We start from the raw sequence: 44,283 nt of genomic DNA on the forward strand, positions 1-44,283 counted from the left end.
AGCGGCGCGCCGGCCGCTGCCGGAGGCGGCCCGCGCCTCGGGTACCCGGCGGTGGCGGCGCTGTTGGTGCTGACGCTGGTGCTGTCGGGCGGGGCCGTGTTCTTTCAGATCCGGCACAGCGAGGCCACCGCGGCGACGGACAACACGGCGCTGGTCGACGTGGCCGCCACCGCCGAGGTGAAACAGGCGATGAGCGAGGCCGCCGAGCGGCTGTTCTCGATCGACCACAACGACCTCGGCAAGAACCAGCGGGCCGCCGACGAGCTCCTCGTCGGCGAGGAAGCCAAGAACAAGTACGCCACCATGATGGGGGACGTGCGGGAGAAGGCGCCCGAGCAGAAGCTCGTCGTCACCGTCACGGCCACCCGCAGCGCCGTGGTGCGGCTGGAGGGTGACCGCGCGCGGGTCATGGTCTACGTCGACCAGACGTTCACGCGGGCCGGCGCCGACCAGCCCTCGACCGGCGGCTCGGCGTTGTGGTTCGAGGCCGAGCGCCGTGACGACCAGTGGAAGGTCTCGGCCATGAACACCTACGCCTCGGGGCAGTCGGTGGCACCGTCGGAGTCGGAACAGTCACAGCAGGATGGCGCAACGGGGGACGCCAACGGGGACTCGTCAGGTGAGCAGTCCTCCGACCAGGGCAAACAGCGTCAGGGAGGTGCGGCGACGCCCGACGACGGCACCACGGACGGTAACTGAGACTGCGCCGCCCGGTTGTTTCCCGCCGATCGACGCTTGACTCAGCGTCCGTGGGGGTTCACGCTTACAGGCAGCGGCACGCCTCGCGGGAGGCGAGCCGGGGACAGTGACCGAGGCTGGACCCTGATCGGGTGTGTCCCCTCGACAACTGTCGTATTCCGGGCTAGACTGCTTCTTTGCGCTGCCCACTTTCAGGCTGCCCAACTGCGGTAGCTAGGATGGTCGGCAACACCGCACCCTTGACAGCATGCGCTACGAGTTGCTAGCGCGGCTGATCAACCAGCTATGTCCCCGGAAGGACGCATCTTGGCAGTCTCTCCCGCGAACCAGGCCACTGCTGCGACCAACTCGATTCGACCGTCAACGGGTGTTCCAGGAGCACCGAAGCGGGTCTCTTTCGGGAAGATCCGGGAGCCGCTCGGCACTCCGAACCTGCTCGACGTCCAGGTCCGGTCTTTCGAATGGTTCACCGGTGCCGAGTCGTGGTTCGAACGCGCCGTCAACGAGGGCGAGGAGAACCCGACGGGCGGCCTCGAGGAGGTTCTCAACGAGATCTCGCCGATCGAGGACTTCTCGGGCTCGATGTCGCTGTCCTTCTCCGACCCGCGCTTCGACGAGGTCAAGGCCTCCGTCGAGGAGTGCAAGGACAAGGACATGACTTACGCGGCGCCGCTGTTCGTCACCGCCGAGTTCGTCAACAACAACACCGGCGAGATCAAGAGCCAGACGGTCTTCATGGGCGACTTCCCCGTGATGACCGACAAGGGCACGTTCATCATCAACGGCACCGAGCGCGTCGTCGTCTCGCAGCTCGTGCGCTCGCCCGGTGTGTACTACGACCAGGCCATCGACAAGTCGACGGACAAGGACGTCTTCAGCGTCAAGATCATCCCGAGCCGGGGTGCGTGGCTCGAGTTCGACGTGGACAAGCGGGACACCGTCGGCGTGCGCATCGACCGCAAGCGCAGGCAGCCGGTGACCGTGCTGCTGAAGGCCCTCGGCTGGAGCACCGAGGCGATCCGTGAGCGGTTCTCCTTCTCCGAGACGCTGCTGGCCACGCTGGAGAAGGACCACACGGCGGGCACCGACGAGGCGCTGCTCGACATCTACCGCAAGCTGCGCCCGGGTGAGCCGCCGACGAAGGAGAGCGCCCAGACGCTGCTGGAGAACCTCTTCTTCAAGGACAAGCGCTACGACCTCGCCAAGGTCGGCCGCTACAAGGTCAACAAGAAGCTGGGCCTCGACCTGCCGTACGACAGCGGCACCCTCACCGAAGAGGACATCGTCACCACCATCGAGTACCTCGTCCGCCTGCACGCCGGTGAGGAGACGATGGGCGAGGGCGAGCACCAGGTGCCCGTCGAGGTCGACGACATCGACCACTTCGGCAACCGCCGCCTGCGCACCGTCGGCGAGCTGATCCAGAACCAGATCCGGGTCGGCCTGTCCCGCATGGAGCGCGTGGTCCGCGAGCGGATGACCACGCAGGACGTCGAGGCGATCACGCCGCAGACCCTGATCAACATCCGCCCGGTCGTCGCCGCGATCCGCGAGTTCTTCGGCACCTCGCAGCTCTCGCAGTTCATGGACCAGGGCAACCCGCTGTCCGGCCTGACGCACAAGCGGCGCCTCTCGGCGCTCGGCCCCGGCGGCCTGTCCCGTGAACGCGCCGGCATGGACGTCCGCGACGTGCACCCCAGCCACTACGGCCGGATGTGCCCGATCGAGACGCCGGAAGGCCCGAACATCGGCCTGATCGGCTCGCTGTGCTCCTACGGCCGGGTCAACCCGTTCGGCTTCATCGAGACCCCGTACCGCCGGGTCGTCGAGGGCAGGGTCACCGACGAGGTGGACTACCTCACCGCCGACGAGGAGGACCGCTACGTCAAGGCGCAGGCCAACGCGCCGCTGACGCCGGAAGGGCACTTCTCCGAGGAGAAGGTCCTCGGCAGGCGCAAGGGCGGCGAGGTCGAGCTGATCGACCCGCTCGAGATCGACTACATGGACGTCTCGCCGCGGCAGATGGTGTCGGTGGCGACGGGCATGATCCCGTTCCTCGAGCACGACGACGCCAACCGCGCGCTCATGGGCGCGAACATGCAGCGTCAGGCGGTGCCGCTGCTGCGCAACGAGTCGCCGCTGGTGGGCACGGGCGTCGAGCTGACCGCCGCCGTGGACGCGGGCGACGTGATCGTGGCCGAGGAGGCCGGTGTGGTCGAGGAGCTCTCGGCCGACCTCGTCACCGTCATGCAGGACGACGGCAACCGCAAGACCTACGGGCTCTACAAGTTCCGCAGGACGAACGCGGGCACCTGCTTCAACCACCGTCCCGTCGTCGGCGAGGGCGACCGGGTGGAGAAGGGCCAGGTCATCGCGGACGGCCCGTCCACCGAGGACGGCGAGATGGCGCTCGGCAAGAACCTGCTGGTCGCGGTCATGCCGTGGGAGGGCCACAACTACGAGGACGCCATCGTCATCTCGCAGCGGCTGGTCCAGGACGACGTGCTCACCTCGATTCACATCGAGGAGCACGAGATCGACGCCCGGGACACCAAGCTCGGTGCCGAGGAGATCACCCGGGACATCCCGAACGTCTCCGAGGACGTGCTCGCCGACCTGGACGAGCGCGGCATCATCCGGATCGGCGCCGAGGTCCGCGACGGCGACATCCTCGTCGGCAAGGTCACCCCGAAGGGTGAGACCGAGCTGACGCCGGAGGAACGGCTCCTGCGGGCGATCTTCGGCGAGAAGGCGCGCGAGGTTCGCGACACCTCCCTGAAGGTGCCGCACGGCGAGACCGGCAAGGTCATCGGCATCCGCGTGTTCTCCCGTGAGGACGACGACGAGCTGCCCCCGGGCGTCAACGAGCTGGTCCGCGTCTACGTGGCCAAGAAGAGCAAGATCCAGGACGGCGACAAGCTCGCGGGCAGGCACGGCAACAAGGGCGTCATCGGCAAGATCCTGCCGGTGGAGGACATGCCGTTCATGGAGGACGGCACCCCGGTGGACGTCGTGCTCAACACCCACGGTGTGCCGCGACGGATGAACATCGGGCAGATCCTCGAACTGCATCTCGGGTGGCTGGCCTCCCAGGGCTGGAAGGTCGAGGGTGACCCGGAGTGGGCCGCCAAGCTCCCTGAGGAGTTGCGCGACGTCGAGCCCGGCACGAACACCGCGACGCCGGTGTTCGACGGTGCCCGCGAGGAGGAGCTCACCGGACTCCTGTCGGCCACCAAGCCGAACCGCGACGGCGAGCGGATGGTGCACTCCGACGGCAAGGCCACACTGCTGGACGGCCGCACCGGCGAGCCGTTCCCGTACCCGGTGGCCGTCGGCTACATGTACATCCTCAAGCTGCACCACATGGTGGACGACAAGATCCACGCTCGCTCCACCGGGCCGTACTCGATGATCACCCAGCAGCCGCTGGGCGGTAAGGCCCAGTTCGGTGGTCAGCGCTTCGGGGAGATGGAGTGCTGGGCGATGCAGGCCTACGGCGCGGCCTACACGCTCCAGGAACTGCTCACCATCAAGTCCGACGACGTCCTCGGCCGCGTCAAGGTCTACGAGGCCGTGGTCAAGGGCGAGAACATGCCCTCGCCGGGCATCCCGGAGTCGTTCAAGGTGCTGCTCAAGGAGCTGCAGTCGCTGTGCCTGAACGTCGAGGTGCTCTCCAGCGACGGGGCCGCCATCGAGATGCGCGACTCCGACGACGAGGACCTCGAGCGCGCCGCCGCCAACCTCGGCATCAACCTGTCCCGTAACGAGTCGCCCTCCGTGGACGACGTCGTGCAATGACCCAGCCGCCCGGTGGGGAGGCCCCGCCCTCCCCACCGGGTAGCCGAACCCCTCTAGCCGCCGGGGTCCGGGAAAGGACGACCCGCGACCCTCGAGAACAATCCCAAGGGGATGCAACAACGTGCTGGACGTCAATTTCTTCGATGAGCTCCGGATCGGCCTCGCGACCGCCGATGACATCCGCCAGTGGTCGTTCGGCGAGGTGAAGAAGCCGGAGACCATCAACTACCGCACGCTCAAGCCGGAGAAGGACGGGCTCTTCTGCGAGAAGATCTTCGGGCCCACCCGCGACTGGGAGTGCTACTGCGGCAAGTACAAGCGGGTCCGCTTCAAGGGCATCATCTGCGAGCGCTGTGGTGTCGAGGTGACCCGCGCGAAGGTGCGCCGTGAGCGCATGGGCCACATCGAGCTGGCCGCGCCCGTGACGCACATCTGGTACTTCAAGGGTGTGCCCTCGCGCCTCGGGTACCTGCTCGACCTGGCGCCGAAGGACCTGGAAAAGATCATCTACTTCGCCGCGTACGTGATCACCAGCGTGAACACGGACCTGCGGCACAACGACCTGCCGACGCTGGAGAACGAGATCAGCGTCGAGCGCAAGAACATCGAGGCCCGGCGCGACTCCGAGGTCGAGCAGCGCGCGCAGAAGCTGGAAGCCGACCTCGCCGAGCTCGAGGGCGAGGGCGCGAAGTCCGACGTGCGCCGCAAGGTCAAGGAGGGCGGCGAGCGCGAGATGCGCCAGATCCGCGACCGGGCCCAGCGCGAGCTGGACCGGCTCGAGGAGGTCTGGTCGACGTTCACCAAGCTCGAACCGCGTCAGCTCATCGTCGACGAGCAGCTCTACCGCGAGCTCTACGACCGCTACGGCGAGTACTTCACCGGCGGCATGGGCGCCGAGGCGATCCAGAAGCTGGCCACCGAGTTCGACGTCGACGCCGAGGCCGAGTCGCTTCGTGAGGTCATCCGAAACGGCAAGGGCCAGAAGAAGCTGCGCGCCCTCAAGCGCCTCAAGGTCGTCGCCGCCTTCCAGGCCACCGGCAACGACCCGCGCGGCATGGTCCTCGACGCGGTGCCGGTGATCCCGCCGGAGCTGCGCCCGATGGTCCAGCTCGACGGTGGGCGCTTCGCCACCTCCGACCTCAACGACCTGTACCGCAGGGTCATCAACCGCAACAACCGCCTCAAGCGACTGATCGACCTCGGCGCGCCCGAGATCATCGTCAACAACGAGAAGCGGATGTTGCAGGAGGCCGTGGACGCGCTGTTCGACAACGGCCGCCGCGGGCGCCCGGTCACCGGGCCGGGCAACCGGCCGCTGAAGTCGCTGTCCGACCTGCTCAAGGGCAAGCAGGGCCGCTTCCGCCAGAACCTGCTCGGCAAGCGCGTCGACTACTCCGGCCGCTCGGTCATCATCGTCGGCCCGCAGCTCAAGCTGCACCAGTGCGGCCTGCCGAAGGACATGGCGCTGGAGCTGTTCAAGCCGTTCGTGATGAAGCGGCTGGTCGACCTCAACCACGCGCAGAACATCAAGTCCGCCAAGCGCATGGTGGAGCGGGCGCGCCCGCAGGTGTGGGACGTGCTGGAAGAGGTCATCAACGGCCACCCCGTGCTGCTCAACCGCGCTCCGACGCTGCACCGCCTCGGTATCCAGGCGTTCGAGCCGCAGCTCGTCGAGGGCAAGGCCATCCAGCTGCACCCGCTGGTGTGCGAGGCGTTCAACGCCGACTTCGACGGTGACCAGATGGCCGTGCACCTGCCGCTGTCGGCGGAGGCGCAGGCCGAGGCGCGCATCCTGATGCTGTCGGCGAACAACATCCTTTCGCCCGCCTCCGGGCGCCCGCTGGCCATGCCGCGACTGGACATGGTCACCGGCCTCTACCACCTGACGAGGCTGGATGAGAACGCCGCGGGCGCGGGCAACGCCTACTCCTCGCCCGCCGAGGCGATCATGGCCTACGACCTCCAGCAGCTCGGTCTGCACGCCCCGATCAAGATCCGGGTCCGGGACCGGCAGCCCGCGCGGGAGGCCGAGCCCGCGCTGCGGGAGACCGGCTGGGAGCCGGGTCAGTCGTGGGTCGCCGAGACCACGCTCGGCCGGATCATGTTCAACAACCTGCTGCCCGCGGACTACCCGTTCGTCAACCAGACGCTGTCCAAGAAGCAGCAGGGCGCGATCGTCAACGACCTCGCCGAGCGGTACTCGATGACCCAGGTCGCGCAGACGCTCGACGGGCTCAAGGACGCCGGGTTCCACTGGGCCACCCGGTCCGGGGTCACCGTGGCCATCTCGGACGTGCTGGTGCCGCCCGAGAAGCAGGAGCTGCTCGAGCAGTTCGAGAACCGGGCCGCGCAGGTGGAGAAGCGGTACCAGCGTGGTCAGCTCTCCCACGCCGAGCGCAACAACGAGCTCGTCAAGGTGTGGGGCCAGGCCACCGAGGACGTCGCCAAGGTCATGGAGGAACACTTCCCCGACGACAACCCGATCTCGATGATCGTGAAGTCCGGGGCGGCGGGCAACATGACTCAGGTCCGGTCGCTGGCCGGCATGCGCGGTCTGGTGTCCAACCCGAAGGGTGAGTACATCCCGCGCCCGATCAAGGCGAACTTCCGCGAGGGCCTGTCGGTGGCGGAGTACTTCATCGCCACCCACGGTGCCCGCAAGGGTCTGGCCGACACCGCGCTCCGGACCGCCGACTCGGGTTACCTGACCCGGCGGCTGGTGGACGTCTCGCAGGACGTCATCGTCCGCGAGACCGACTGCGGCACGGGCCGCGGCATCAGCATGACGATCGGCGACAGGCTGTCCGACGACCGCCTGGTCCGGGCCGAGCACGTGGAGACCAGCGTCTACGCCCGCAGCCTCGCCGCCGACGCGGTGGACGCACAGGGCAACGTTGTCCTCAACGCGGGCGACGACCTCGGCGACCCGGCGATCGAGCGGCTGATCGCCGCGGGCATCAGCAAGGTCAAGGTCCGCAGCGTGCTCACCTGCGAGTCGTCGATGGGTGTCTGCGCGACCTGCTACGGCCGCTCGATGGCGACCGGGAAGCTGGTCGACGTCGGTGAGGCGGTCGGCATCGTCGCCGCCCAGTCGATCGGTGAGCCCGGAACGCAGCTGACCATGCGTACCTTCCACCAGGGCGGTGTCGCCGGTGACGACATCACCACGGGTCTGCCGCGTGTCACCGAGCTGTTCGAGGCCCGCGTGCCGAAGGGCAAGGCGCCGATCGCCGACGTCGACGGCCGGGTGCGCATCGAGGAGAGCGAGCGGTTCTGGAAGATCACGCTCATCCCGGACGACGGCAGCGAGGAGATCGTCTTCGACAAGCTGTCGAAGCGTCAGCGTCTGGCGCTCGGCCCGAACGGCCCGCTGGCGGACGGGGACCACGTCGACGTCGGCCAGCCGCTGCTCGAGGGCACTCCGGACCCGCACGAGGTGCTCCGTGTGATGGGCCCGCGGGATGCGCAGATGCACCTCGTGGACGAGGTCCAGAAGGTGTACCGCGCGCAGGGCGTGTCGATCCACGACAAGCACATCGAGGTCATCGTGCGGCAGATGCTGCGCCGCGTGACGATCATCGACTCCGGCACGACCGAGTTCCTGCCCGGCGAGCTGCCCGAGCGCACCCGCTTCGAGCAGACCAACCGGCAGGCGGTGGCCGAGGGCGGCGAGCCCGCGTCCGGCCGTCCGGTGCTGATGGGCATCACGAAGGCGTCGCTGACCACGGACTCGTGGCTGTCGGCGGCCTCGTTCCAGGAGACCACGCGCGTGCTCACCGACGCGGCCATCAACGGCCGGAGTGACTCGCTGGTCGGCCTCAAGGAGAACGTGATCATCGGTAAGTTGATCCCGGCGGGCACGGGCATCAACCGGTACCGCAACATCCAGGTGCAGCCGACCGAGGAGGCCCGGGTCGCGGCGTACGCGATCCCGTCCTACGACGACGGGTACTACACCCCGGACGTGTTCGGCACCGGCACCGGCGCCGCGGTCCCGCTGGACGACTACGACTTCGGCCGCGACTTCCGCTGAGGTCGCGCGCACGGCGTCTCACACGGCTCGGCCCCCGAAGGCATGCACCGCCTCGGGGGCCGAGCCGTATCGCATGGCGTGACCCCGGAGTCTCTCGAGCCGAGCACGATCGCGGGGACGGCGGTCGCAGCCCGTCCGGCCACGGGTGTCCGCCCGCTGCGCTCGACGGGCGGCCTGACTCAGATCTGAATGCCCATGTAGAAGTAGAAGATCAGCGCGGCGACCGCGGTGACCGCGGTTGTCGCCGCCGAGAACTGGACGAGGCGCATCGGGCCGGGTTGATGTGGCTCGCCCTCGGCCGTGATCACGGCCGGACTCTGTGCCGACGGAGTCGGCCAGGCGTGTCGAGGGATCGCGTTGACGAATCCGACCAGTGCGTCCACGCACGCGAGCTTCGTCTCGGCCGCGGCCTCCTCCCAGGTGATGAAATACAGGACCCCTCGGTCGAGACGAAGCAAGCAAGGGAACAGCAGCTCGGCGTTGCGCGACAGAACCTCGAGTGCCTCCGGCACGAGCGCGTGGTGGGCGAACTGCCGGTCCGTCGTGAACGCCGTGACGGTTCCGGCGTACTCCGGTGGAAGTGGCACGGCGTCCGGCGTGTTCGACAAGTACTCGCTTGTGTAGCCGGTGGGGTTGAGGCGGATCGTCATCGGCGGAGACCACGGTATCGCGACGTCGATGCGGTACTCCCAGCGCAGTGTCCAGTGCCCCGGCACGGTTCCCGACTTGTGTGCGGCCATCATCGCCTCGGCCACGCGTACTGATCGACCGGCTCGGGCGAGATCGACCGAGCGGAGGAACTTCGGTCTCGTCAGCACACGCGCGCGATCGAAGAAGGAGCCCCCCACCTCGCTGGCGAACGCGGGTTGAATCCAGGCCGACAAGGGCACTGTCCGCGGGGGTTCGGTGTTGAGGCATGCACCCGCCCGTTCGGCGAGACGGGCCATTTCCTCCGCGTGCCGCTTGAGCTCCCGGTGCTGGGCCCAGAGCGTGCCTGCGATGGCCAGTAAGGGAACAAATACGAATACGATCAGAAACAGTATTCTCAGGTTTTCCATCTGAGGGTTCCTCGGTGTGCTTGTTGTCGAATTGTCGTCACCGCGTCGAGCATTGTGGTCCGAGTTCATGGGCACGAGGCAGCGACGGCCCGGTTCCCGAGGCGGCACAGCCTCGGAAACCGGGCCGCTCTCCCTCGAGCGGTGCGGCGCGGCCGACGCCGACGGGGGCGCGGTTCGCCCGCGAACCGCGCTCGCCGACGTGGCGTGCGATCCGCCGAGGTTCGGGCTCAGCGCCCCTCGGCCAGCAGGTCGAGACAGTCGAAGAGCTTGCTGCCGCTGAGTCGTCCTCGCCAGCTGTAGGACGCCACGCCTGGGCCCTCGTCCCTGAGCGGGTCGTCCGAGTTCGGTGTGCGGTCCCGGGCCCAGTCGACGAAGTCGGGATAGAATTTCTCCACCTCGCCGGTGAACGTACGGGCGCCCGTATCGCCGTGAAAATCACCGAACGGCTGGGCAGAGGTCGCCATGGTGACCACCGACCACCGGTAGAGAAACTTGCTGTGCGGATACTCGTCTTCGACGTGCACGAACGCGTACTCGATCGCGTGCACCGGGCGATGGTGGTAGACGCCGAGTAGTTCGCATTCACTGTTCGGCAGCGAGTAGCTCCAGTCCACCGAACCGCTTCCCGGCAGTTCCCCGGCCTCGCGGGACTGCCACGGCATTCGGCGCTTGATCCGCCACCCGTGCTTCCGCGCGAGCCGGGGAAGCCAGATGAAACGGAACCACGCCGACATGATCCGTGTGTTCAGCGTGACGAACAGCACGGCCAGCACGAGCAGGACACCGAGTGCGATTCGGAGTTCTGAAGTCACGACGCAACCTCATCCTCATTGTCGGTGTGTGAGTCAGTAGTCGAGCTGCTCGGAAGTCCGGTCCTTCTCCTGCTCCTCGCCGAGGGAACCGTGTTCCTGCCACGTCCGGAGATCGTCGTAGTGGCCGGCCATCGCCGATTTGCTGGCCTGCTCCTTTGTGGTGTCGTACAGTGCTTCGAATACGGAACGGCCGAACCCGTCCGTCACGCGCTCGCCGACCATCCCTTTCTGGGAGTCGTGCAGCCGCGTGGTCCAGCTCGTGGTGGTTCCTTCAGCCCTGGCCGTTCGGATCTCCTCGGTGGCATCGGCCGCGCGCGCCCGCTTGTTGGCCATCGCCTGGCGGAATCCGGTGCCCTGCCTGGAGAGGAAGCTCTTGAGCTTGGCGAGCAGGTCCTTCACCGCGTCGAGCAGCTTGCGCAGCCAGCTCACCTGTTTCGTCGCCCGCGCACCGGTCTGAGCGGCACGGACTCCGGTGGCCGTTCCCGCCGCGGCGGTCGATGCCCCCGCGGTCGGGACGGCGGCGGCCAGCGCGGGAATCCAAATCATGATCAGCCAGGTGATGAACTCGGTGAGCAGCGCCTTGAGGAACTCCTCGATCACCGTCATGATCATGCTCGAGATCTGGAGCAGCTCGGCGATGTTGCCCGCCTCGCCCGCCACGGCCTTGATGCCCTTGGCGAACTCGGCGAACTTCGTCGCCGCCGCTTGTGCGGCCTCCCCCTCCCATTCGGCCAGCGCGGTGACCGCGTCCTCGGCGAACTTGTCACCGAAATCGGCGATTCCCTGCCCGATGTTGCCGAAACTGCCCGCGGCGTTCGACAGGGCTGGGCCGTCCCCGCTGGCCATGTGAATGAGGTCCTGGAGCGGTTGGCAGATCGAGATCAGGAAGTCGAGACCTTCTCCGACCAGCCACCCGATGGGGTCGCTGGCGAAGTCCGACACCGCTCCCATGCACGACGACACGAAGCTGCCACCGTCGGCCGCGAGACTCCGCAGCTCCGAGGTCGTGACGTCGCCGTCCTCGCTGGCGTCCCGGTAGTTGTTGAACGTCGCGACGGCGTCGCCCGCGATGGGAATCGCCTCGGCGACCTTCTGTCCGTACGAATCGGGCTCTTCGAGCTCGATGCCGCCCAGTGGATCGTTCTCGCTCATCCTTCGCTTTCCTTCGAGCTGAAGCCGGATCAGGTTTCGATGGTCTTGACGGTCGCCTGCTCGACCTCACCGGAGATGGCGGACAGGGACCGCTGGTGCCCGTCCTCGGCGTCCTGATAACTCTGCGCGGCCGTGCTGATCTTGTCGGAGGCGGATTGAAGTCCGTTCTCCATCTCGGTCATGAGGTTCTTCAGGTCGCTGAGCATTTCGGTGTAGCTCTGTTTGACGAAGATGCCGACCACACCCCACGACTCGTCGCCGACGTCCGCCTCGTCGACCAGCCCGCTGACCTTGCCGACCGCCGTCTTGTTCTCGGCGAGCTTGCCCGAGTAACTGCGCAGGGCCTCGATGTTGACGTTGAATCCCGATGTCATGACTCTCCTCGTTCGGAGTGGGTGGTTGCCCGTGGGCTCCGACGCGTGTCCGCGGCCGTCCGGCGCTCGCGCACAGCGCCGATGAGCAGGGCCCCGCCCGGTACCACGGCGCATGCGGCAATGATCAGAAGCAGCACCGAGTCCGCTGTGCCGGTCGCGGTCGGGTGGGGCCACAAGGGGGCCACGGACAGGTCGATCACCGTGCCCGGCTCGGGCGCGACGCCGGGCCCGCGCCAGCTCGCCCGATCGAGCGTGCGCTGCTCACCATCGACGTGGTAGATGCCGCTGACCGTCGACGTTCGCCTCGACGAGTCCGTCCCGTCGTAACTGTCGGTCACATGCAGCCGCGTCTCGTGGGCATAGCCGAGCGGATGGGCCAGCCCGTTCACGGTCAGCGCCAGCGCGGCCACGACCAGGAAGAGACCGGCACCTCCCCCGAACATCCACACCCAGCTCGGGTTCGCCGGTGCACCGCCCCGGGCCCGGCGAAGCCTGCCGACCAGGGAACCCACGAAGACCAGCACGGACGGAACGACGATCACCAGCGTGAGCACCAAGAGGAAGCGACCCAAGCCGAGCGCGAGCTGGCCCCAGAACAGCGTGACCACCACACCGAGACACCACGCCAGCGTGCGCAATCGGGTGCCGCTGCGGTGCAGGCGCTGCGCGCGGGCGACCCTTTCGGTGGGTACGGGATGCCCGGCGACGTCTTCCCCGACCGTGGCCTGCAGGTCGTCGGTTGCCTCCGTGCCGCTCAGCACCCGTGCCCGGCTGCGCTGCTTCCCACCGAGCGTGCCGAGAGCGGCGACCACCAGGTAGCCGAGCACGATGATTCCCGGAGCGATTTCGCTGAAGGACATGCTTTCCTCATCTGCCGCGAGTCCTGCTGGAAGGGACGCACGCGCGCGTGTCGTGCGCCGTGGGTGTCCTCAGCGGTCGTTGTCGTCGAACAGGTTCTTCAGGAAATCGTCGCCTGCCGAGCCGCTTCCGGAGGACGGGGGCGGCGGTGGGGCCTGTCGGTCGTCCTCGTCGTCGCCGAAGAGGTCCTGCTGGGAGTAGTCCTCGTGGTACTCCTCCTCGGGCGGGGCCGGCCGCGGCGGCCGGGCCTCCTCCATGCGCGCGCGGAGGTCGTCGGGTGAGGTTCCGAAGAGCTGCGCCTGGGTTTCGATGACCTGGTCGGTGGTGTTGAGCTGGCCGCCCATGTGGTCGTCGACGATCGTGGCCTGCTTGCGCGCGGCCTCGGCGACGGCCTCCTGGAGCGTCGACATGATCGACGACGACAGTTCCTGCGGGGTGCGCGTGAGGGCCTTGTCGGTGAGCTGGATGTCCTTGACCGACCCGCCCGGACCCGCGACGACCGTCACCGACCGGTCGGCCGAGCTGACGTGTGCTTCCAGCTCGGCGAGCTCGCTCTGCATCTGCCCGACAGTGGCGAGCTGGTCGTCCACATTCCTGAGCTTGGACTGGAACTGTTCGAACTGAGCGACGAGTCGTTCGAACTCGACGGACACTCCTACCTCCCGGGTTGGATCTGGGCGCATGGCCGGACACGGTGTGCGACCAATCATGGACCACGCGTCCTCCGCCATGTGGCGGGTTCGGCCAGACTGAGTGCGACACGACATCCGCCCGTGCCCGCATCGGGGGTCGACCGACACCGCGCGGGTCCACGACAACTCAGACGGGACCTGGGGCGCTCGGTGTCACGATCCGTAACACGGGCAGACAGCTCGCGACCGCGTTGGCCGGGGAGCGCAGAAGATCAGGTAAGGGACGCATCCGTTCGCGGGCGACCTTCACACCACGCCCGCGAACAGCAGAATCACCATGAGCACCACGAATCCGATCGGTAGCGAAAGCCAGACCAGCCGTGCGGCCCTCGGGTTCGGGTAGGGGTACGTACGCGGTGACGCGGCCGGTGCCGGGAGTTCTCCGGCGTGCTGCTTCCAGGCTTTCGCGGGAATACGGTCGAGGAAACTGACGAGCACGTCGATGGTGGACAGGATGTCGTCCTTGATCGGTTCCTTCGCCACCGCGTACAGCAGGCCGTCGCGCATCGTCACCGTGTGCCGTATGTGTTCATGTCCTTGTACCAGCGCAGCGAGCACCGACGGGGACAGAACCCGTTCCGCGAATACCGGCTCCTCGGCATACGCGGTGAATCTCTCCGCGTACCGGTCATCCAGCGAGACCTTCTGCCACGACGTGGTCTCACGTCGGTCGGCGGGACGACTCCGGGCCTCCTTGTCGAGTAGGTTCTGCTGGACACTGACGGACGTCCGGTCCTGGCCGAGCACGCGAAAATGATCCGGTGGCAGTACGGGAGCCAGCGCCAATCCGGGTGCGGCCGGTATCGCGATCTCGATCAGGTGCTCCTGTGGCGAGCTGTCCCGGCGGTGGCCCGCGAGCTCGATCGTGGTTTCCGTGACACGGACGTGTCTGCCGCGCCGGATGAAGTCCACGCGGTGCGTGTGTGTCGGTGGCCCCAGGATGCTGATCCGGGAGAAGAACGAGGCGAGTACGTGTTCGGGGAAAGGGGGACGTAACCCGTGGGACCAGGGTGTGCAGCGTTCCGGATCGTCGACCACCTGTCCGCCCACCGGTTCCGCCAGGCTCCGCAGTTCAGACGTCCTGCGCGCCCGGTTCGCACGTTCTTTCCGGTGACCTCTCAGTTTGATCGTCCCGTACAGCAGAGCGAGCAACGCGACCGGGCCGAGCCCCGCGACGATCTCGGTCAAGATGAGCCGGCTCCTTGTCGGTCGAGTCAGAAATCGAGTTGCCGGCTTATTTCGTCCATACTCTGCTCGGTGCCGACATCACCGTAATCGTGCGCCTTCCTGGCGTTGTCCAGCGTCCCCGCGGGTTTTCCAGGTGTGGGCCGGGGCTTTCCTTGTTCATTGAGGCTGTAGCCGGCCTGCGCGCGGGCCTCATCGCCGAGCGCGCTGCCCATCGAGGCGAAGAAACCCGTCTGCTGTCTTTGCGCGGTAGCGTTCCTGAACCCCTCACCGACCTTGGTGGCCGCGACCTTGTTCCGGAGTCCACCGAACACCGTCTTCAATTTCGTGAGCAGGTCCTTGACCATCTCGAGTAGTCGCTGGAGTCTGCTGACCTGGCGGGTCGCTCGCGACGCGGTCGTGGCTGCGCGTACGCCGGTGGCCGCGCCTGCGGCCGCGGTCGATGCGCCGAAGGTCGGCGCCGCGGCGGCGAGCGCGGGGATCCAGATGCTGATCAACCACGTGACCAGCTCGGTGATCAAAGCCTTGAGGAAGTCCTCGATCACCGTCATGATCATGCTGGAGATTTGCAGCAGCTGTGCGATGCTGCCTGCCTCCGCGGCTGTTCCGGAGACACCGTTGGCGAACTCACCGAAGCGCGTTCCGGCGGCCTCGGCCGCTAGGCCGTGCCATTCGGACAGGGCGTCCTTGGCCTCCTGCTCGAAGTTCCGCCCGAACTCGTCGAGTGCCTTACCGATGTTCGAGAAGCTCTCCGCCGCGGCCGCCAGCGCTGGGCCGTCTCCACTGACGAAGTGGAGGGCGTCCTGCAGCGGCTGGCACACAGCGAGCAGAAAATCCAGCCCCTTGCCGACGAGCCAGCTGAGTGGGTCGTTGACCGCACCCGCAACGTCCATGCAGGACTGAACCAGTCCGGTGCTCTCCGAGGCGATGCTGGAGACGTCGCCGAAGGTCGCTTCTCCGTCATCGTTGGCACCCGTAACCGCTTCAATCGCCTTGGCCCCACTGCCCACGACCGGTACAGCCTTCAGCGCCTGTGTCCCGGTGCTGTCCTCATCTTTCAGCTGGATGTTCTCGAGTGGCGTGTCGGTAGTCATCGCGTCTTTCCCCGGTGTCTGAGTCAGGCCTGGATGTTCTTGACGACGGTGCTTTCCAAAGTCTCCGTGACCTCGGAGAGGACACGTTGGTGGCCGTCCTCGGCATCCCGGCAGTGCTTCGCCGCGGTGCCGATTTTGTCGGAGGCCGACTGGACTCCCTCCTGCATGTCCGTGAGGAGGCTCTTCAGGTCCGTGTGCATGTCGGTGTAGGCCTGCTTGTCGAAGAGTCCGACGATCCCCCACGACTCGTCGCCGACGTCGGTCCCGGCCACCAGATCATTGACCTTGCTGACCGAGGGCGTATTCTCGGCCAGTTTCCTTGAGTACGACGACAGATCCCGATGTTGACGTTGAAACCGGCCATCCGGTCTTCCTCCGCGACAGTCTGATCATTTCGACGACGCGACCGGTCGTGTACGGCGGGGCGACGGGTCGTGTACGGCGGGTGGGTGTGCGGACGGGTGTCGGTGATCGCGGGCTTGCGGCGTCCGCGGGCCCCACGGGAACCGGTCGAGGGTGATGCCTGTGGTGAACAGGCCCGTGTTGGCCGGAGTGGGCTCGGTGTCGACCGTTCGGCGGGGGCGAGCCGACAACCACACGATCAAGTAGCATCGCCTCTTAGGACCGCCGCGTCACCGTTCGTTCGAACCGCGTGACGAGTCGTTCGAACTCGACGGACCACTCCTGCCTCCCGGGTTGTATCTGGGCGCACGGCCGGACACGGTGTGCGACCAATCATGGACCACGCGCCCCCCGCCATGTCGCGGGTTCGAGTAGACTGGGTGGAACAAGACATCCGCCCGGGCTCGCATCGAGGGTCGACGCGACCCCCGATGTGGTAGCCGTGAGCATGGGCGGGTATCTTTGACGACCGTGCCCGGCAGGCTGTCGGGCCCTCCGTGTGCCCTGACGGTCACGGCGGGGTGCTCCGGCACCCTGGTGACAGGAGGGTCGCGGAGTTCCACGGCAACCCCGATGGGAAGTTGGCGGATCGATGTCACGATCCGTAAGACGGGCCGACACGCCCGACCGCGGGTACCGGGGAGCACAGTAGAGCTAGTAAAGGACGCAACAGAAAGCTGGTCCATTGCCCACGATCCAGCAGCTGGTCCGCAAGGGCCGCCAGGACAAGGCTGCCAAGCAGAAGACAGCGGCGCTCAAGGGGAGCCCGCAGCGTCGCGGTGTGTGCACCCGCGTGTACACGACCACGCCCAAGAAGCCGAACTCGGCGCTGCGCAAGGTCGCCCGTGTGAAGCTGAGCAACGGCATCGAGGTCACGGCCTACATTCCCGGTGAGGGGCACAACCTGCAGGAACACTCGATGGTGCTCGTGCGTGGCGGCCGTGTGAAGGACCTGCCGGGTGTTCGCTACAAGATCATCCGCGGTTCCCTCGACACCCAGGGCGTGAAGAACCGCAAGCAGGCGCGCAGCCGGTACGGCGCGAAGAAGGAGAAGAGCTAATGCCCCGCAAGGGTCCGGCCCCGAAGCGGCCACTGACCGCTGATCCGGTGTACGCATCTCCACTTGTCACCCAGCTGGTGAACAAGGTGTTGAGGGACGGTAAGCGTTCGTTGGCCGAGCGCATCGTCTACGGCGCCCTCGAAGGCGCCCGCGAGAAGACCGGCACCGACCCGGTCGTCACGCTGAAGCGTGCGCTCGACAACGTGCGGCCGACCCTCGAGGTGAAGAGCCGCCGCGTCGGCGGCGCGACCTACCAGGTCCCGATCGAGGTCAAGCCCGGCCGGTCGACCACCCTTGCCCTGCGCTGGCTCGTCACCTACTCCCGGCAGCGCCGCGAGAAGACGATGGTCGAGCGCCTGCAGAACGAGCTGCTCGACGCGAGCAACGGCCTCGGGGCCAGCGTGAAGCGCCGCGAGGACACCCACAAGATGGCCGAGTCCAACAAGGCCTTCGCTCACTACCGTTGGTGAGCCTGACACCGCAGTGAACCGTAGAACACGGTCGCCCGGTCCGCTTGATCGCGCCAATGCCGGGTTCCACGTTTGAGACAGGGGAACATTCAAGTGGCACGTGACGTGCTGACCGACCTCAACAAGGTCCGCAACATCGGCATCATGGCCCACATCGACGCCGGTAAGACCACCACCACCGAACGCATCCTGTTCTACACCGGGATCAACTACAAGCTCGGTGAGGTCCACGACGGCGCGGCGACGATGGACTGGATGGCGGAGGAGCAGAAGCGGGGTATCACGATCACCTCGGCTGCGACCACCACCTTCTGGAACGACTACCAGATCAACATCATCGACACCCCGGGCCACGTCGACTTCACCGTCGAGGTGGAGCGCTCGCTGCGCGTGCTCGACGGTGCCGTCGCCGTCTTCGACGGCAAGGAGGGCGTCGAGCCGCAGTCCGAGCAGGTCTGGCGGCAGGCGGACAAGTACGAGGTCCCGCGCATCTGCTTCGTCAACAAGATGGACAAGCTCGGTGCGGACTTCTACTTCACCGTGGGCACGATCGAGGAGCGTCTCGGCGCACGCCCGCTCGTGCTCCAGCTGCCCATCGGCGCGGAGAGCGACTTCCAGGGTGTCGTCGACATCATCTCGATGAAGGCCCTGACCTGGCGCGGTGACGTGAAGAAGGGCGAGCAGTACGAGATCGAGGAGATCCCGGCCGATCTCGCCGACCGTGCGGCCGAGTACCGGGAGAAGCTCGTCGAGGCGGTCGCCGAGACCGACGACGAGCTGATGGAGAAGTACTTCGGCGGTGAGGAGCTCAGCGAGGCCGAGATCAAGGCCGGCATCCGCAAGCTCACCATCGACCGCGCGGCGTTCCCGGTGCTGGCGGGCTCGGCGTTCAAGAACAAGGGCGTGCAGCCCATGCTCGACGCCGTGATCGACTACCTGCCGTCGCCGCTGGACGTCCCGCCGGTCGAGGGCATGCTGCGGGACGGCGAGACGCACGCCTCGCGCAAGCCTTCCACCGAGGAGCCGTTCTCCGCCCTCGTGTCGAAGGTCGCGGTGCACCCGTTCTACGGGAAGCTGACCTACATCCGGGTGTACTCCGGCAAGGTCGCCTCGGGTACGCAGGTCATCAACGCGACCAAGGAGCGCAAGGAGCGCATCGGCAAGCTGTTCCAGATGCACTCCAACAAGGAGAACCCGGTCGACGAGGCGCAGGCGGGCCACATCTACGCCGTCCAGGGCCTCAAGGACACGACCACCGGCGACACGCTGGCCGACTCGCAGAACCCCATCGTCCTCGAGTCGATGACCTTCCCCGAGCCGGTCATCAAGGTCGCCATCGAACCGAAGACGCGGGCCGACCAGGACAAGCTGGCCACGGCCATCCAGAAGCTCGCCGAGGAGGACCCGACCTTCCGGGTCAGCCAGGACGAGGAGACCGGGCAGACCATCATCGAGGGCATGGGCGAGCTCCACCTCGAGGTGCTGGTCAACCGGATGAAGACCGATTTCAAGGTCGAGGCGAACATCGGCAAGCCTCAGGTGTCCTACCGCGAGACCGTCCGCAAGACCGTGGACAAGCTCGAATACACGCACAAGAAGCAGACCGGTGGCTCCGGGCAGTTCGCGAGGGTGATCGTGAAGCTCGAGCCGCTGACGTCGGGCGACGGCGCGCTGTACGAGTTCGACAACCAGGTCACCGGTGGACGCGTTCCCCGGGAGTACATCCCGTCTGTGGACGAGGGCGCGCAGGACGCCATGCAGTACGGCGTGTTGGCCGGCTACCCGCTCGTCGGGCTGAAGTTCACGCTGTTGGACGGCGCCTACCACGAGGTCGACTCCTCGGAGATGGCCTTCAAGGTCGCCGGGTCGATGGCGATGAAGGAAGCCGCGAAGAAGGCGAACCCGGTACTGCTGGAGCCGATGATGGCGGTCGAGGTGACCACACCCGAGGAGTACATGGGTGATGTCATCGGCGACCTGAACTCCCGCCGTGGCCAGATTCAGGCCATGGAGGAGCGTGCGGGCACGCGTGTCGTGAAGGCGCTCGTGCCGCTGTCGGAGATGTTCGGGTACGTGGGCGACCTGCGGTCGAAGACCCAGGGTCGTGCCAACTACACGATGGTCTTCGACTCCTACGCCGAGGTTCCGGCGAACGTCGCGAAGGAGATCATCGCGAAGGCGACGGGGGAGTGAGCACACGAGGCGCGCAGCTCTCCCGGAGCCGAGCAGTGGTCATCGCGAAGGCGACGGGGGAGTAAGAACCCGGAGCACCCACACGCGGGCGCGAAAGGGGGCTCCCCCTAGGGTCCGCACAACCGACCAGATCGAGTCGTCGGCCGGCAGCCACGCCGGTCGCGAGCAAGAAAGTCCAGGAGGACATTCCAGTGGCGAAGGCGAAGTTCGAGCGGGGCAAGCCGCACGTCAACATCGGGACCATCGGTCACGTCGACCACGGCAAGACCACGCTCACCGCGGCGATCACCAAGGTGCTTCACGAGAAGTACCCCGAACTCAACCAGTCCCGGGCGTTCGACCAGATCGACAACGCGCCCGAGGAGAAGCAGCGCGGTATCACGATCAACATCGCGCACGTCGAGTACCAGACCGAGAAGCGTCACTACGCGCACGTCGACGCTCCCGGCCACGCCGACTACATCAAGAACATGATCACCGGTGCCGCGCAGATGGACGGCGCCATCCTGGTGGTCGCGGCGACGGACGGCCCGATGCCGCAGACCCGTGAGCACGTCCTGCTCGCCCGCCAGGTCGGTGTGCCCTACATCGTCGTGGCCCTGAACAAGTCCGACATGGTCGACGACGAGGAGATCCTCGAGCTCGTCGAGATGGAGGTCCGCGAGCTGCTGAGCTCGCAGGAGTTCCCGGGCGACGACGCCCCGGTGGTCCGCGTGTCGGCGCTCCAGGCGCTCGAGGGCGACGAGAAGTGGGCCGACAGCATCGTCGAGCTCATGAACGCCGTGGACGACAGCATCCCGGACCCGGTGCGTGCCACCGACAAGCCGTTCCTCATGCCGATCGAGGACGTCTTCACGATCACCGGTCGCGGCACCGTCGTCACCGGCCGGATCGAGCGCGGCGAGATCAAGCTGAACGAAGAGGTCGAGCTCGTCGGCATCCGTCCGGACGCGCGCAAGACCACGGTCACCAGCATCGAGATGTTCAACAAGATGCTCGACTACGGCCAGGCCGGCGACAACGCCGCCCTGCTGCTGCGTGGCATCAAGCGTGAGGACGTCGAGCGCGGCCAGGTCGTCGTGAAGCCCGGCACCACCACGCCGCACACCGAGTTCGAGGCCTCGGTCTACATCCTGGCCAAGGACGAGGGCGGCCGGCACACGCCGTTCTTCAACAACTACCGTCCGCAGTTCTACTTCCGGACCACGGACGTGACCGGTGTCGTGACCCTGCCCGAGGGCACCGAGATGGTCATGCCCGGCGACAACACCGAGATCTCGGTGCAGCTGATCCAGCCGATCGCCATGGACGAGGGTCTGCGGTTCGCCATCCGCGAGGGTGGCCGCACCGTCGGCGCCGGCCAGGTCACCAAGATCGTCAAGTGAGGCACCCGGACCCCCGGGTGCGGATGCCGCACCGCGGTGTGGCATCCTGAACAGGTTGCTCGACGTGGGGCGGCCGATTTCGCAAGGACTCGTAGGCAGACCAGAGAAATCGGCCGCTCCGCTGTGAGCGCCCCGGGGCTCGCGACATTCGCGAGTCGGGAGTGGCGGCGGCGTGCCGGCGCTCCGGAGGAAGCAGACCTAGCGGCACGGCAACGCCTCCTGCGGGATCAGTCTGCGTGGTACGGGCGACACGCCCGACCGCGGGGACCGGGGAAAGATCGTTGACGTGCGAGAACAGCGGTACGAGACGATTCCCCGACTGCCCGGCGTCGAGTTGCGGCGAGACGGATTCGCCCAGCGAAGGCAGACCGGACCCGCGGAGTCGAGGTCGGACCGGTCGAGGACGAGACGGTAAGGAACCATGGCGGGACAGAAGATCCGCATCAGGCTCAAGGCCTACGACCACGAGGCGATCGACGCCAGCGCGCGCAAGATCGTCGAGACGGTGACGCGCACCGGCGCCTCGGTGGTCGGACCTGTGCCGCTGCCCACCGAGAAGAACGTTTACTGCGTGATCCGTTCGCCGCACAAGTACAAGGACTCGCGCGAGCACTTCGAGATGCGCACGCACAAGCGTCTGATCGACATCCTCGAACCGACGCCGAAGACGGTGGACGCGCTCATGCGCATCGACCTTCCGGCGAGCGTCGACGTCAACATCCAGTAAGCGTTGGTCGAGCGGCGGAGATTGAGACTGATGTCTGAGAGGCAAGTGAAGGGCATTCTGGGCACCAAGCTCGGCATGACCCAGGTCTTCGACGAGAACAACCGGGTGATCCCGGTGACCGTCGTCAAGGCCGGGCCGAACGTGGTGACCCAGGTGCGCGACAAGGACAAGGACGGCTACTCGGCCGTGCAGCTGGCCTTCGGCGCCGTGGACCCCCGGCGGGTCAACAAGCCGAGCACCGGGCACTTCGACAAGGCCGGGGTGACCCCGCGTCGCCACGTCGTCGAGCTGCGCACCGCGGATGCCGACTCCTACGAGGTGGGCCAGGAGATCACCGCCGAGCTGTTCTCCGACGGCGCGGTGGTCGACGTGACCGGCACCACGAAGGGCAAGGGCTTCGCGGGCGGGATGAAGCGGCACGGCTTCTCCGGTCAGGGCGCGAGCCACGGTAACCAGGCCACGCACCGCAAGCCGGGGTCGATCGGCGGCGCCGCGACTCCCGGCCGTGTGTTCAAGGGCAAGAAGATGGCGGGCCGGATGGGCCGCAACCGGGTGACCACGCAGGGGCTGTCCGTGCACTCGGTGCGTGCCGACGAGGGCCTGCTGCTGATCAAGGGTGCGGTTCCCGGCCCGAAGAACGGCCTGGTTCTCGTCCGCAGCGCCGCGAAGGGTGGTGTGACGCAGTGACGGCAACGGTCGAGCTGAAGACCCCGGCGGGCCAGGCCGAGGGAACGGTCGAACTGCCTGCCGAGATCTTCGACGTGCAGGCGAACATCCCGCTGATGCACCAGGTCGTCGTGGCCCAGCTCGCGGCCGCGCGGCAGGGCACGCACGACACGAAGACCCGCGGTGACGTCCGCGGTGGTGGCCGCAAGCCGTACCGGCAGAAGGGCACCGGCCGCGCCCGGCAGGGTTCGGTGCGCGCGCCGCAGTTCACCGGTGGTGGCACCGTGCACGGCCCCACGCCGCGGGACTACACGCAGCGCACGCCGAAGAAGATGAAGGCGGCCGCCCTGCGTGGCGCGCTGTCCGACCGCGCCCGTTCCGGGCAGCTGCACGTGGTGACCGAGCTGGTCAGCGGAGAGAAGCCGTCGACCAAGTCGGCGAAGTCCGCGCTCGCGGCGGTCACCCAGGCCAAGCGCGTGCTCGTGGTGCTGCACCGCGACGACGACCTGGGCGTGCTGTCCGCGCGGAACCTGCCGTACGTGCACCTGATCACGCCGGACCAGCTCAACACCTACGACGTGCTGGTCAACGACGACGTGGTGTTCACCAAGGCCGCGTTCGACGCCTTCCTCGCGGGCCCCGCCACGGGCGCCGGAGCCAAGGCCGCGGCGCAGGCCGGAGGGAGTGACGAGGCATGAGCTCCGTGGCGATCCCCGACCCGCGTGACGTCCTGGTCGCGCCGGTGATCTCCGAGAAGTCCTACGGGCTGCTCGACGACCACAAGTACACCTTCCTGGTCCGTCCCGACGCCAACAAGACGCAGATCAAGGTGGCGGTCGAGAAGATCTTCGGTGTGAAGGTGCTCAGCGTCAACACGCTGAACCGCCCGGGCAAGCGCAAGCGCACCCGTTACGGCTACGGCAAGCGCAAGGACACCAAGCGCGCCATCGTCACGCTGTCGGCCGAGAGCAAGCCGATCGAGATCTTCGGCGGACCAGCCGCGTAAGGGACTGAGACGACATGGGCATCCGCAAGTACAAGCCAACAACGGCGGGGCGCCGGGGCTCCTCGGTCGCCGACTTCGCCGAGATCACCCGGTCGGAGCCGGAGAAGTCGCTGGTCAAGCCGGTCACCAAGACCGGTGGCCGCAACTCCGGCGGTAAGATCACCACCCGGCACAAGGGCGGCGGGCACAAGCGCGCCTACCGCGTGGTCGACTTCCGGCGCAACGACAAGGACGGCATCCCGGCGAAGGTCGCGCACATCGAGTACGACCCGAACCGGAGTGCCCGCATCGCGCTGCTGCATTACGCCGACGGCGAGAAGCGCTACATCATCGCCCCGGACAAGCTCAAGCAGGGCGACAAGATCGAGAACGGTCCGAAGGCCGACATCAAGCCCGGCAACAACCTGCCGCTGCGCAACATCCCGGTGGGTACCGTGATCCACGCGATCGAGCTGCGGCCCGGTGGCGGCGCGAAGATCGCGCGCTCCGCCGGTGCGCGGGTGCAGCTCGTGGCCAAGGACGGCCCGTACGCCCAGCTGCGGATGCCTTCGGGCGAGATCCGCAACGTGGACGTGCGCAACCGGGCGACGGTCGGCGAGGTTGGCAACTCGGAGCACTCCAACATCAGCTGGGGCAAGGCGGGCCGGAGCCGCTGGCGCGGCAAGCGCCCGACCGTTCGCGGCGTCGTGATGAACCCGGTGGACCACCCGCACGGTGGTGGTGAAGGACGGACCTCCGGTGGTCGCCACCCGGTGAACCCGAAGGGCAGGCCCGAGGGCCGCACCCGTCGCAACAAGCCGAGCGACAAGCTGATCGTCCGCCGCAGGCGCACCGGCAAGAAGCGCTGAGTAGGGAGGTAGCCACAGATGCCACGCAGCCTGAAGAAGGGCCCGTTCGTGGACGACCACCTGCTCAAGAAGGTGGACGCGCTCAACGAGTCGGGCAAGAAGACCGTGATCAAGACCTGGTCCCGCCGGTCCACGATCATTCCGGACATGCTCGGGCACACCATCGCGGTGCACGACGGCCGCAAGCACGTGCCGGTGTTCGTCACCGAGGCGATGGTGGGGCACAAGCTGGGTGAGTTCGCCCCGACACGGACCTTCAAGGGCCACGTCAAGGATGACCGCAAGTCGCGCCGCCGCTGAGCGCGCACCGAGAAGGGGAAGCAGCGATGAACGCGCGTAATGACGCGGTAGCCGAGGCAGACGAGCTGCCCACGGCTTTCGCGCGAGCTCGCTTCGTCCGGGACTCGCCGACCAAGGTGCGCCGGGTGATCGAGCTGATCAAGGGCCGTAACGCCAACGAGGCCCTGGCCGTGCTCCGGTTCGCGCCGCAGGCGGCCAGCGACCAGCTGGCCAAGGTGCTGGCCAGCGCCATGGCCAACGCGGAGAACAACCTCGACCTCGACCCGGACACGCTCTGGGTCCGCAACGCCTACGCCGACGAGGGGCCGACGCTCAAGCGCATCCGCCCGCGCGCCCAGGGCCGCGCGTACCGGATCCGCAAGCGGACCAGCCACATCACGGTGGAGGTCGAGTCGCGTCCCGCGTCCGACAGGGCGAAGTCGAAGAGCAAGAAGAAGGCAGGTGGCCGGTAGTGGGCCAGAAAATCAACCCGCACGGCTTCCGGCTCGGGATCACCACGGACTGGAAGTCCCGCTGGTACGCCGACAAGCAGTACTCGGAGTACGTCGCCGAGGACGTCAAGATCCGCAAGCTCCTGTCGACCGGCATGGAGCGGGCGGGCATCTCCAAGGTGGAGATCGAGCGCACCCGGGACCGGGTCCGCGTCGACATCCACACCGCGCGTCCCGGCATCGTCATCGGCCGCCGCGGCGCCGAGGCCGACCGCATCCGTGGTGCGCTGGAGAAGCTCACCGGCAAGCAGGTGCAGCTCAACATCCTCGAGGTGAAGAACTCCGAGGCCGACGCGCAGCTCGTGGCCCAGGGCATCGCCGAGCAGCTGTCCAACCGCGTCGCCTTCCGGCGCGCGATGCGCAAGGCGATCCAGACGTCGATGCGCTCGCCGCAGGTCAAGGGCATCCGCGTGCAGTGCAGCGGACGCCTGGGCGGCGCCGAGATGTCCCGCTCGGAGCACTACCGCGACGGCCGGGTTCCGCTGCACACGCTGCGTGCCGACATCGACTACGGCTTCTTCGAGGCCCGCACGACGTTCGGCCGGATCGGCGTGAAGGTGTGGATCTACAAGGGCGACCTGATGGGTGGCCTCAAGGCCAAGCAGGAGCGGGACGCCGCCGCGGCCGCCGAGCGTGCGCCGCGCCGGGAGCGCCCGTCCCGGCGTCGGTCCGGCTCGTCCGGCACCACGCCGACCTCGACCGAAGCAAGCAGGGCCGCCGCGAACACCCAGACCGACACCGATGTCGCGGCGAGCCAGGCCCCGGAGGTGGCGTCCCCGGACGCCACGGAGAAGACGGAGGGCTGAGGCGTGCTCATCCCACGCAAGGTCAAGTACCGCAAGCAGCACTCGCCGAAGACCTCCGGCGCGGCCAAGGGCGGCACCAAGGTGCACTTCGGTGAGTACGGCATCCAGGCGCTCGAGCACAGCTACGTGACCAACCGGCAGATCGAGTCGGCTCGTATCGCGATGACCCGGCACGTCAAGCGTGGCGGCAAGATCTGGATCAACATCTTCCCGGACCGTCCGTTGACCAAGAAGCCCGCCGAGACCCGCATGGGTTCCGGCAAGGGCTCGCCCGAGTACTGGGTGGCCAACGTCAAGCCGGGTCGCGTCATGTTCGAGATGAGCTTCCCGAACGAGGCGGTGGCCCACGAGGCACTCCGGCGCGCGATCCACAAGCTGCCGATGAAGTGCCGGATCGTGAATCGTGAAGGTGGTGAGTTCTGATGGCGAAAGCCGGAGGAGTCGCGGCGTCAGAACTGCGTGAGCTCACTGCTGACGAGCTCGTGCTGCGCCTGAAGGAGTCCAAGGAGGAGCTGTTCAACCTCCGTTTCCAGATGGCCACCGGGCAGCTCGACAACAACCGCAGGCTGCGCACGGTGCGCGCGGACATCGCTCGCATCTACACCGTGATGCGGGAGCGGGAGCTCGGCCTGTCCGTCTCCCCCGAGGAGAACGAGAGTGAGGGTGCCGCATGACGGAGGCGGTGCAGAGCAACAAGTCGGGCCGGAACTACCGCAAGGTCCGCGAGGGTCTGGTCGTGTCCGACAAGATGGACAAGACGATCGTCGTGGAGCTGGAGGACCGGAAGAAGCACCCGCTGTACGGCAAGGTCATGCGCACCACCAAGAAGGTGAAGGCGCACGACGAGCAGAACACCGCGGGCGTGGGCGACCGGGTCGCGCTGATGGAGACGCGGCCGATGTCGGCGACCAAGCGTTGGCGGCTCGTCGAGATCCGCGAGAAGGCCAAGTAATCAGGGGTCAGCAGGGCCCCGTTCGTTCCGCCAGGCTCGGCGCGGCCGAGAACCGGCGCGACATACAGGAGTTGACGTGATCCAGCAGGAGTCGCGACTGCGAGTCGCCGACAACACGGGTGCCAAGGAGATCCTGACCATCCGGGTTCTCGGTGGCTCGGGGCGGCGCTACGCGGGCATCGGCGACATCATCGTCGCCACCGTCAAGGACGCCATCCCGGGCGCCAACGTGAAGCGTGGTGACGTCGTCAAGGCCGTCATCGTCAGGACGGTGAAGGAGAAGCGTCGCGCCGACGGCTCCTACATCCGGTTCGACGAGAACGCTGCGGTGCTCATCAAGAACGACAACGATCCACGAGGCACACGCATCTTCGGGCCGGTTGGCCGCGAGCTGCGCGATCGAAAGTTCATGAAGATCATCTCGCTCGCGCCGGAGGTGCTGTAATGAAGGTGAAGAAGGGCGACACGGTCCTCGTCATCGGGGGTAAGGACAAGGGCGCCAAGGGCAAGGTCATCCAGGCCTACCCGGAACGCCAGCGCGTGCTGGTCGAGGGCGTGAACCGGATCAAGAAGCACACCCGGATCACGCAGACGCAGCGGGGTGCCCAGTCCGGCGGCATCATCACCCAGGAGGCTCCCATCCACGTGTCGAACGTGATGGTGGTCGACTCCGACGGCAAGCCGACCCGGGTGGGCTACCGCATCGGCGAGGACGGCAAGAAGGTTCGTATCTCCCGTAGGACGGGCAAGGACATCTGATGACGACCGCAGAGACAAGCTACCCGACGCCGCGGTTGAAGACCCGGTACCGCGAGGAGATCGCCGGTCAGCTGCGTGAGGAGTTCGACCTGGGCAACCCGCACCAGATCCCCGGTGTGGTCAAGGTCGTGGTGAACATGGGCGTCGGCGACGCGGCCCGGGACAGCAAGCTCATCGAGGGCGCCGTCCGGGACCTCGCCACCATCACCGGCCAGCGGCCCGAGGTGCGCAGGGCGCGGAAGTCGATCTCGCAGTTCAAGCTCCGCGAGGGCCAGCCCATCGGCGCCCGCGTGACGCTGCGCGGCGACCGGATGTGGGAGTTCCTCGACCGGCTGCTGACGATCGCGCTGCCGCGTATCCGCGACTTCCGCGGGCTGTCGGCGAAGCAGTTCGACGGCAAGGGCAACTACACGTTCGGGCTGACCGAGCAGTCGATGTTCCACGAGATCACCCCGGACTCCATCGACCGCCCCCGCGGCATGGACGTCACGGTCGTCACCACGGCGACCACGGACGACGAGGGGCGCTCGTTGCTCCGCAAGCTCGGCTTCCCGTTCAAGGAGAGTTGATCAGATGGCCAAGAAAGCTCTGATCGCCAAGGCTGCCCGCAAGCCCAAGTTCAAGGTGCGCGGCTACACCCGCTGCCAGAAGTGCGGCAGGCCGCGGTCGGTGTACCGCAAGTTCGGCCTGTGCCGGATCTGCCTGCGGGACATGGCGCACGCGGGCCAGCTTCCCGGCGTGAACAAGTCGAGCTGGTGAAGGCTTTTACCTCCCCCTGCTGCGGCAGGCATCCATCCCACTTCGCCACAGGCCCCGAGCCGGCCCGGACGCGTCCGGCGGCCGACGAGGGGAACCGGGGCGAGAAAGGTTGACAGGTCACCATGACGATGACCGACCCGATCGCAGACTTCCTGACACGTCTGCGGAACGCGAACTCGGCCTACCACGACGCGGTCGTGCTGCCGCACTCGAAGATCAAGGCGAACATCTCCGAGGTGCTCAAGCGTGAGGGCTACATCTCGGACTACCGCACCGAGCCCGGCGAGAAGCACAAGAACCTGGTCGTCGAGCTGAAGTACGGCCCCAACCGCGAGCGCAGCATCGCGGGCCTGCGGCGCGTGTCGAAGCCGGGTCTGCGTGTGTACGCGAAATCGACCAACCTGCCCAGCGTTCTGGGTGGCCTCGGCGTGGCGATCCTCTCGACCTCGTCCGGCCTGCAGACCGACCGGCAGTGCAAGCGCAACGGCGTGGGCGGGGAAGTCCTCGCCTACGTGTGGTGAGGAAGGGGGACAGGCATGTCACGCATCGGTAAGCTGCCGATCACCGTCCCCTCCGGGGTCGAGGTGACCATCGACGGGCAGCACGTCTCCGTCACGGGCCCGAAGGGCACCCTGGAACACACCGTTCCCGAGCCGATCGTCGTGGCGCGGGACGAAGACGGGACGCTGTCGGTCACGCGCCCGGACGACGAGCGCGAGCACCGCTCGCTGCACGGCCTCACCCGTACCTTGGTGAACAACCTGGTCGTGGGTGTCACGGACGGCTTCGAGAAGCGGATGGAGATCCACGGCGTCGGCTACCGCGTCCAGGCCAAGGGCAACGACCTGGAGTTCGCGCTCGGCTACAGCCACCCGGTGACCGTCTCGGCGCCCGAGGGCATCACGTTCAAGGTGGAGAGCCCGACGCGGTTCTCGGTGTCCGGCATCGACAAGCAGAAGGTCGGCCAGACCGCGGCGGTCATCCGCAAACTCCGGCGTCCCGACCCCTACAAGGGCAAGGGCCTGCGCTACGAGGGCGAGCGCATCCGTCGCAAGGTCGGAAAGACGGGTAAGTGATCATGAGCGAAACGGTGACGAAGCGCAAGCCGGTCGGCAAGGACATCTCCACCCGTCGTCGCGTCGGCAAGAGCCGTCGGCACGCCCGGCTGCGCAAGAAGATCAGCGGCACGGCGCAGCGCCCGAGGATGTCGGTGAAGCGCTCGACGCGGCACATCGTCGTCCAGCTGATCGACGACGTCGCGGGACACACCCTGGCGGCGGCGTCGACCCTCGAAGCGGACGTGCGGTCGGTCGAGGGCGACAAGACGGCCCAGGCCGCCAAGGTCGGCGAGCTGGTCGCCGCCCGCGCCAAGGAAGCGGGCATCTCCAAGGCGGTGTTCGACCGTGGCGGCAACGCCTACCACGGCCGGATCGCGGCCCTGGCCGACGCCGCCCGTGAGGCGGGGTTGGAGTTCTGACATGAGCACATTTCTCGAGAACGGAAGGAACGCCTGATGCCGGGACGTACGCGGCAATCCGGCGGCCAGGGCGGACCGGGCGGCGACCGCGAGCGCGGTGGCGGCCGGGACCGCAGGGACCGTCGTGACGGTGGCCGTGGCGGGGCGGCCCAGGACAAGACCCCGCACCTCGAGCGGGTCGTAGCGATCAACCGGGTGGCCAAGGTCGTCCAGGGCGGCCGGCGCTTCAGCTTCACCGCGCTGGTGGTTGTCGGCGACGGCGACGGCCAGGTCGGTGTGGGCTACGGCAAGGCCAAGGAGGTGCCCGCGGCGATCGCCAAGGGCGTCGAGGAGGCCAAGAAGAAGTTCTTCCGCGTGCCGCGCATCGCGGGCAGCATCCCGCACCCGGTGCAGGGTGAGGAGGCCGCCGGCGTGGTGCTGCTCCGCCCGGCCAGCCCCGGTACCGGTGTGATCGCCGGTGGCGCGGTGCGTGCCGTGCTGGAGTGCGCGGGTGTGCACGACGTGCTGTCGAAGTCGCTGGGCAGCGACAACGCGATCAACATCGTGCACGCGACGGTGCGGGCGCTGAAGGATCTGCAGCGGCCCGAGGAGGTCGCCGCCCGGCGCGGTCTGCCGCTGGAGGACGTGGCCCCGGCCCGGATGCTGCGTCAGCGCGCGGGGCAGGAGGTCTGACATGGCTCAGCTGAAGGTCACCCAGATCAAGGGCACGATCGGCACGAAGGAGAGCCACAAGGCGTCCCTGCGCACCCTCGGTCTGCGCAAGATCCGGCAGTCGGTGGTGCGTGAGGACACGCCCCAGGTCCGCGGGCTGATCCACTCGGTCCGGCACCTGGTGAACGTGGAGGAGGTCAAGTAATGGCCATCAAGATCCACCACCTGAGGCCCGCCCCCGGCGCCAAGCGGGACAAGATCCGCGTCGGTCGTGGCGAGAGCTCCAAGGGCAAGACGGCGGGTCGCGGCACCAAGGGCACCAAGGCCCGGAAGACGGTGCCGCCCGGCTTCGAGGGTGGGCAGATGCCCATCCACATGCGGCTGCCGAAGCTGCGTGGGTTCAAGAACCGCAACCGCACCGAGTACCAGGCGGTGAACGTGGGCGACCTCGCCCGGGCGTTCCCGGACGGCGGCACGGTCGGCAAGGACGAGCTGGTCGCCCGCGGCGTCGTGCACAAGGGCGAGCTGGTGAAGGTCCTCGGCAACGGTGACGTCGACGTCAAGCTCGACGTCACCGCGGACGCCTTCTCCAAGTCCGCGCGGGAGAAACTCCAGTCCGCCGGTGGCTCCGCCACCACGGCCTGAGCGGTAACCCACCGCCCACCACATGACAACGGCCCGCCCGGTCCCCGGGCGGGCCGTTGTCATGCGCGCACCCCGCCCGGGCCTGCCGCCCGCGCCTGCCCGACCACGTTTAGCCCGCGAAACGCGGTCGGCGCCGGTTACCCGGCCGCGTTGGCCCGGGGCCGCGTTCCGTGCCGCGTTGAGCCCGCGAAACGCCTTTCAGGGTTGCCCGGAGTTTCGGCTTTCGAGGGATGGAGGGGCCGCGGTCACACGGGCAGCGGAGAACGATCGTCGGGTCTGGGAAGACCTCCGTGGGTTACTCGCGAGTTGGCCCTCAACCGATCGCGCAGCTCCTCGACAGGGTCGAGTCCGCCTGAACCGATTCGGGCTCGGCTCTGGGAGGAGATTGCATGACACCAGCCGGAATCACCCGAAGGCGGCACCGCGGTCGTGCTGTCCTCGCCCGTTCCGCCGCCGTCGGCGCTGCCGCGACGCTCTCGCTGGCGGCGGTGCCGACGGCCGCAGCCGCACCTGATGACGAGCACTGTGTATACAGCGTGGCGACGCAGGCGTATCAGTGCTTCGACTCACTCGACAAGGCGACGCAGCGGCACGGCTTGAGCGGCTCCGCCCGCACGGCCGGCGAGATCATCGGCGCGACCGTATTCGAGCACAGCAATTACGGCGGCTCCACGCTCACCATCACCGTTCCGGAGCCCTGCCCGAAGAACGACAAGGTCGACTTCTGGCTTGACCTCGACGACTACTGGCAGAACCGGATCTCGTCGGTTCAAGCGTGGTCGACGTGCTGGGTTTGGCTCTATCCCGATTCTGGGGACCGGGCGGGTCCGTACAAGGAGAACCACCCGGAAGTGGGCAGCTACATCAACGATCGCACGGTGACTGTAGGCCTGAGCTGAGGGAGGACGAGATGGGACGCGGTAGGCGAGCGCTGGCGGTGTTCACCGGCGCGGTGGCGATGCTCGGCGGGCTGCTCATATCCGGTACGGCGAGTGCGGCGGAGGGACCAACCGTCCGCCAACTTCTGGAACAGTGCGAGCAAGGCCGGACGGACCTGTGCGAATTCCACCCGTCCGGGTCGCCGGAGGTGTACCGGGGGACGTACGAGCTTGCCGGGGGTGCGCAGAACTGTTCGGAGGGAACCTCGACGCGCGTGATCCGGTGGGAGTCCTCGCAGACGACGACCAACTCCGTCGGGGTGACGATCAGTGCTGGGGTCACGCTCGGTGAGATCTTCGAAGCCAGCTACGAGATGAGCTTCAACCAGGAGTGGAGTTGGACGACCACGAAGGCGGACGAAATCCGTCACGAGCTGGGGCCGTACCAGGCGGTCGACATCTTCGCCGCCCCGATGCGCCAAAAGGTGCGGGGCACCTACGAGATGCATTTCGGCGACCCCTACTACGGCCACTACTACTGGTACGTCCATGACGTGGTCATCGACGGCCCGGCGACTCACCCCGCCTGGGACGTCCGCGTCGACGGCACGACCCCCGCCTGCTGACCCGTTCCGGCCACCGCGACGTTTCGCCCGCTGAACGTGCCCCGCTCGCCACGGCCCAACCGCGTTCAGCGGGCGAAACGTGCTCGTCTGGCCCCCAGCGGCCCGGCCGGCTGCCCTACGAAGTGCGCACTGTGTGCGGCAGTGCCCGGTGATGCTGTTAGAGTCGGACCGACGCTTGGGACACCCCTGTGCCCCGAGCGTGTCTGGCTTGCCCGCCAGTGACAGAGTGTCCAGCCGGTCGAAGTGCCGGCCAAGCCGATCGTCGGTTCGCCGACGACGCCGAGGAGGTCCACCGCGTGCTCAGCGCCTTCCGCTCGGCTCTCGCGACGCCGGACCTGCGCAAGAAGATCCTGTTCACGCTGATGATCGTGGCTGTCTACCGAATCGGTGCGGTCACGCCGGCGCCCGGGGTTTCGTACCCGAACGTACAGGCATGTCAGGCGCAGGTAGAGGATCAGAACATCTTCTCGCTGCTGAACCTGTTCAGTGGTGGGGCGCTCTTGCAGCTCTCCGTGTTCGCCACGGGCATCATGCCCTACATCACGGCGAGCATCATCGTTCAGCTGCTCACCGTGGTCATTCCCCGGTTCGAGGAGCTGAAGAAGGAGGGGCAGGCCGGACAAGGCAAGCTCACCCAGTACACGCGCTACCTCACGATCGCGCTGGCGGTCCTGCAGGCCACGGGTGTCGTCGCGCTCGCCGACCGGGGTCAGCTCTTCCGCGCCTGCGACCAGCCCGTCTTCCCCGATGACAGCGTCTACTCACTGGCGCTCACCGTGCTCACCATGACCGCGGGCACCGCCGTCATGATGTGGTTCGGCGAACTGATCACCGAGCGCGGCGTCGGCAACGGCATGTCGCTGCTGATCTTCTTGAACATCGCCGCCCGCATCCCCGAGGAGGGCGCGAACATCCTCAACAACGCAGGCGGGTTGACCTTCTTCTTCGTCTGCGTGCTCGGGCTGGCGATCATCGCGAGCGTGATCTTCGTCGAGCAGGGCCAGCGCCGGATCCCGGTGCAGTACGCCAAGCGCATGGTCGGCCGTCGCATGTACGGCGGCACTTCGACCTATCTGCCGATCAAGGTGAACCAGGCCGGCGTCATCCCGGTCATCTTCGCGTCGTCGCTGCTGTACCTGCCGGATCTGCTCGGCCAGCTCATCGGTGACCAGAACGAGGTCTCGTGGTGGCAGCAGTTCCTGCAGACGTACCTGACTGATCAGTCGAGCTGGGTGCACATCCTGCTGTACTTCTCGATGATCATCTTCTTCACGTACTTCTACATCACGATCACCTTCAACGTGGACGATCGCGCTGAGGAGATGAAGAAGTTCGGTGGCTTCATCCCGGGGATCCGTCCGGGCAGGCCCACCGCCGAGTACCTCGGGTTCGTGCTCAACCGCATCACGCTGCCCGGCTCGATCTACCTCGGCATCGTGGCGATCCTGCCCAACTTCTTCCTCTCCGTGACCGGTAGTGAAGGCAACAACCAGAACTTCCCGTTCGGTGGTACGGCTGTGCTGATCATGGTCGGTGTCGCCCTGCACACCGTGAAGCAGATCGAAAGCCAGCTGATGCAGCGCAACTACGAAGGGTTCCTCCGATGACGCGTGTGGTCCTCGTCGGTCCTCCCGGCGCCGGTAAGGGTACGCAGGCGGCGGCGCTGTCCGACCGTCTCGGCGTTCCGCACATCTCGACCGGCGACCTGTTCCGCGGACACGTGGGTCAGCAGACTCCGCTCGGCCAGGAGGCCAAGCGATACCTCGACTCGGGTGAGCTCGTTCCGGACTCGGTGACCAACGAGATGGTGCGAGAGCGCCTGACGGAGCCGGACGCCGCGAACGGCTTCCTGCTCGACGGGTTCCCACGAAACACGAAGCAGGCCGAGGTGCTGGGCGGGATGCTCGCGGAGAAGGACACCGCGCTGGACGCGGTGGTCGAGCTCCAGGTGCCCGAGGACCAGCTCGTGGCACGTCTCCTTGACCGTGGACGCACGGATGACACCGAGGACGTGATCCGGCGCAGGCAGCAGGTGTATCGCTCGGAGACCGCGCCGTTGCTGGAGTTCTACTCCGACATCGTGGTGCCGGTGGACGGCGTCGGCGACATCGACGAAGTGTCCACGCGCGTGCTCGACGCGCTCGGCAAGCGCGCGTGATCCGTCTCGGCCCTGTGTTTCGCATGTTCCGACGTCGCAGTGTGATCGAGGTCAAGACGCCGGGCGAGCTCGACGCGATGCGCGAGGCCGGTCTGGTGGTGGCGCGCACGTTGGCACGTGTGCGCGCGGCGGCCGTCCCCGGCGCTACTACCGGCGAGCTCGACGAGCTGGCCGAGCAGACGATCCGGGACGCCGGCGCGGTGCCGTCGTTCCAGGGCTACCACGGGTTTCCCGCATCGATCTGCGCGTCGGTGAACGAGCAGGTCGTGCACGGCATCCCCTCGCGTGATCGTGTGCTCGGCGAGGGCGACCTGCTCTCGGTGGACTGTGGCGCGATTCTGGACGGCTGGCACGGTGACTCGGCGGTGACGATAGAGGTCGGCGAGGTGTCGGCCTTGGACCGCGCGCTGTCCGAGGCCACTCGTGCGGCGATGCTCGCGGGCATCCAGGCTGTGCGTGCGGGCGCGCGGCTGACCGACATCTCCCACTCGATCGAGACTGAGGCGCGGCGTGTGGCGGGAGAGCACGGTGTCGACTACGGGATGATCGCCGAGTACGGCGGCCACGGCATCGGGCGGGAGATGCACATGGACCCGTTCCTGCCGAACGTGGGCAAACCCGGTCGGGGCCCGAAGCTGGCGGTGGGCATGGCGCTCGCGATCGAGCCGATGTTGACGGGTGGCTCGTCGGAGACGGTCGAGCTCGAGGACGGGTGGACGGTGATCACCGCGGATGGCTCCCGTGCCGCTCACTGGGAACACACGGTGGCGATCACCGAGGACGGCCCGTGGGTGCTCACCGCGCCGGACGAGAACAACGTTTAGCCCGCTAACCGTGGTCGGCCCTCGTGCCCGGTGCCCAGAGTCGTCGTTGCCGGAGAAGCTGGTTCTCGCTCCGCCTCGTGCGATGGGAGGGCGGCGGGCGGCGCGTTTCGCCCGCGAAACGCGGTGATGGCCGGGCGCCGCCTCGGCACACGCCGACACCGGTCGGCGTTTCGGACACGCACAGTGGCGGCGTGACTCCAGAGGCGGTTCCGCGTGGCCCCGGTGGATCGGCTTGACAACCAGTGCGTACACTGTCTAGTTGGCGTGCTCTTCACGCCGGTCCCGTCGTGCTCGCGTCGAGTGGCAGGACCGGCGTGACGTGTGTGCCACCCAGGCAAGCACTCAACGCTCACCGATCACGAAACGCGGAGTACATGGCGAAGAAAGACGGGGCCATCGAGGTCGAGGGTCGCGTGATCGAGCCGCTCCCCAACGCGATGTTTCGAGTCGAGTTGGAGAACGGTCACAAGGTCCTCGCGCACATCAGCGGCAAGATGCGACAGCACTACATCCGCATCCTGCCGGAAGACCGGGTCGTCGTGGAGCTCTCGCCCTACGACTTGTCTCGCGGACGCATCGTCTACCGCTACAAGTGACCGCGTGAGTGTGGTGGAGGGCGACCTCCGCCAGGGGGCGCGCAGCAACTCAGCACGAGCAGGAGAGCAGGAGACGTGAAGGTCAAGCCGAGCGTCAAGAGGATCTGCGACAAGTGCCAGATCGTCCGCCGCCACGGGCGGATCATGGTGATCTGCGACAACCTCCGGCACAAGCAGCGCCAGGGTTGATCGCGGCACTTGTTCAGGTGTTCTGACGCCGAACACCGAACCACAGCGCCTCCCCGCACCTGCCGGGCCGACCGGTGCCTCACCGGCGGCCGGGCCCACCCCCGGGCTTCGGGCCGGGGCCGGGACACCGCCCGCGCGAGCGGGCGGACGACGGCGAGTCGTCCCGGGACGGGCGGGGAGCACACCCGAAGACGGACAACGAAGGAGCACGAGCGCCAATGGCACGACTCGCTGGCGTCGACCTCCCCCGCGAGAAGCGGCTGGAGATCGCGCTGACCTACATCTACGGCATCGGCCGTACCCGCTCCCGGGAAGTGATCGCCGCTACCGACCTCGGCGCGGACACCCGCGTTCGGGATCTCAGCGACGACGACCTGGTGAAACTGCGGGATCACATCGAGGAGAACTTCAGGGTCGAAGGTGACCTTCGGCGCGAGGTGAACGCCGACATCCGGCGCAAGATCGAAATCGGGTGCTACGAGGGTTTGCGGTGGCGCCGTGGGCTGCCCGTCCGGGGCCAGCGCACCAAGACCAACGCCCGGACCCGGAAGGGCCCGAAGAAGACGGTCGCCGGCAAGAAGAAGGCGGGCAAGAAGTGAGCGTCCGCGACAGGCGAGGCGTGCGTTCCGCGGCGGTACAGCGTCGCCGGTCTGCTTCTCGCATGTCGCCGAGGGCGCTCTACGCCCGGCCGATGGCGCTGCGCCAGCTGTACACCGACGCCGGGACGATCATCCGGCGTGGTCAGCACGAAGCCGCGATCGCTCACCAACAGAACTCGCGCTAGAGGAGAAACCCGACCATGCCACCCAAGAGCCGTACGGCCGGAACCAAGAAGGTCCGGCGCAGGGAAAAGAAGAACGTCGCTCACGGGCACGCCCACATCAAGAGCACGTTCAACAACACGATCGTGTCGATCACCGACCCCAACGGCGCGGTGATCTCCTGGGCGTCGTCCGGGCACGTGGGCTTCAAGGGCTCGCGGAAGTCGACACCGTTCGCCGCGCAGATGGCGGCCGAGAACGCCGCCCGCAAGGCCACCGAGCACGGCATGAAGAAGGTCGACGTGTTCGTCAAGGGCCCCGGCTCCGGCCGGGAGACGGCGATCCGTTCGCTTCAGGCCGCGGGCCTCGAGGTCGGCACCATCCAGGACGTGACCCCGCAGCCGCACAACGGCTGCCGCCCCCCGAAGCGGCGCCGGGTCTGAGGAACGGGGAGGAGTAGAAACACATGGCTCGTTACACCGGCCCCGCGACCCGTCTTTCGCGTCGCCTCAAGGTCGATCTCGTCGGCGGCGACAAGGCCTTCGAGCGCCGTCCGTACCCGCCGGGCCAGCACGGCCGCGGCAGGGTCAAGGAGAGCGAATACCTGCTCCAGCTTCAGGAGAAGCAGAAGGCGCGGCACACCTACGGCATCGTCGAGCGCCAGTTCCGGCGCTACTACGAGGAGGCCGCGCGGCGCACCGGCAAGACCGGTGAGAACCTGCTGCAGATCCTCGAGTCGCGGCTGGACAACGTCGTGTACCGCGCGGGCATCGCGCGGACTCGGAGGCAGGCGCGTCAGCTCGTCAGCCACGGCCACTTCATGGTCAACGGCGAGAACGTCAACGTTCCGAGCTACCGCGTGACCAAGTTCGACATCATCGACGTGCGGCCGAAGTCGTTGCAGATGCTGCCGTTCGTCGCGGCCAAGGAGGCGCTGGGCGAGCGCCCGGTGCCCGGCTGGCTCCAGGTCGTGCCGTCGAACCTGCGCATCCTCGTGCACCAGCTGCCCGAGCGCGCGCAGATCGAGGTTCCCGTGCAGGAACAGCTGATCGTCGAGTTCTACTCGAAGTGATCCGGCACCGGCCGTCGGCCGGACCGGGTCGGGCGGCGGCGCCCCGAGCGCGCCGCCGCTACGCCACACCTATCGGCGTCATATGGCGGGCGCCGGCAGGAAAGGAAGAAGGACAGTGCTGATTTCCCAGCGGCCGACTCTCGGCGAGGAGACGGTCAACGAGACGCGCTCCCGGTTCACGATCGAACCGCTCGAGCCCGGCTTCGGCTACACCCTGGGCAACTCGTTGCGGCGGACCTTGCTGTCGTCGATCCCCGGCGCCGCGGTCACGAGCATCCGCATCGACGGTGTGCTGCACGAGTTCACCACCGTCCCGGGTGTCAAGGAAGACGTCACCGAGATCATCCTGAACCTCAAGGAGCTCGTCGTCTCCTCCGAGGAGGACGAGCCGGTCACGATGTACCTGCGCAAGCAGGGCCCCGGTGAGGTCACCGCAGCCGACATCGTGCCTCCGGCCGGAGTCACGGTGCACAACCCGGATCTGCGCATCGCCTCGCTGAACGGCAAGGGCAAGCTCGAGATCGAGCTCGTCGTGGAGCGCGGTCGCGGTTACGTCCCCGCACTGCAGAACAAGCAGGCCGGCGCGGAGATCGGGCGCATCCCGATCGACTCGATCTACTCGCCGGTGCTGAAGGTGACCTACAAGGTCGAGGCGACGCGTGTCGAGCAGCGGACCGACTTCGACAAGTTGATCCTGGACGTCGAGACCAAGCCGTCCATGACGCCGCGGGACGCCGTCGCGTCGGCGGGCAAGACCCTGGTCGAGCTGTTCGGCCTCGCCCGCGAACTCAACGTCGACGCCGAGGGCATCGAGATCGGGCCGTCGCCGCAGGAGGCGGACACGATCGCCGCCTACGCGATGCCGATCGAGGACCTCGACCTGACGGTGCGGTCGTACAACTGCCTGAAGCGCGAGGGAATCCACACGGTCGGGGAGCTGGTGTCCCGCAGCGAGGCGGACCTGCTCGACATCCGCAACTTCGGCGCCAAGTCGATCGACGAGGTCAAGATGAAGCTCGTCGGCCTCGGTCTGACGCTGAAGGACAGCCCGCCCGGATTCGACCCCACTGCTGCTGCGTCCACGTACGAGGGCGAGACGTGGGGTGCGGAGACCGCGACCGGTCTCCCGGACACTGGCCCCGACGACGGCCAGGACTACGCAGAGACGGAGCAGCTGTAAGTGGTCTTGCGGCTCTAAGAAGCTGAACGAGGAGAACCGATGCCCACCCCCACCAAGGGACCCCGTCTCGGCGGATCGCCCGCGCACGAGCGGCTGATGTTGGCCAACCTGGCGACGTCGTTGTTCGAGCACGGCAAGATCACGACGACCGAGGCCAAGGCGAAGCGCGTGCGCCCGCTCGCCGAGAAGCTGATCACCAAGGCGAAGCGCGGTGATCTGCACAACCGGCGTCAGATCATGCGGGTCATCCGGGACAAGGATGTCGTGCACAAGCTGATGGCCGAGATCGGTCCCTTCTTCGTCGACCGCAACGGCGGTTACGTGCGTATCACCAAGACGCTGCCGCGCAAGGGTGACAACGCGCCGATGGCCGTGATCGAGCTGGTCTCGGAGAAGACGGCGACTTCCGAGGCCGAGGCCGCGAGGAAGACGACGTTCGCCAAGGACCAGGCTCCGAAGCAGGAGGAGAAGGTCGAGGAGGCCAAGGAGGAGGACCAGGACGCCGAGGCGCCCGCGTCCGCCACCGACCAGGCCACCGCGGACCCCGCCGAGGGTGCCGAGACGCCTGCCGAGGAGGCGAGCGACAAGAAGGACGAGTCCTGACATCCGCGAGTCCTCTGAACGAGCCCGCCGTCCCCACCGGGGAGGGCGGGCTCGTTCGTCTGCGTCTGGATCTGACTTACGACGGCACGGACTTCTCCGGTTGGGCTCGCCAGCCCGACCGTCGCACCGTGCAGGGCGTCCTCGAGGACGCCCTGGCCAAGCAGCCTCCAGGCGCGTCGGCAGTCACCCCGGTCGTCGTAGCAGGCCGCACGGACGCTGGTGTCCACGCCACCGGCCAGGTCGTCCACGTGGACGTGACGCGTTTCGCGGGCGAAACGCGGGTGGGTCGCATTCCTGTGGACGCCGACGGCATCGCGGACCTGAAGCGAGCACGGTACCGCCTGAACCGCGTTTTGCCCGCAGACGTTCGTGTAGTGGCGATGGAGCGCGCGCCTGCTGGTTTCGACGCACGCTTTTCGGCCGCTAAACGTCATTACCGGTACCAGGTCTCAGACGCCCCGTGGGGTGTCTCTCCCCTGCGGCGCCGCGACACGTTGGCCTGGAACAGGCCGTTGTCGGTAGAGGCCATGAATCAGGCTGCTTCTCGGCTCGTCGGGCTACACGACTTCGCGGCGTTCTGCAAACAGCGCGAAGGGGCCACGACGGTCCGCGAGCTGCTGGGTTTGCGTTGGGAACGCGTGGACGAGCACGAAGTGCACCTCAACGTCTCGGCTGATGCCTTCTGTCACTCGATGGTGCGTAGTTTGGTCGGCGCTCTGCTCTTCGTGGGGGATGGGCGTCGGGACGCAGAATGGCCAGCCGAATTGCTGGAATCGCGCGTCCGCAGTAGCACCGTGGCGCCCCCGCATGGTCTGACCCTTGTGCGCGTCGATTACCCACCCGATGACGAACTGGCGCGGCGCGCGGAGCACACCCGCAACGTGCGTACGGTCGAGTCTTCGACGGGTCAGACGGCGCCCTGAGCCACCCGGACTTCGTCCAAGATCCGTCGGTAATCACCGGCTAGCTTTTCCGCTGTCACGATCACGAAACGCCAGCCCTCGGCTCTCAGGCGCTTACGCCGGGCCTTGTCGCGTCGGAGCTGCTTTTTCGTTCGATGCCAGACACCGTCGTATTCGATTGCGGTCCGCGTCTCGGCAAGGGCGAGGTCCAGACGTGCGACCTCCCGTCCAGCCTTGAGAATGCGGTACTGAGGAAGGGGGTTGAGGCCCGCTGTTCTGAGAACCACCCGCAATTCGGACTCGGGTAAAGACTCGGCCCGTTGGTCCGACATGCTCAGCGCTGCTCGAGCGAGCCGAATGCCGCGGTTTCGGCGCCGATACAACGCTGTTTTGAGCTTCGACTGTGAAACGAGTCCCGCGCGCAGCAAGGCGTCGAGGTCGGGTACGGCCGTGCGCAATCTGCGCACCCATCCGCGTGTGCGGGGCGAATGCCTGAGTAGGACGTCCAATGCCACTCGGCACGGCCGAGCGATACGAATCCCTCGCCAAGGCCGGGTCTCGTGACGTCGTACAGTGGTGCGCCGCACGCGAACGCCCGCGAGAGGGCCGAAGCGCCACTTTTCGGGAACGACGAATTCGACAGGATCTTCCGGACGCGCCAGTGCCACACCCAGCACGGTCGCGGCGGAGCGGCCGGTGAGAACCGCTTGTTTGGGGACGATCAGGGCCGCACCTCGACATCGCAATTCGTGAGTGACCGGGACGTGCGCTGGCACGTAGACGTCCTGAAACAGCCGGCGGAACCGTGGACCTCGGAGCTGCGCCTCGGTGACGTATCCGGCGGCGCGCGCAGCGGATCCGCGGAAGACATCGGTGATGTCGGGAGGAGTGGCGTTCTTGCGCATAGACGCCAGGATGGCCGGTCGCAGCGGATTTGTGGCGTCGTGATCGCGAGCTGTCCACAGCCCGAAAGTTGTCCACAGGTCCGCTACCACTATGAGCCGTGCCGGCGACATCGTGTCCCGGCAACCTCAGAACACGGTTCGCGGGCTAACCGTGGCAGGGACCGGACCCGGGACGGTTAGTCGCCGCGGCGGACAGGACCGAGGATTTGCTGCTCCTTCGACGTGGTCACCAAGCGGAGGGGGCGCCACAGATTCCGTCCGAGCGCGACGACCTGGTCGTCCTTGAGCGTCGTCAGCTGCCGCATCATCTGCGGGGGCAACCGCCAGATCCGCCCGGCCAGCTCCGCCTGTCCGGCCGGGAGCCGCTGCATCAACACGAGGTCGGCCGCGTTCGCCAGCGCACCGGCCTGCGGGTGCAGGTAGGGCAACACGTAGATCGTGGTCTGCCACGGCGACCGTGGGGGGAAAAGATCCTGGGGAGTCGGACCCCCGTCGTGCACCACGAGCAGCGGTGCGTCCTCCGACGGCCTGGGGAGCTCCACGGGAGACAACCGTCGGATCTGTACCAGCGGCGTGGGCTGACCGTTCGGCTGCTGTCCCGCCGCCTGCGACAACACGTGCCAGGCCGTGGGCCGTCCTGTCGCGACGACGATCCACGCGCCGACGGCCATCGCTCGCAGCGCGACCTGCCGTGCCAGGTACAGCCCACCGACCAGCACGATCCGGGTGGGAGCCGACCGCAGCGCCGAGACCGTGAGCGGCTCGCCCTGCAGGCCGGAGCCGAGCACGATCCCACCCCTGTCGCCCGACGGACTGATCGCGTCGAGCAGTTCGGGATCGACGACGAACTCGGGAGCCACACCAGGGGAATCGGTCGTGTCGTGCACGCGTGTGCTCATGCGGTCCCTCCCAGAGGCAACGTGGAGGCGAAACCGTTCGCCTGCGAACCGCGCAACGGGGTCAGCGTGACCCCGAGGCGCTCGGAGACGGTGTTCAGCCGTTGGTCTCCCGCTTCGAGCTCGCGCGGGTTCCGCGCGCTGATCCGGACCACGCCCCGCAGTCCGATCTTGCCGTCGTCGCGTGCGGGTGAGATGGACATCGCCACGGTGGCGGACAACGCGCGCACGCTCGTCAGTGCGTTGAGGTTGCCGCTGATCTTGCCCTTGGGCCAGCCCGTGATCGCGTAGCTCGCGTGTCCGATGCCCGCGGCCGTCACTCCGGTCCACCGTTCGTGCAACCGGACCTTGGTGTTGGAGCCCGCGACCCCGGTCAGCTCGGCGGCGGAAATGCCCGAGCGGAGCAGCTCATCCGGGTTGAGGGGGCGCGTGGGCACGCCACGGGATTCCAGTGCGTTGCGCACGCGGGACAGCGCACCCATGAGCGCCCGGTGTGCCCCGACGACACCACCACCGCGCTCGCGGACGGCCGTTGGGCACCGCTTGGGGTCCAGCCTGATCGAAATCCAGGTCGTACGTCGTGCGGCGGCCGGCAGCGGCCCGAGCACCTCCATGTATGAGGCCAGCGCGGGGGAGTCGGTAGGGAGCGCGGCACTGCCGGGATAGCAGTGGGAGGTCATCTGGATCGAGTCCAGTACCACACCGCGGTCTTCCAGGCATGGCGCCAGCGCGGCCAGCGGAAGGCTCGGAGCTCCCCCGGCCTGCGTGATCAGCGCCGGTGTCGGCTCGACGAGAAGCACCGCGGTCCACGCCCCGTCGTGCCAGGCCAGGCCGACCTCGTTGTGTTCGTGGTCCTTGGCCTGGGCGACGACGAGGTCGGGTACGGCGAGCCGGAGCAGGCTGACCCGGTTGTCGTCGGGGCCGATGACATTGTCGTCCGTCTCGTCGACGGCGACCGGTTCGACACTCGTTGGATCGGGTGGTGTGACCACACGATCGTGGGACCGAAAGGCGTACCGCACCGTGAGCCCTGCCCACTGTGTGAACCACTGGCCGTCCCACCGGAGCAACGCGAGGACGAGGGCCACGACGAGCACGCCGATCGATACGTACAACAGCGAGGTGTTGATCGTGAGGAGAACGAGCCCGATCGCGAGACCGACCTCCACGAGCACGACGTTCGCCACGGGGAGTGCTCCGAAGCTCGCGCCCGTGGTGCGCCGCCGTGCGGGACCCGCGATCCGCGCTGTCGCGCCCGGGTTACCACCCGATGCGCCGGGTGACTCGTTCGGCCCAGGCCCGCCGGGCCCGCCGTCCAGGATCGAGGTGTCGCGTGCGACC

Annotated in this window: 53 protein-coding genes and 1 pseudogene; 42 read left to right on the plus strand and 12 right to left on the minus strand. The window is 67.4% G+C overall.

All coding sequences use genetic code 11. From position 1 onward, the window contains the following. From SACSA_RS23200 to SACSA_RS0115165, 3 genes and pseudogenes are all read left to right on the plus strand, one after another. A pseudogene (locus tag SACSA_RS23200) lies at positions 1-699 on the plus strand (hypothetical protein); the annotation flags it as partial. A 306-nt stretch (positions 700-1,005) separates the two neighbouring features. Continuing rightward, the gene (rpoB, locus tag SACSA_RS0115160) at positions 1,006-4,497 is read left to right on the plus strand and encodes a DNA-directed RNA polymerase subunit beta (RefSeq protein ID WP_028661913.1); all 3,492 of its coding nucleotides are present in this window, start codon (positions 1,006-1,008) and stop codon (positions 4,495-4,497) included. A 121-nt stretch (positions 4,498-4,618) separates the two neighbouring features. Beyond that, positions 4,619-8,530 (plus strand): DNA-directed RNA polymerase subunit beta', encoded by a 3,912-nt coding sequence (locus SACSA_RS0115165; protein WP_019818440.1) that lies wholly within the window; start codon positions 4,619-4,621, stop codon positions 8,528-8,530. Between the two features lie 179 nt (positions 8,531-8,709). Here the strand turns inward: SACSA_RS0115165 and SACSA_RS0115170 are convergent, their stop codons facing one another. The 9 genes from SACSA_RS0115170 to SACSA_RS0115210 form a co-directional block, all read right to left on the minus strand. Then, positions 8,710-9,588 carry a hypothetical protein gene (locus SACSA_RS0115170; protein WP_157596910.1) on the minus strand — a complete coding sequence of 293 codons (879 nt, stop codon included), beginning with the start codon at positions 9,586-9,588 and terminating at the stop codon, positions 8,710-8,712. 227 nt (positions 9,589-9,815) lie between these two features. Continuing rightward, the gene (locus tag SACSA_RS0115175) at positions 9,816-10,400 is read right to left on the minus strand and encodes a hypothetical protein (protein ID WP_019818443.1); all 585 of its coding nucleotides are present in this window, start codon (positions 10,398-10,400) and stop codon (positions 9,816-9,818) included. 33 nt (positions 10,401-10,433) lie between these two features. Beyond that, positions 10,434-11,552 (minus strand): hypothetical protein, encoded by a 1,119-nt coding sequence (locus SACSA_RS0115180; RefSeq protein ID WP_019818445.1) that lies wholly within the window; start codon positions 11,550-11,552, stop codon positions 10,434-10,436. 29 nt (positions 11,553-11,581) lie between these two features. After that, on the minus strand, positions 11,582-11,926 hold the full coding sequence (locus tag SACSA_RS0115185) for a WXG100 family type VII secretion target (protein WP_019818446.1): 345 nt from the start codon (positions 11,924-11,926) through the stop codon (positions 11,582-11,584). Next, positions 11,923-12,786: a hypothetical protein gene (locus SACSA_RS0115190; RefSeq protein WP_019818447.1), complete on the minus strand. Its 864-nt coding sequence runs from the start codon at positions 12,784-12,786 to the stop codon at positions 11,923-11,925. The genes SACSA_RS0115185 and SACSA_RS0115190 overlap by 4 nt, the downstream gene beginning before the upstream one ends. Positions 12,787-12,855: 69 nt before the next feature. Next, a complete protein-coding gene (locus SACSA_RS0115195) occupies positions 12,856-13,437 on the minus strand; it encodes a YbaB/EbfC family nucleoid-associated protein (RefSeq protein ID WP_019818450.1) in 582 nt (193 codons plus the stop codon). A 285-nt stretch (positions 13,438-13,722) separates the two neighbouring features. After that, positions 13,723-14,664, minus strand: a complete 942-nt coding sequence (locus SACSA_RS0115200; protein WP_019818452.1) for a hypothetical protein — start codon at positions 14,662-14,664, stop codon at positions 13,723-13,725. Positions 14,665-14,690: 26 nt separating this feature from the next. Continuing rightward, on the minus strand, positions 14,691-15,755 hold the full coding sequence (locus tag SACSA_RS0115205; RefSeq protein WP_019818453.1) for a hypothetical protein: 1,065 nt from the start codon (positions 15,753-15,755) through the stop codon (positions 14,691-14,693). Between the two features lie 23 nt (positions 15,756-15,778). Next, positions 15,779-16,027 carry a hypothetical protein gene (locus SACSA_RS0115210; protein WP_019818454.1) on the minus strand — a complete coding sequence of 83 codons (249 nt, stop codon included), beginning with the start codon at positions 16,025-16,027 and terminating at the stop codon, positions 15,779-15,781. 815 nt (positions 16,028-16,842) lie between these two features. On the opposite strand from SACSA_RS0115210, the gene rpsL reads away from it, so the two are divergent. From rpsL to truA, 39 genes are all read left to right on the plus strand, one after another. Beyond that, the gene (rpsL, locus tag SACSA_RS0115215; protein WP_005443238.1) at positions 16,843-17,217 is read left to right on the plus strand and encodes a 30S ribosomal protein S12; all 375 of its coding nucleotides are present in this window, start codon (positions 16,843-16,845) and stop codon (positions 17,215-17,217) included. Further along, positions 17,217-17,687, plus strand: a complete 471-nt coding sequence (gene rpsG, locus SACSA_RS0115220) for a 30S ribosomal protein S7 (RefSeq protein ID WP_019818456.1) — start codon at positions 17,217-17,219, stop codon at positions 17,685-17,687. The genes rpsL and rpsG overlap by 1 nt, the downstream gene beginning before the upstream one ends. Before the next feature lie 93 nt (positions 17,688-17,780). Further along, complete coding sequence (gene fusA / locus SACSA_RS0115225; RefSeq protein WP_019818458.1) at positions 17,781-19,880, plus strand: elongation factor G; 2,100 nt, start codon at positions 17,781-17,783, stop codon at positions 19,878-19,880. A gap of 191 nt (positions 19,881-20,071) precedes the next feature. Continuing rightward, a complete protein-coding gene (tuf, locus tag SACSA_RS0115230) occupies positions 20,072-21,265 on the plus strand; it encodes an elongation factor Tu (protein WP_019818460.1) in 1,194 nt (397 codons plus the stop codon). Between the two features lie 421 nt (positions 21,266-21,686). Further along, positions 21,687-21,992, plus strand: a complete 306-nt coding sequence (gene rpsJ / locus SACSA_RS0115235; protein WP_019818463.1) for a 30S ribosomal protein S10 — start codon at positions 21,687-21,689, stop codon at positions 21,990-21,992. A 30-nt stretch (positions 21,993-22,022) separates the two neighbouring features. After that, positions 22,023-22,679, plus strand: coding sequence for a 50S ribosomal protein L3 (gene rplC / locus SACSA_RS0115240; protein WP_019818465.1), 657 nt, complete (start codon positions 22,023-22,025; stop codon positions 22,677-22,679). After that, on the plus strand, positions 22,676-23,356 hold the full coding sequence (rplD, locus tag SACSA_RS0115245; RefSeq protein ID WP_019818466.1) for a 50S ribosomal protein L4: 681 nt from the start codon (positions 22,676-22,678) through the stop codon (positions 23,354-23,356). Before rplC ends, rplD begins: the two co-directional genes overlap by 4 nt. Then, positions 23,353-23,664 (plus strand): 50S ribosomal protein L23, encoded by a 312-nt coding sequence (gene rplW, locus SACSA_RS0115250; protein WP_019818467.1) that lies wholly within the window; start codon positions 23,353-23,355, stop codon positions 23,662-23,664. Before rplD ends, rplW begins: the two co-directional genes overlap by 4 nt. A 14-nt stretch (positions 23,665-23,678) precedes the next feature. Then, positions 23,679-24,512 carry a 50S ribosomal protein L2 gene (rplB, locus tag SACSA_RS0115255; protein WP_019818468.1) on the plus strand — a complete coding sequence of 278 codons (834 nt, stop codon included), beginning with the start codon at positions 23,679-23,681 and terminating at the stop codon, positions 24,510-24,512. Positions 24,513-24,530: 18 nt separating this feature from the next. Beyond that, entirely contained in the window at positions 24,531-24,812 is a 282-nt protein-coding gene (gene rpsS, locus SACSA_RS0115260; protein ID WP_009152380.1) for a 30S ribosomal protein S19, read from the plus strand. Positions 24,813-24,838: 26 nt separating this feature from the next. Continuing rightward, positions 24,839-25,264, plus strand: a complete 426-nt coding sequence (rplV, locus tag SACSA_RS0115265) for a 50S ribosomal protein L22 (protein ID WP_019818469.1) — start codon at positions 24,839-24,841, stop codon at positions 25,262-25,264. Further along, positions 25,264-26,109 carry a 30S ribosomal protein S3 gene (gene rpsC, locus SACSA_RS0115270; RefSeq protein ID WP_019818470.1) on the plus strand — a complete coding sequence of 282 codons (846 nt, stop codon included), beginning with the start codon at positions 25,264-25,266 and terminating at the stop codon, positions 26,107-26,109. The genes rplV and rpsC overlap by 1 nt, the downstream gene beginning before the upstream one ends. A gap of 3 nt (positions 26,110-26,112) precedes the next feature. Continuing rightward, positions 26,113-26,532, plus strand: coding sequence for a 50S ribosomal protein L16 (gene rplP, locus SACSA_RS0115275; RefSeq protein WP_019818473.1), 420 nt, complete (start codon positions 26,113-26,115; stop codon positions 26,530-26,532). Then, positions 26,532-26,783 carry a 50S ribosomal protein L29 gene (rpmC, locus tag SACSA_RS0115280; protein ID WP_007023268.1) on the plus strand — a complete coding sequence of 84 codons (252 nt, stop codon included), beginning with the start codon at positions 26,532-26,534 and terminating at the stop codon, positions 26,781-26,783. Before rplP ends, rpmC begins: the two co-directional genes overlap by 1 nt. Then, complete coding sequence (gene rpsQ, locus SACSA_RS0115285; protein ID WP_019818474.1) at positions 26,780-27,061, plus strand: 30S ribosomal protein S17; 282 nt, start codon at positions 26,780-26,782, stop codon at positions 27,059-27,061. The genes rpmC and rpsQ overlap by 4 nt, the downstream gene beginning before the upstream one ends. Before the next feature lie 76 nt (positions 27,062-27,137). Continuing rightward, a complete protein-coding gene (gene rplN / locus SACSA_RS0115290; protein ID WP_019818475.1) occupies positions 27,138-27,506 on the plus strand; it encodes a 50S ribosomal protein L14 in 369 nt (122 codons plus the stop codon). Then, positions 27,506-27,820, plus strand: coding sequence for a 50S ribosomal protein L24 (rplX, locus tag SACSA_RS0115295; RefSeq protein WP_019818476.1), 315 nt, complete (start codon positions 27,506-27,508; stop codon positions 27,818-27,820). The genes rplN and rplX overlap by 1 nt, the downstream gene beginning before the upstream one ends. Continuing rightward, positions 27,820-28,389, plus strand: coding sequence for a 50S ribosomal protein L5 (gene rplE / locus SACSA_RS0115300; protein WP_019818477.1), 570 nt, complete (start codon positions 27,820-27,822; stop codon positions 28,387-28,389). The genes rplX and rplE overlap by 1 nt, the downstream gene beginning before the upstream one ends. Positions 28,390-28,393: 4 nt before the next feature. After that, a complete protein-coding gene (locus SACSA_RS0115305) occupies positions 28,394-28,579 on the plus strand; it encodes a type Z 30S ribosomal protein S14 (protein WP_019818478.1) in 186 nt (61 codons plus the stop codon). A 122-nt stretch (positions 28,580-28,701) separates the two neighbouring features. Further along, positions 28,702-29,100: a 30S ribosomal protein S8 gene (gene rpsH / locus SACSA_RS0115310; protein ID WP_019818479.1), complete on the plus strand. Its 399-nt coding sequence runs from the start codon at positions 28,702-28,704 to the stop codon at positions 29,098-29,100. Between the two features lie 15 nt (positions 29,101-29,115). Then, complete coding sequence (gene rplF / locus SACSA_RS0115315; RefSeq protein WP_019818480.1) at positions 29,116-29,655, plus strand: 50S ribosomal protein L6; 540 nt, start codon at positions 29,116-29,118, stop codon at positions 29,653-29,655. Between the two features lie 2 nt (positions 29,656-29,657). Then, complete coding sequence (gene rplR / locus SACSA_RS0115320) at positions 29,658-30,056, plus strand: 50S ribosomal protein L18 (RefSeq protein WP_048876860.1); 399 nt, start codon at positions 29,658-29,660, stop codon at positions 30,054-30,056. 36 nt (positions 30,057-30,092) lie between these two features. Further along, positions 30,093-30,728, plus strand: coding sequence for a 30S ribosomal protein S5 (gene rpsE, locus SACSA_RS0115325; RefSeq protein ID WP_019818482.1), 636 nt, complete (start codon positions 30,093-30,095; stop codon positions 30,726-30,728). Between the two features lies 1 nt (position 30,729). Continuing rightward, a complete protein-coding gene (gene rpmD / locus SACSA_RS0115330; protein WP_019818483.1) occupies positions 30,730-30,912 on the plus strand; it encodes a 50S ribosomal protein L30 in 183 nt (60 codons plus the stop codon). Next, positions 30,912-31,352, plus strand: a complete 441-nt coding sequence (gene rplO / locus SACSA_RS0115335; protein WP_019818484.1) for a 50S ribosomal protein L15 — start codon at positions 30,912-30,914, stop codon at positions 31,350-31,352. Before rpmD ends, rplO begins: the two co-directional genes overlap by 1 nt. Before the next feature lie 389 nt (positions 31,353-31,741). Beyond that, positions 31,742-32,251, plus strand: coding sequence for a hypothetical protein (locus SACSA_RS0115340; protein WP_232212965.1), 510 nt, complete (start codon positions 31,742-31,744; stop codon positions 32,249-32,251). 11 nt (positions 32,252-32,262) lie between these two features. Continuing rightward, positions 32,263-32,856 (plus strand): hypothetical protein, encoded by a 594-nt coding sequence (locus SACSA_RS0115345; protein ID WP_232212966.1) that lies wholly within the window; start codon positions 32,263-32,265, stop codon positions 32,854-32,856. A gap of 296 nt (positions 32,857-33,152) precedes the next feature. Next, positions 33,153-34,463 carry a preprotein translocase subunit SecY gene (gene secY, locus SACSA_RS0115350; RefSeq protein WP_019818489.1) on the plus strand — a complete coding sequence of 437 codons (1,311 nt, stop codon included), beginning with the start codon at positions 33,153-33,155 and terminating at the stop codon, positions 34,461-34,463. Beyond that, entirely contained in the window at positions 34,460-35,014 is a 555-nt protein-coding gene (locus SACSA_RS0115355; RefSeq protein WP_019818490.1) for an adenylate kinase, read from the plus strand. The genes secY and SACSA_RS0115355 overlap by 4 nt, the downstream gene beginning before the upstream one ends. A 41-nt stretch (positions 35,015-35,055) precedes the next feature. Next, positions 35,056-35,838: a type I methionyl aminopeptidase gene (gene map / locus SACSA_RS0115360; protein WP_019818492.1), complete on the plus strand. Its 783-nt coding sequence runs from the start codon at positions 35,056-35,058 to the stop codon at positions 35,836-35,838. A 374-nt stretch (positions 35,839-36,212) separates the two neighbouring features. Next, the gene (infA, locus tag SACSA_RS0115365; protein WP_005443304.1) at positions 36,213-36,434 is read left to right on the plus strand and encodes a translation initiation factor IF-1; all 222 of its coding nucleotides are present in this window, start codon (positions 36,213-36,215) and stop codon (positions 36,432-36,434) included. 75 nt (positions 36,435-36,509) lie between these two features. Beyond that, positions 36,510-36,623 carry a 50S ribosomal protein L36 gene (gene rpmJ / locus SACSA_RS0115370; protein WP_005461389.1) on the plus strand — a complete coding sequence of 38 codons (114 nt, stop codon included), beginning with the start codon at positions 36,510-36,512 and terminating at the stop codon, positions 36,621-36,623. Between the two features lie 218 nt (positions 36,624-36,841). Beyond that, the gene (gene rpsM, locus SACSA_RS0115375; RefSeq protein WP_019818494.1) at positions 36,842-37,222 is read left to right on the plus strand and encodes a 30S ribosomal protein S13; all 381 of its coding nucleotides are present in this window, start codon (positions 36,842-36,844) and stop codon (positions 37,220-37,222) included. After that, positions 37,219-37,407 (plus strand): hypothetical protein, encoded by a 189-nt coding sequence (locus SACSA_RS0115380; RefSeq protein WP_028661915.1) that lies wholly within the window; start codon positions 37,219-37,221, stop codon positions 37,405-37,407. Before rpsM ends, SACSA_RS0115380 begins: the two co-directional genes overlap by 4 nt. A 15-nt stretch (positions 37,408-37,422) precedes the next feature. Next, positions 37,423-37,827 (plus strand): 30S ribosomal protein S11, encoded by a 405-nt coding sequence (gene rpsK, locus SACSA_RS0115385; RefSeq protein WP_019818498.1) that lies wholly within the window; start codon positions 37,423-37,425, stop codon positions 37,825-37,827. 23 nt (positions 37,828-37,850) lie between these two features. Continuing rightward, entirely contained in the window at positions 37,851-38,456 is a 606-nt protein-coding gene (rpsD, locus tag SACSA_RS0115390) for a 30S ribosomal protein S4 (RefSeq protein WP_019818499.1), read from the plus strand. A 115-nt stretch (positions 38,457-38,571) separates the two neighbouring features. Next, complete coding sequence (locus SACSA_RS0115395) at positions 38,572-39,636, plus strand: DNA-directed RNA polymerase subunit alpha (RefSeq protein WP_019818500.1); 1,065 nt, start codon at positions 38,572-38,574, stop codon at positions 39,634-39,636. 39 nt (positions 39,637-39,675) lie between these two features. After that, positions 39,676-40,239 (plus strand): 50S ribosomal protein L17, encoded by a 564-nt coding sequence (rplQ, locus tag SACSA_RS0115400; protein WP_019818501.1) that lies wholly within the window; start codon positions 39,676-39,678, stop codon positions 40,237-40,239. A 14-nt stretch (positions 40,240-40,253) separates the two neighbouring features. Further along, positions 40,254-41,162, plus strand: a complete 909-nt coding sequence (gene truA / locus SACSA_RS24730) for a tRNA pseudouridine(38-40) synthase TruA (protein ID WP_083940266.1) — start codon at positions 40,254-40,256, stop codon at positions 41,160-41,162. On the opposite strand, the gene SACSA_RS24735 is transcribed toward truA, so the two are convergent. The 3 genes from SACSA_RS24735 to eccE form a co-directional block, all read right to left on the minus strand. Beyond that, complete coding sequence (locus SACSA_RS24735; protein ID WP_083940270.1) at positions 41,147-42,046, minus strand: endonuclease domain-containing protein; 900 nt, start codon at positions 42,044-42,046, stop codon at positions 41,147-41,149. The genes truA and SACSA_RS24735 overlap by 16 nt on opposite strands. 176 nt (positions 42,047-42,222) lie before the next feature. After that, positions 42,223-42,945 (minus strand): hypothetical protein, encoded by a 723-nt coding sequence (locus SACSA_RS0115410; protein ID WP_019818508.1) that lies wholly within the window; start codon positions 42,943-42,945, stop codon positions 42,223-42,225. Next, on the minus strand, positions 42,942-44,129 hold the full coding sequence (gene eccE, locus SACSA_RS0115415) for a type VII secretion protein EccE (RefSeq protein ID WP_019818509.1): 1,188 nt from the start codon (positions 44,127-44,129) through the stop codon (positions 42,942-42,944). The genes SACSA_RS0115410 and eccE overlap by 4 nt, the downstream gene beginning before the upstream one ends. Positions 44,130-44,283: the final 154 nt, after the last annotated feature.

Origin of the sequence: Saccharomonospora saliphila YIM 90502 (genome assembly GCF_000383795.1) — a bacterium.
In the GTDB taxonomy this organism is placed as follows: Bacteria; Actinomycetota; Actinomycetes; order Mycobacteriales; family Pseudonocardiaceae; genus Saccharomonospora; species Saccharomonospora saliphila.

What these genes read in the sequence shown, in the direction of transcription:
- SACSA_RS0115170 (WP_157596910.1), bottom strand. Translation starts at nt 9,588, where the DNA reads ATGGAAAACCTGAGAATACTGTTTCTGATCGTATTCGTATTTGTTCCC.
- SACSA_RS0115180 (WP_019818445.1), bottom strand. Translation starts at nt 11,552, where the DNA reads ATGAGCGAGAACGATCCACTGGGCGGCATCGAGCTCGAAGAGCCCGAT.
- SACSA_RS0115185 (WP_019818446.1), bottom strand. Translation starts at nt 11,926, where the DNA reads ATGACATCGGGATTCAACGTCAACATCGAGGCCCTGCGCAGTTACTCG.
- SACSA_RS0115190 (WP_019818447.1), bottom strand. Translation starts at nt 12,786, where the DNA reads ATGTCCTTCAGCGAAATCGCTCCGGGAATCATCGTGCTCGGCTACCTG.
- SACSA_RS0115205 (WP_019818453.1), bottom strand. Translation starts at nt 15,755, where the DNA reads ATGACTACCGACACGCCACTCGAGAACATCCAGCTGAAAGATGAGGAC.
- rpsG (WP_019818456.1), top strand. Translation starts at nt 17,217, where the DNA reads ATGCCCCGCAAGGGTCCGGCCCCGAAGCGGCCACTGACCGCTGATCCG.
- rpsJ (WP_019818463.1), top strand. Translation starts at nt 21,687, where the DNA reads ATGGCGGGACAGAAGATCCGCATCAGGCTCAAGGCCTACGACCACGAG.
- rplC (WP_019818465.1), top strand. Translation starts at nt 22,023, where the DNA reads ATGTCTGAGAGGCAAGTGAAGGGCATTCTGGGCACCAAGCTCGGCATG.
- rplW (WP_019818467.1), top strand. Translation starts at nt 23,353, where the DNA reads ATGAGCTCCGTGGCGATCCCCGACCCGCGTGACGTCCTGGTCGCGCCG.
- rplB (WP_019818468.1), top strand. Translation starts at nt 23,679, where the DNA reads ATGGGCATCCGCAAGTACAAGCCAACAACGGCGGGGCGCCGGGGCTCC.
- rpsS (WP_009152380.1), top strand. Translation starts at nt 24,531, where the DNA reads ATGCCACGCAGCCTGAAGAAGGGCCCGTTCGTGGACGACCACCTGCTC.
- rplV (WP_019818469.1), top strand. Translation starts at nt 24,839, where the DNA reads ATGAACGCGCGTAATGACGCGGTAGCCGAGGCAGACGAGCTGCCCACG.
- rpmC (WP_007023268.1), top strand. Translation starts at nt 26,532, where the DNA reads ATGGCGAAAGCCGGAGGAGTCGCGGCGTCAGAACTGCGTGAGCTCACT.
- rpsQ (WP_019818474.1), top strand. Translation starts at nt 26,780, where the DNA reads ATGACGGAGGCGGTGCAGAGCAACAAGTCGGGCCGGAACTACCGCAAG.
- rplX (WP_019818476.1), top strand. Translation starts at nt 27,506, where the DNA reads ATGAAGGTGAAGAAGGGCGACACGGTCCTCGTCATCGGGGGTAAGGAC.
- rplE (WP_019818477.1), top strand. Translation starts at nt 27,820, where the DNA reads ATGACGACCGCAGAGACAAGCTACCCGACGCCGCGGTTGAAGACCCGG.
- SACSA_RS0115305 (WP_019818478.1), top strand. Translation starts at nt 28,394, where the DNA reads ATGGCCAAGAAAGCTCTGATCGCCAAGGCTGCCCGCAAGCCCAAGTTC.
- rpsH (WP_019818479.1), top strand. Translation starts at nt 28,702, where the DNA reads ATGACGATGACCGACCCGATCGCAGACTTCCTGACACGTCTGCGGAAC.
- rplF (WP_019818480.1), top strand. Translation starts at nt 29,116, where the DNA reads ATGTCACGCATCGGTAAGCTGCCGATCACCGTCCCCTCCGGGGTCGAG.
- rplR (WP_048876860.1), top strand. Translation starts at nt 29,658, where the DNA reads ATGAGCGAAACGGTGACGAAGCGCAAGCCGGTCGGCAAGGACATCTCC.
- rpsE (WP_019818482.1), top strand. Translation starts at nt 30,093, where the DNA reads ATGCCGGGACGTACGCGGCAATCCGGCGGCCAGGGCGGACCGGGCGGC.
- rpmD (WP_019818483.1), top strand. Translation starts at nt 30,730, where the DNA reads ATGGCTCAGCTGAAGGTCACCCAGATCAAGGGCACGATCGGCACGAAG.
- rplO (WP_019818484.1), top strand. Translation starts at nt 30,912, where the DNA reads ATGGCCATCAAGATCCACCACCTGAGGCCCGCCCCCGGCGCCAAGCGG.
- SACSA_RS0115340 (WP_232212965.1), top strand. Translation starts at nt 31,742, where the DNA reads ATGACACCAGCCGGAATCACCCGAAGGCGGCACCGCGGTCGTGCTGTC.
- SACSA_RS0115345 (WP_232212966.1), top strand. Translation starts at nt 32,263, where the DNA reads ATGGGACGCGGTAGGCGAGCGCTGGCGGTGTTCACCGGCGCGGTGGCG.
- SACSA_RS0115355 (WP_019818490.1), top strand. Translation starts at nt 34,460, where the DNA reads ATGACGCGTGTGGTCCTCGTCGGTCCTCCCGGCGCCGGTAAGGGTACG.
- infA (WP_005443304.1), top strand. Translation starts at nt 36,213, where the DNA reads ATGGCGAAGAAAGACGGGGCCATCGAGGTCGAGGGTCGCGTGATCGAG.
- rpsM (WP_019818494.1), top strand. Translation starts at nt 36,842, where the DNA reads ATGGCACGACTCGCTGGCGTCGACCTCCCCCGCGAGAAGCGGCTGGAG.
- rpsK (WP_019818498.1), top strand. Translation starts at nt 37,423, where the DNA reads ATGCCACCCAAGAGCCGTACGGCCGGAACCAAGAAGGTCCGGCGCAGG.
- rpsD (WP_019818499.1), top strand. Translation starts at nt 37,851, where the DNA reads ATGGCTCGTTACACCGGCCCCGCGACCCGTCTTTCGCGTCGCCTCAAG.
- rplQ (WP_019818501.1), top strand. Translation starts at nt 39,676, where the DNA reads ATGCCCACCCCCACCAAGGGACCCCGTCTCGGCGGATCGCCCGCGCAC.
- SACSA_RS24735 (WP_083940270.1), bottom strand. Translation starts at nt 42,046, where the DNA reads ATGCGCAAGAACGCCACTCCTCCCGACATCACCGATGTCTTCCGCGGA.
- SACSA_RS0115410 (WP_019818508.1), bottom strand. Translation starts at nt 42,945, where the DNA reads ATGAGCACACGCGTGCACGACACGACCGATTCCCCTGGTGTGGCTCCC.